General features: G+C 61.3%; 48 protein-coding genes and 3 tRNA genes (2 of these 51 cut by a window edge). 24 read left to right on the top strand and 27 right to left on the bottom strand.

Going from position 1 to position 57380, the window contains the following annotated elements; genetic code table 11:
* Together KHU30_RS14540 and metG are read right to left on the bottom strand one after the other, a co-directional pair.
* Positions 1-467, bottom strand: the 5' portion of a protein-coding gene (locus tag KHU30_RS14540; RefSeq protein ID WP_211443350.1) for a GNAT family N-acetyltransferase. It extends 13 nt beyond the left edge of the window; only the first 467 of its 480 coding nucleotides appear in the window; its start codon is at positions 465-467; the stop codon falls past the left edge of the window.
* 8 nt (positions 468-475) lie between these two features.
* On the bottom strand, positions 476-2572 hold the full coding sequence (gene metG, locus KHU30_RS14535) for a methionine--tRNA ligase (RefSeq protein ID WP_211443349.1): 2097 nt from the start codon (positions 2570-2572) through the stop codon (positions 476-478).
* A gap of 206 nt (positions 2573-2778) precedes the next feature.
* Between metG and apbC the strand changes: the two genes are divergently transcribed.
* Entirely contained in the window at positions 2779-3867 is a 1089-nt protein-coding gene (gene apbC / locus KHU30_RS14530) for an iron-sulfur cluster carrier protein ApbC (RefSeq protein WP_211443348.1), read from the top strand.
* On the opposite strand, the gene KHU30_RS14525 is transcribed toward apbC, so the two are convergent.
* Entirely contained in the window at positions 3864-4202 is a 339-nt protein-coding gene (locus KHU30_RS14525; RefSeq protein ID WP_211443347.1) for a cupin domain-containing protein, read from the bottom strand. The genes apbC and KHU30_RS14525 overlap by 4 nt on opposite strands.
* Before the next feature lie 134 nt (positions 4203-4336).
* Between KHU30_RS14525 and KHU30_RS14520 the strand changes: the two genes are divergently transcribed.
* The 5 genes from KHU30_RS14520 (at position 4337) to KHU30_RS14500 (ending at position 6777) form a co-directional block, all read left to right on the top strand.
* Positions 4337-4744, top strand: a complete 408-nt coding sequence (locus tag KHU30_RS14520) for a DUF4399 domain-containing protein (protein ID WP_211443346.1) — start codon at positions 4337-4339, stop codon at positions 4742-4744.
* Between the two features lie 98 nt (positions 4745-4842).
* A complete protein-coding gene (gene gltX, locus KHU30_RS14515) occupies positions 4843-6273 on the top strand; it encodes a glutamate--tRNA ligase (RefSeq protein WP_211443345.1) in 1431 nt (476 codons plus the stop codon).
* Positions 6274-6344: 71 nt separating this feature from the next.
* A tRNA-Ala gene (locus KHU30_RS14510) sits at positions 6345-6420 on the top strand.
* Between the two features lie 52 nt (positions 6421-6472).
* Positions 6473-6548: transfer RNA gene (locus tag KHU30_RS14505), tRNA-Glu, on the top strand.
* 153 nt (positions 6549-6701) lie between these two features.
* Positions 6702-6777: transfer RNA gene (locus KHU30_RS14500), tRNA-Glu, on the top strand.
* Positions 6778-7003: 226 nt separating this feature from the next.
* On the opposite strand, the gene KHU30_RS14495 is transcribed toward KHU30_RS14500, so the two are convergent.
* The 7 genes from KHU30_RS14495 to KHU30_RS14465 form a co-directional block, all read right to left on the bottom strand.
* Entirely contained in the window at positions 7004-8425 is a 1422-nt protein-coding gene (locus KHU30_RS14495; RefSeq protein ID WP_211443344.1) for a TolC family protein, read from the bottom strand.
* Positions 8422-10560: a peptidase domain-containing ABC transporter gene (locus KHU30_RS14490; protein ID WP_211443588.1), complete on the bottom strand. Its 2139-nt coding sequence runs from the start codon at positions 10558-10560 to the stop codon at positions 8422-8424. Before KHU30_RS14490 ends, KHU30_RS14495 begins: the two co-directional genes overlap by 4 nt.
* Positions 10557-11813, bottom strand: a complete 1257-nt coding sequence (locus KHU30_RS14485; protein ID WP_211443343.1) for an HlyD family secretion protein — start codon at positions 11811-11813, stop codon at positions 10557-10559. The genes KHU30_RS14490 and KHU30_RS14485 overlap by 4 nt, the downstream gene beginning before the upstream one ends.
* 7 nt (positions 11814-11820) lie before the next feature.
* Positions 11821-11997, bottom strand: coding sequence for a hypothetical protein (locus KHU30_RS14480; RefSeq protein ID WP_211443342.1), 177 nt, complete (start codon positions 11995-11997; stop codon positions 11821-11823).
* 391 nt (positions 11998-12388) lie between these two features.
* Positions 12389-12697: a hypothetical protein gene (locus KHU30_RS14475; protein WP_211443341.1), complete on the bottom strand. Its 309-nt coding sequence runs from the start codon at positions 12695-12697 to the stop codon at positions 12389-12391.
* A 143-nt stretch (positions 12698-12840) separates the two neighbouring features.
* Entirely contained in the window at positions 12841-13350 is a 510-nt protein-coding gene (locus KHU30_RS14470; RefSeq protein ID WP_211443340.1) for a glycine zipper 2TM domain-containing protein, read from the bottom strand.
* A gap of 167 nt (positions 13351-13517) precedes the next feature.
* Positions 13518-14426: a LysR family transcriptional regulator gene (locus tag KHU30_RS14465; RefSeq protein ID WP_098493819.1), complete on the bottom strand. Its 909-nt coding sequence runs from the start codon at positions 14424-14426 to the stop codon at positions 13518-13520.
* A 221-nt stretch (positions 14427-14647) separates the two neighbouring features.
* Here KHU30_RS14465 and gcl point away from each other — a divergent pair, with 221 nt between their 5' ends.
* From gcl to pyk, 5 genes are all read left to right on the top strand, one after another.
* Positions 14648-16423 carry a glyoxylate carboligase gene (gcl, locus tag KHU30_RS14460; protein ID WP_211443339.1) on the top strand — a complete coding sequence of 592 codons (1776 nt, stop codon included), beginning with the start codon at positions 14648-14650 and terminating at the stop codon, positions 16421-16423.
* 17 nt (positions 16424-16440) lie between these two features.
* Entirely contained in the window at positions 16441-17220 is a 780-nt protein-coding gene (hyi, locus tag KHU30_RS14455) for a hydroxypyruvate isomerase (protein ID WP_211443338.1), read from the top strand.
* A gap of 39 nt (positions 17221-17259) precedes the next feature.
* Positions 17260-18147: a 2-hydroxy-3-oxopropionate reductase gene (gene glxR, locus KHU30_RS14450; RefSeq protein ID WP_211443337.1), complete on the top strand. Its 888-nt coding sequence runs from the start codon at positions 17260-17262 to the stop codon at positions 18145-18147.
* 107 nt (positions 18148-18254) lie between these two features.
* Positions 18255-19532, top strand: coding sequence for a glycerate kinase type-2 family protein (locus tag KHU30_RS14445; RefSeq protein WP_211443336.1), 1278 nt, complete (start codon positions 18255-18257; stop codon positions 19530-19532).
* A 121-nt stretch (positions 19533-19653) separates the two neighbouring features.
* Positions 19654-21075, top strand: coding sequence for a pyruvate kinase (gene pyk, locus KHU30_RS14440; protein ID WP_211443335.1), 1422 nt, complete (start codon positions 19654-19656; stop codon positions 21073-21075).
* Between the two features lie 122 nt (positions 21076-21197).
* Here pyk and KHU30_RS14435 read toward each other — a convergent pair whose 3' ends face one another.
* The 3 genes from KHU30_RS14435 to KHU30_RS14425 form a co-directional block, all read right to left on the bottom strand.
* Positions 21198-21980 carry a spermine/spermidine synthase domain-containing protein gene (locus KHU30_RS14435; protein WP_230427395.1) on the bottom strand — a complete coding sequence of 261 codons (783 nt, stop codon included), beginning with the start codon at positions 21978-21980 and terminating at the stop codon, positions 21198-21200.
* Positions 21981-21990: 10 nt separating this feature from the next.
* Positions 21991-22344, bottom strand: coding sequence for a YkgJ family cysteine cluster protein (locus KHU30_RS14430; RefSeq protein ID WP_211443334.1), 354 nt, complete (start codon positions 22342-22344; stop codon positions 21991-21993).
* Positions 22345-22531: 187 nt separating this feature from the next.
* Positions 22532-23290 (bottom strand): 3-oxoacyl-ACP reductase family protein, encoded by a 759-nt coding sequence (locus KHU30_RS14425; protein WP_211443333.1) that lies wholly within the window; start codon positions 23288-23290, stop codon positions 22532-22534.
* A 129-nt stretch (positions 23291-23419) separates the two neighbouring features.
* On the opposite strand from KHU30_RS14425, the gene KHU30_RS14420 reads away from it, so the two are divergent.
* Positions 23420-24343: a LysR family transcriptional regulator gene (locus KHU30_RS14420; protein ID WP_211443332.1), complete on the top strand. Its 924-nt coding sequence runs from the start codon at positions 23420-23422 to the stop codon at positions 24341-24343.
* Positions 24344-24413: 70 nt separating this feature from the next.
* Here KHU30_RS14420 and KHU30_RS14415 read toward each other — a convergent pair whose 3' ends face one another.
* The 4 genes from KHU30_RS14415 to KHU30_RS14400 form a co-directional block, all read right to left on the bottom strand.
* A complete protein-coding gene (locus KHU30_RS14415; protein ID WP_211443331.1) occupies positions 24414-25775 on the bottom strand; it encodes an 8-oxoguanine deaminase in 1362 nt (453 codons plus the stop codon).
* A gap of 25 nt (positions 25776-25800) precedes the next feature.
* Positions 25801-27561 (bottom strand): allantoate amidohydrolase, encoded by a 1761-nt coding sequence (locus tag KHU30_RS14410; protein WP_211443330.1) that lies wholly within the window; start codon positions 27559-27561, stop codon positions 25801-25803.
* Positions 27562-27702: 141 nt separating this feature from the next.
* Positions 27703-29097 carry a nucleobase:cation symporter-2 family protein gene (locus KHU30_RS14405; RefSeq protein ID WP_211443329.1) on the bottom strand — a complete coding sequence of 465 codons (1395 nt, stop codon included), beginning with the start codon at positions 29095-29097 and terminating at the stop codon, positions 27703-27705.
* Positions 29098-29343: 246 nt separating this feature from the next.
* Positions 29344-30282: a LysR substrate-binding domain-containing protein gene (locus KHU30_RS14400; protein ID WP_098493805.1), complete on the bottom strand. Its 939-nt coding sequence runs from the start codon at positions 30280-30282 to the stop codon at positions 29344-29346.
* A 499-nt stretch (positions 30283-30781) separates the two neighbouring features.
* Between KHU30_RS14400 and KHU30_RS14395 the strand changes: the two genes are divergently transcribed.
* A complete protein-coding gene (locus KHU30_RS14395) occupies positions 30782-32044 on the top strand; it encodes a urate hydroxylase PuuD (RefSeq protein ID WP_211443328.1) in 1263 nt (420 codons plus the stop codon).
* Between the two features lie 97 nt (positions 32045-32141).
* The gene (locus tag KHU30_RS14390; protein ID WP_211443327.1) at positions 32142-33770 is read left to right on the top strand and encodes an HAL/PAL/TAL family ammonia-lyase; all 1629 of its coding nucleotides are present in this window, start codon (positions 32142-32144) and stop codon (positions 33768-33770) included.
* 109 nt (positions 33771-33879) lie between these two features.
* On the opposite strand, the gene KHU30_RS14385 is transcribed toward KHU30_RS14390, so the two are convergent.
* From KHU30_RS14385 to puuE, 4 genes are all read right to left on the bottom strand, one after another.
* Positions 33880-34062 carry a 4-oxalocrotonate tautomerase gene (locus KHU30_RS14385; protein ID WP_211443326.1) on the bottom strand — a complete coding sequence of 61 codons (183 nt, stop codon included), beginning with the start codon at positions 34060-34062 and terminating at the stop codon, positions 33880-33882.
* A 25-nt stretch (positions 34063-34087) separates the two neighbouring features.
* Positions 34088-34834, bottom strand: coding sequence for a class II aldolase/adducin family protein (locus tag KHU30_RS14380; RefSeq protein WP_211443325.1), 747 nt, complete (start codon positions 34832-34834; stop codon positions 34088-34090).
* 97 nt (positions 34835-34931) lie between these two features.
* A complete protein-coding gene (locus tag KHU30_RS14375; RefSeq protein WP_211443324.1) occupies positions 34932-36032 on the bottom strand; it encodes a porin in 1101 nt (366 codons plus the stop codon).
* A gap of 128 nt (positions 36033-36160) precedes the next feature.
* Entirely contained in the window at positions 36161-37108 is a 948-nt protein-coding gene (puuE, locus tag KHU30_RS14370; RefSeq protein WP_211443323.1) for an allantoinase PuuE, read from the bottom strand.
* Between the two features lie 156 nt (positions 37109-37264).
* Between puuE and uraH the strand changes: the two genes are divergently transcribed.
* The 9 genes from uraH (at position 37265) to typA (ending at position 50063) form a co-directional block, all read left to right on the top strand.
* Positions 37265-37630 carry a hydroxyisourate hydrolase gene (gene uraH / locus KHU30_RS14365; RefSeq protein WP_211443322.1) on the top strand — a complete coding sequence of 122 codons (366 nt, stop codon included), beginning with the start codon at positions 37265-37267 and terminating at the stop codon, positions 37628-37630.
* 403 nt (positions 37631-38033) lie between these two features.
* Positions 38034-39011 (top strand): SMC-Scp complex subunit ScpB, encoded by a 978-nt coding sequence (scpB, locus tag KHU30_RS14360; RefSeq protein ID WP_211443321.1) that lies wholly within the window; start codon positions 38034-38036, stop codon positions 39009-39011.
* Entirely contained in the window at positions 38998-41019 is a 2022-nt protein-coding gene (gene rluB, locus KHU30_RS14355; RefSeq protein WP_211443320.1) for a 23S rRNA pseudouridine(2605) synthase RluB, read from the top strand. The genes scpB and rluB overlap by 14 nt, the downstream gene beginning before the upstream one ends.
* Before the next feature lie 407 nt (positions 41020-41426).
* Positions 41427-41912, top strand: coding sequence for a ribosome maturation factor RimP (gene rimP / locus KHU30_RS14350; protein ID WP_211443319.1), 486 nt, complete (start codon positions 41427-41429; stop codon positions 41910-41912).
* Positions 41909-43468, top strand: coding sequence for a transcription termination factor NusA (nusA, locus tag KHU30_RS14345; protein ID WP_211443318.1), 1560 nt, complete (start codon positions 41909-41911; stop codon positions 43466-43468). The genes rimP and nusA overlap by 4 nt, the downstream gene beginning before the upstream one ends.
* A gap of 58 nt (positions 43469-43526) precedes the next feature.
* The gene (gene infB, locus KHU30_RS14340) at positions 43527-46373 is read left to right on the top strand and encodes a translation initiation factor IF-2 (protein WP_211443317.1); all 2847 of its coding nucleotides are present in this window, start codon (positions 43527-43529) and stop codon (positions 46371-46373) included.
* A gap of 153 nt (positions 46374-46526) precedes the next feature.
* Positions 46527-46916 carry a 30S ribosome-binding factor RbfA gene (gene rbfA, locus KHU30_RS14335; RefSeq protein ID WP_211443316.1) on the top strand — a complete coding sequence of 130 codons (390 nt, stop codon included), beginning with the start codon at positions 46527-46529 and terminating at the stop codon, positions 46914-46916.
* A 99-nt stretch (positions 46917-47015) separates the two neighbouring features.
* On the top strand, positions 47016-47969 hold the full coding sequence (truB, locus tag KHU30_RS14330) for a tRNA pseudouridine(55) synthase TruB (protein WP_211443315.1): 954 nt from the start codon (positions 47016-47018) through the stop codon (positions 47967-47969).
* 258 nt (positions 47970-48227) lie between these two features.
* A complete protein-coding gene (gene typA, locus KHU30_RS14325; protein WP_211443314.1) occupies positions 48228-50063 on the top strand; it encodes a translational GTPase TypA in 1836 nt (611 codons plus the stop codon).
* A gap of 120 nt (positions 50064-50183) precedes the next feature.
* Here typA and KHU30_RS14320 read toward each other — a convergent pair whose 3' ends face one another.
* Positions 50184-51527 (bottom strand): aspartate aminotransferase family protein, encoded by a 1344-nt coding sequence (locus KHU30_RS14320; RefSeq protein WP_211443586.1) that lies wholly within the window; start codon positions 51525-51527, stop codon positions 50184-50186.
* A 322-nt stretch (positions 51528-51849) separates the two neighbouring features.
* Here KHU30_RS14320 and KHU30_RS14315 point away from each other — a divergent pair, with 322 nt between their 5' ends.
* A complete protein-coding gene (locus KHU30_RS14315; RefSeq protein ID WP_329956684.1) occupies positions 51850-52902 on the top strand; it encodes a M35 family metallo-endopeptidase in 1053 nt (350 codons plus the stop codon).
* A gap of 75 nt (positions 52903-52977) precedes the next feature.
* On the opposite strand, the gene KHU30_RS14310 is transcribed toward KHU30_RS14315, so the two are convergent.
* The 5 genes in view from KHU30_RS14310 to KHU30_RS14290 are tightly spaced (at most 22 nt apart) and all read right to left on the bottom strand, a layout consistent with a single transcriptional unit that may run on beyond the window.
* Positions 52978-53472, bottom strand: a complete 495-nt coding sequence (locus tag KHU30_RS14310) for a DUF4405 domain-containing protein (RefSeq protein WP_230427394.1) — start codon at positions 53470-53472, stop codon at positions 52978-52980.
* A 3-nt stretch (positions 53473-53475) separates the two neighbouring features.
* Positions 53476-54297: an FAD:protein FMN transferase gene (locus tag KHU30_RS14305; RefSeq protein WP_211443312.1), complete on the bottom strand. Its 822-nt coding sequence runs from the start codon at positions 54295-54297 to the stop codon at positions 53476-53478.
* Positions 54294-54833, bottom strand: a complete 540-nt coding sequence (locus KHU30_RS14300; protein ID WP_211443311.1) for an FMN-binding protein — start codon at positions 54831-54833, stop codon at positions 54294-54296. The genes KHU30_RS14305 and KHU30_RS14300 overlap by 4 nt, the downstream gene beginning before the upstream one ends.
* A 9-nt stretch (positions 54834-54842) precedes the next feature.
* Positions 54843-56186, bottom strand: a complete 1344-nt coding sequence (locus KHU30_RS14295; RefSeq protein ID WP_211443310.1) for a phosphonate C-P lyase system protein PhnG — start codon at positions 56184-56186, stop codon at positions 54843-54845.
* A gap of 22 nt (positions 56187-56208) precedes the next feature.
* On the bottom strand, positions 56209-57380 hold the 3' portion of the coding sequence (locus KHU30_RS14290; protein WP_211443309.1) for a cytochrome-c peroxidase. Its footprint extends 76 nt past the window's final position; only the last 1172 of its 1248 coding nucleotides appear in the window; the start codon falls outside the window, past its right edge; it ends in the stop codon at positions 56209-56211.

Raw genomic sequence — 57380 nt, 5'->3', positions numbered from 1 at the left:
CAGCGCCGCATGACGGTCGGCGGCTCTTGCAGCGGATTGGCGCGGGCGTACTCCAGCTCGGGCGCTAGTTCAAATTCAAACACCGCATACAGGTCCACCACGCGCGCCTGCTCGGCGCGCACCGCCAGGCGCAGCTCATGCACGTCGGCGGCTTGGGCGCGATGAATGATCGCTTCCATCAAATGCTGGGACAGGCCTTGGCCGCGAAAGGCCGGCAGCACGCCCATGCGCAGGATTTCCCATACCTCGGTTTCGGTATCCGACGGCAGCCAGCGCACCGAACCGGCGGGCCGGCCATCGAGCAGCAGGATGAAGCCGCCGCCGCGCTGCAGGTCTTGCCGGACCTGCTCGGTTTGCTCGCGATGGCCGCTGGAACTGGCGGCGACCCGCTCCGCCCAGCAAGCGCGGGTCAGCTCGGCGATCAGTGCGGCATCGCCGGCGCTGGCTTCGCGCACCTGCAGGCTCATCGCCGCCCTTAGCTGACCCGCATGCCCGGCTCGGCGCCCGGCCACGGAGTCAGCACATAGATGCCCGGATTGGCCTTGCCGTCTGCGGCTGAAGCCGCCAGCACCATGCCCTCGGAGATGCCGAACTTCATCTTGCGCGGCGCCAGGTTGGCCACCATCACGGTCAGCTTGCCGACCAGTTCTTCCGGCTGGTAAGAGGATTTGATGCCGGAGAATACATTGCGCAAACGGCCTTCGCCGACGTCCAGCGTCAGCCGCAGCAGCTTGTCGGAACCGTCCACATGCTCGCAGTTGACGATCTTGGCGATGCGCAGGTCGACCTTGACGAAATCGTCGATCTTGATTTCAGCGGCCAGCGGCTCGGTGCTGCTGGCGGCTTCCGCCGCTGCTGCTGGCGTGTCCGCAGCGGCGGCCGGCGCCGGCGCATCGAACAGGGCGTCCAGCATCTTCGGCTCGACCCGCGTCATCAGGTGCGCGTAGGCGTTGATGACATGGCCATCGGCCAGCGGCTTGGCGACATCGCTCCACACCAGCGGCGAGATCTGCAGGAAGGCTTCGACTTGCGCCGCCAGCGCCGGCAATACCGGTTTCAGGTACAGGGTGAGGATGCGGAAGGCTTCCAGCAAGCGGCTGCAGACTTCGTGCAGCAGCGCTTCCTTGCTCGGATCCTTGGCCAGTTCCCATGGCTTGTTGGCGTCGACATAAGCGTTGATCAGGTCGGCTTGTTCCATCACTGCGCGCAGTGCCTTGCCGTATTCGCGGCTGTCGTAGAGCGCCTGGATATCGGTCGCGACGGCGCGCAGCCTGGCCAGGAACGGATCGCTGCCGGTGGCCCAGGCGGTGCTGAGCTTGCCGTCGAATTTCTTGGCGATGAAGCCGGCGGCGCGGCTGGCGATGTTGATGTACTTGCCGATCAGGTCGGAATTGACGCGCGCGACGAAGTCGTCCGGATTGAAATCCAGGTCTTCCACCTTGGCGCTCAGCTTGGCGGCGATGTAGTAGCGCATCCATTCCGGATTCATGCCCAGGTCCAGGTAGCGCAGCGGCGAAATGCCGGTGCCGCGCGATTTCGACATTTTTTCGCCGGAGACTGTCAGGAAGCCGTGCACGAACACATTGTTCGGTACCTTCTGGCCGGAGAAGTGCAGCATGGCAGGCCAGAACAGCGTGTGGAAATAGGTGATGTCCTTGCCGATGAAGTGGTATTGCTCGGTCTTCGGATCGGCCATGAAGGCGTCGTAGTCGCGCCCGGTCTTGCCGAAGTAGTTCTTCAGCGAAGCCAGGTAGCCGACCGGCGCATCCAGCCAGACGTAGAAGTACTTGCCCGGCTCATCCGGGATCTCGATGCCGAAATAAGGCGCATCGCGGCTGATATCCCAGTCGCCCATGCCGCCGTCGCTTTCCAGCCATTCCTTGGCCTTGTTGGCGACTTCCGATTGCAGGCGCGGCTTGCCGTCGACATTGCCGAGCGCCCAGCCGCGCAGGAATTCCACGCATTGCGGATCCGACAGGCGGAAGAAAAAGTGTTCCGAGGATTTCATCACCGGCGTCGCGCCGGTCAAGGTCGAGTAAGGATTTTTCAAGTCGGTCGGCGCATACACCGAGCTGCAGACTTCGCAGGAATCGCCATACTGGTCCTTGGCGCCGCATTTCGGGCATTCGCCCTTGATGTAGCGGTCCGGCAGGAACATGTTCTTGACCGGATCGAAGAACTGCTCGATGGTCTTGGTCGAAATGAAGCCCGCCGCTTTCAGCTTGCGATAGATGTCGCGCGACAGCTCATGGTTTTCCGGGCCGTCGGTCGAATGCCAGTTGTCGAAGGCGATATGGAAGCCGTCCAGGTACTGCTTGCGGCCGGCAGCGATCTGCGCCACGAATTCCTGCGGCGTGATGCCGGCTTTTTCGGCGGCGATCATGATCGGCGCGCCGTGGGCGTCGTCAGCGCCGACAAAATTGACTTCGTGGCCCTGCATTCGCTGGAACCGCACCCAGATGTCGGCCTGGATGTATTCCATGATGTGGCCGATATGAAACGCTGCATTGGCGTAAGGCAGGGCGGTGGTAACGAATAACTGGCGTGGAGTTGAAGTCAAAGTAATGCTCATTTGGCAATGAATTTGCAACGTCAAGCGCTGCTGGTTGGAATAAAGGGTTGATTTTAGCAGTGCCGGGGAGGTTTTCGCTTTAGTCGCCCTCGATTAAGCATATTTAGAGGCAAGCGGAGAGCCTGCTTCTGCCCGCCTTGAGAGTTGAAAGCGGCGATTTGGTTTAGACTTGCCGCATCTTATAAAGAACGTGCAGAGGAAAAGTAATGAGCGTCACGATTGAAGCGGTCAAGGCAGCGTTATCCAGCGTCATCGACCCGAACACAGGCAAGGATCTGATCAGCAGCAAGTCGGCCAGGAATATCCAGCTGGACGGCGCCGACGTCTCGTTCGATGTTGAGCTGGACTATCCGGCCAGGAGCCAGTTCGCGCTGATCGGCGCGGCCGCCGCCGATGCGGTAGCTGCGCTGGCGGGCGCCGGCCAGGTGCGCCCCAATGTCTATTCGAAAATACAGTCGCATGCGGTGCAGCGCGGCATCAAGCTGATGTCCAATGTCAAGAACATCATCGCGGTGGCGTCCGGCAAGGGCGGCGTCGGCAAGTCGACCACGGCGGTCAACCTGGCGCTGGCGCTGGCGGCGGAAGGCGCCCAGGTCGGCATCCTGGATGCGGATATCTACGGCCCTTCGCAGCCGATGATGATGGGCATCAGCGGCCGTCCGGAAACCAAGGACGGCAAGACCATGGAGCCGCTGGAAAACCATGGCCTGCAGGTGTCGAGCATCGGTTTCATGGTCGATCCGGACGAGCCGATGGTGTGGCGCGGCCCGATCGTGACCCAGGCCTTGCAGCAGCTGCTGGAGCAGACCAACTGGCGCGACCTCGATTACCTGATCGTCGACATGCCGCCCGGCACCGGCGACATCCAGCTGACGCTGTCGCAAAAAGTGCCGGTCACCGGCGCCGTGATCGTCACCACGCCGCAAGACATTGCCTTGCTGGATGCGCGCAAGGGCTTGAAGATGTTTGAGAAAGTCGGGATTCCTATCCTCGGCATCGTGGAAAACATGAGCACGCACATCTGCTCCAACTGCGGCCATGCCGAAGCGATTTTCGGCGAAGGCGGCGGCGCCCGCATGTGCGGCGAATACGGCGTCGATTTCCTCGGCGCGCTGCCGTTGACCATGGCTATCCGCCAGCAGACCGATTCCGGCACGCCGACCGTGGTGGCGGAACCGGACGGCCCGGTGGCGCACATCTATAAGGAGATCGCGCGCAAGGTGGCGATCAAGGTGGCGGAAAAAGCCAAGGACATGAGCAGCAAGTTCCCGACTATCGTCGTCAAGAACGATTAGGTTTCAACTTCATAATGGATCGCCAGCCAGATGGTCGGCTGCGCGCCGTCCGTCCATTCTATGCGGTGGCGGCAGCGGGCAGGGATGTGCAGCCACGCTCCTGCCTGCATCACATGCTCGGCCGCCGCGCCCTCCAGCGTCAGGCCGGCGCTGCCGCTCAGCAGCAATACCCACTCCTCCTGCGGATTGTCGTACCAGAAGCCCGGCGGGCTGGCCTGTCCGCTGGAAACGATGCGTTCGATTTTCAAGCCGGCGCGCTGGTGCAGCAGTTCAAACACTTCTTCCTGGCCGGCTGGCGGCAGCGCGGTCAACAGGTTGCCGCTGGCGATTTGCATGATGTCCCTCCTCAAAGCGATGCCGGCGGCATCCCTGTATTATTGCAGCTAGTAAATATATGCGTCCGTTCCGTCTTGCAGAAGCGCGCGGGCATGATCCGTTTTTTATCTATTTTCACTCAAAGGACATGACGATGAAATCACGATTTCTCTCCTTGCTGTTTTCCGCCGCCGTGCTGAGCGCCGGCCTGTTGCCGCAGATGAGCCATGCGGCTTCTGTTTCGTTTATCGAGCCATTGGACGGCGCGGTGGTCAGCAGCCCGTTCACCGTCAAGTTCGGCGTCAGCGGCATGGGAGTCAAGCCGGCCGGCGATGTGACCCCAGACAGCGGCCATCACCATTTGCTGATCAACGAAGACAGCATTCCGGCGGGCCAGACGATTCCGGTCGACGAAAAGCATATACATTTTGGCAAGGGCCAAACCGAAACCCCGCTGACGCTGCCGCCGGGTCAATACAAGCTGACCATGCAGTTCGCCAACGGCAAGCACCAGTCTTACGGCCCGGAGCTGAGCAAAACCATCAATGTGACCGTCAAATAAGCTCGCAAGGACAGGCGGTTCCATCCGCTGCTGCAACGCGGTAAAATGGGGTTTTCCTTGATAACGGCTTTGGCATGCCAAGGCCGTTTTTATTTATCATGACTGCTAGCACTCCAGCTCCAACTTCCCCGGCCACCAAGGTCCGCACCCGCTTTGCGCCGAGCCCGACCGGCTACCTGCACTTGGGCGGCGCCCGCACCGCGCTGTTTTCCTGGGCTTTCGCGCGCCACTTCGGCGGCACTTTCGTGCTGCGCATCGAAGATACCGATCTCGAGCGTTCGACCCCGGAAGCGGTGCAGGCGATCATCGACGGCATGCAATGGCTGGGCCTGGAACACGACGAAGGTCCGTTCTACCAGATGCGCCGCATGGACCGTTATCGCGAAGTGATCGCGCAAATGCTGAAGGATGGCACTGCATATCACTGCTATTCGTCGCCGGAAGAAGTCGAAGCGATGCGCGAACGGATGCGCGCCGCCGGCGAAAAGCCGCGCTACGACGGCACCTGGCGTCCTGAAGACGGCAAGACTTTGCCGCCGGTACCGGCCGACCGCAAGCCGGTGGTGCGTTTCAAGAATCCGCTGGACGGCGAAGTCAGCTGGGACGACGTCGTCAAAGGCAACATCACGATTTCCAACCGTGAGATGGATGACCTGGTGATCGCCCGGCCGGACGGTACGCCGACCTACAATTTCTGCGTCGTGGTGGACGACTGGGACATGGAAATCACCCACGTGATCCGCGGCGACGACCACGTCAACAACACGCCGCGCCAGATCAATATCCTGAAAGCGCTGGGCGCCACGCTGCCGCTGTACGGCCACGTGCCGATGATCCTGGGCGCCGACGGCGAGAAACTGTCGAAGCGCCACGGCGCGGTCAGCGTGATGGATTATCCGGCGCAGGGTTATCTGCCGGAAGCCATGCTGAACTATTTGGCGCGCCTGGGCTGGAGCCATGGCGATGAAGAGATTTTCAGCATGGAACAGTTTTGCCAGTGGTTCAATCTCGACCACCTGTCGAAATCGCCGGCGCAATTCAATCCGGAAAAGCTGGCGTGGATCAACAACCACTACATCAAGCTGGCCGACAACCAGCGCCTGGCCGCCATGGTCCAGCCGCTGATGGAGCAGGACGGCGCCGATTTCAACGGCGCGCCGGACCTGGCAAAAGTCATCGGCCTGCTGAAAGAGCGCGCCAACACCGTCAATGAAATCGCGGTTGCGGCCATGCTGTTCTATCGCCAGCCGGCGCCGGATGCAGCTTTGCTGACGCAGCACTACACCGACGCCGTCAAGCCGGCGCTGGCCGATTTCGCACAGCGTTGCGCCACGGTCGAATGGACCAAGGAAAGCCTGGCGCCGATGATCAAGGAAGTACTGGCCGCGCACAAGCTGAAGATGCCGCAGTTCGCGATGCCTTTGCGCCTGATGGTGACCGGACAATTGCAAACGCCGGCGATCGATGCCGTGCTGGAATTGTTTGGTCGTGAGGCCGTGACAACACGTTTGCAGCCTTATCTGGTGTAAATCTGCAATAAATCTGCAAATCGGGATTTACAAGCGCTAAATAAGCTTGCTATAATCTCGCTTCTGCAAACGGGGGTATAGCTCAGCTGGGAGAGCGCTTGCATGGCATGCAAGAGGTCAGCGGTTCGATCCCGCTTACCTCCACCAGCATTTTGGTAGCAGAAGTAGTAAGGTAGTAAAGCTAGTCGGACAGCTTGCTGTCCCCATCGTCTAGAGGCCTAGGACATCACCCTTTCACGGTGAGTACGGGGGTTCGAATCCCCCTGGGGACGCCAGAATTCTTTTGGCATCGACAGGAAAGCAGTCGGAAAACGATTGCAGAATATTGGTGTTGAGTGTTTTCGATACAATCGATAAGGCCGCCAAATGCGGCCTTTATTGTTTTTAGTAAGCAGTATTAGCAGCAAGGCCAGTACGGACAGATTACTGTCCCCATCGTCTAGAGGCCTAGGACATCACCCTTTCACGGTGAGTACGGGGGTTCGAATCCCCCTGGGGACGCCAGAATAAAAAGGCCCGCGCAAGCGGGCCTTTTTGTTTTGGTGGCCACAAGTAAGCCGCCTGCGCGGCTTACGCGGGGGATGAGAAGGGAATCGCCTGCAGGCGATTCCGCGGCCTGCGGGATGTAGGCGAATCCCCCTGGGGACGCCAGAATAAAAAGGCCCGCGCAAGCGGGCCTTTTTGTTTTGAGGGCCGCTCTACTTTATACGCGGGAATGACAAAAGCCAGATCAAAGGCCATCAATCCGCAACCGCCCCAGACTAGCAGCAAGCCTCAATCGCGCCGTCTGCCAGCTCGTCAGCGACAGGATGCGCTGCTGCTGCGCGCTTGCCAGGTCGCTTTGCGCCTTCAGCAATTCCAGGATATTGCCGACCCCGGCCTTGTAGCGTCCTTGCGCCACCTCAAACGACTGGCGCGCGCTGCGCAGCAGGATGTCGGTGCTGTGCAGGTTTTCCGCTTCGGTGCGCAAGGCCTGATTGCTTTTCCATACTTCCAGCGTGACCTGCTGCTCGATGCCGGCCAGCTCCGCTTCCTTGCTGTCGGCCTGGGCCTGGGCGCCGCGCGCCTTGTACCTGCGGCTGAAGCCATCGAACAGCGGGATGCTGACCTGCAGGCCGATGCTGCGGCTGTTTATGGTCTGCCTGGACGATACCTGGGTGATCGGCGTGTCGCTGCGGTCGCCGGTGGCGAATAGCGACAGCGTCGGCCGGCCATCGGCGCGGGCGGCGTCGGCTTGCGCCTGCGCCGCTTTCCATTGCGCTTGCGCCGCCAGGATTTTCGGATGGCTGCGCACGGCGTCGGCGATCAGCGCGTCCACGGCTTGCTGCAGCAGCGGCGCGTCGGCAGCGTCGCCCAGCGCGGCCAGTGTCAGCGGCGTGTTGGGACGCCAGCCCATGACGATGGCCAGGCTGCCCAAGGCATTTTGCAAATCGCCGGCCGCTTGCGCGCGTTTCAGGCTGGCCTGGGCATAGGCAGTCTGTGCCTGCAGCTTGTCGGCCAGGGTGCCTACGCCGGCCAGGTATTTGGCGGCGCTGGCCTTGAAGCTTTGTTCGGCCGCCTGCTCGGCTTCCGTGGTGGCGGCCAGCAGCGCCTGCGCCGCCTGCGCTTCGTAAAAGCTTTGCACGGTGCTGAGAAATATCGTCTGCAGCATATCGTCCTGTGCGGCATTGGCGGCGTTCAGCAATTGCCGCGCGTTCTCCAGGTTGGCGGCGCGCAGGCCGAAGTCGTACAGCACCCAGCTCAGGTTGAGGTTGACGTCGCTGCTGTGGGTCGTGAGCGAGGAATTGTTGGCCGGAAAATCGGGATAGCTGGTGCGATTGTCGGCTTTGCTCCAGGTGCCGCCGGCTGTCAGCGTAGGCAGGTAGGCAGCGCGGCTGACGCCGACCGCGGCCGCTTGCGCCTTGACGTTGGCCCAGGCCTGGCGGGTTTGCGGGTTGCGGCACAGCGCGCGCTCGACCGCGTCGAGCAGGGTCAGTGGGACGGGCAGCTGCGCATCGAAGCCGCAGCCGATGCCATAGCCGGCCGTCGCCGGCGCGGCGGAAACCTCATGCATGGTGCGCAGCGGATCGGACCAGAGCGGTTCGGCGCGCAACGGCGCGGCAGCCATCGCCGCTAGCGCCAGCAGGCGGCAGGCAAGCAATGCGCCGCTCATGCCGATGCCGCTTCCTGTGCTTGCAGCGCCTGCATATCGATCACCTTGCCGCCGGCCAGCACGATCGCGCGGTCGGCGCTGTTGATGGTTTCCGGCCGGTGGGCCACGATCACGCGCGTGATGCGCATGCTGCTGATTGCGTCGTTGACCAACTGCTCGCGTTCGATGTCGAGATGGCTGGTGGCCTCGTCCAGGAACAGGATCTGCGGCCGCTTGTACAAGGCGCGCGCCAGCAGGATCCGCTGTTTCTGCCCGCCTGAAAGGATGGTGCCCATGTCGCCAACCAGGGTGTTGTAGCCCATCGGCATGGCGCCGATATCCTGCTCGATGGCGGCCAGCCGGGCGCATTGCCGGATCCAGGCCTGGTCGGCCTGCGGATCGAAGAAGCTGATGTTGTCGGCCAGCGAACCGGCGAACAGCACATCGTCCTGCAGCACGGTGCCGACCATGCGGCGCAGGGTGTCGAGGCCGAGCTGCTGCACCGGCTGGCCGCCGATCAGCACTTCGCCATGGCTCGGCGCCAGTATCCCCAGCAAGACATTGACCAGGGTGGTCTTGCCGCCGCCCGAGGGGCCGACGATGGCTACCGATTCGCCGGCCTCGATGCGGAACGAAACGTCGTCCAGCACATACGGTTCCTGCTCGGCATAACGGAAACGCAGGCCGCGCACTTCCAGCGACGGCAGCAGCGCCGCCTCAGGCTCATCCGGATTGCGGCCATGCGTGGTTTCCGGCGGTTGCAGGACGATATCGGCCAGCCGTTCGCCTTGCAGCTGCAGCATCTTGAGTTCGACGAACTTGTCGATCAGCGAGCTGACGCGGCTGTCGAACTGGCCCTTGTAGGCGGTGAAAGCCATCAGCGCGCCGACCGTGAAATTGCCATCCATGACCAGGCGCGCGCCGAGCCAGACGGTGAGGATGTTCTCGATGCCGAACAGCACGCCGTTGAGGGTCTTGTAGAGCAGGCTGAGTTTCTGCGTGCGCAGATCGGCGTTGATCTGGTCCACCAGCAAAGACAGCCAGCTGGCACGGCGCTCGTCCTGGCGCTGAAACAGCTTGATGGTCTTGACGCCGCGGATGGTTTCAAGAAAGTGGGTCTGCTGCTTGGCGGCGTGGATGATCTGTTCTTCCGTGGCGTGCCGCAAGGGCGCGAACCAGGCCCAGCGTCCGAGACCGTAGAGCAGCATGGCGACGATCGCGATCCAGGCCAGGGCCGGGCTGTAGATGAACATCAGCGCCAGCGTCGCCATCGTCATGACGCCATCCAGGATCGCTTCCAGGAAAGAAGTGGTGAGCGTGTGCTGGATGATGCCGACCGCGCCGAAGCGCGACACCACGTCGCCCAGGTGGCGCTTCTCGAAATAGGCCACCGGCAGGCGCAATAAATGTGTGAAGACGTTGGCTTGCCACTGCACGTTGAGGGTGGTGCTCATGTACATCAGCACCCAGCTGCGGCCAACGCCGATCGCCTGCTGCATCAGCATCAGCAAGCCGAAGCCCAATGCCAGGGTGGTGAGCAGGTCGCGGTCGGCCGAGACCAGTACATTGTCGATCACCCATTGCAAAAAAAATGGACTGACGACGGCAAACACTTCCAGCGCCAGCGACAGCAGCAGGATCTGGCTGAACGAGCGATACAGGCCGGTGATGCGGCCCAGCAGGCGGCGCAGCGGCACGCTCTGCACCGCGCTGGCCGGCTTGAAGCCGGGATTCGGCCACAATTCCAGCGCCACGCCGGTGAACGCTTTGGCGACTTCATCGAAGGACAGCTTGCGGATGCCGAAGGCCGGATCGTAAATTGTCAGCGAACGGAGGCCGACTTCCTGCAGCACCACGAAGTGATTGAAATTCCAGTGCAGCACGCAGGGCAGCTTGAGCTGCGCCAGATCGCCGATCTCCAGTTTCAAGGGACGCGAAGCCAGCTCCAGCTGCTCGGCGATAGCGATCAGGTCGCGCAAGGTGGAACCCTTGAGCGAGACCGGAAAGCGGCGCCGCAAGCTCGCCAGGTCGGTGCGGTAGCCGTGATAGCCGGCCACCATGCCGAGGCAGGCCAGGCCGCATTCGGTGGCCTCGGTTTGCAGCATCAGCGGCAGGGTGGCGTTGATGCCGAAGGCAAGTCGATTCAACATGGTCAGAGTTTGCCGGTCAGGCTGTAGAGGGGTTCCAGCGCCCATTCGTAGAGGCGCAGCTTTTCCTGCCTGACGTCGGCGTCGAGCAGCATGCCGGCCTGCAGCGGCTGCGGCCGGCCATAGGCTTGCACTTGTTGCGAAGCGAGCCGCACGGTGATGCGGTACATCGGTTCGCTGCCGTTGCCGCCGGCAGGAACGCCGATGGCGTTCAGTTCATTGTTCGGCAGGGCGGTCCTGGCGACCGACTCGACCACGCCTTTCTGATGGCCGAATTTCTGGTAGGGATACGCCTGGTAGCGGATCAGCACCTGGTCGCCGGGGCGTACGAAGCCGATCGCGCGGCTCGGTGCATACAGCTCGGCGCGCAGGACGGCGCCGGCCGGCACGATACTGAGCAGCGGCCGGCTGCCGTCCACGGCCTGGCCGGCGTCGGCCAGCACGGCGGTGGCGATGCCGGCTTCCGGCGCGCTGACGACGATGCGGCGCTTGGCTTCGCTTTCGCTCAGCTCCTGGCCGGTGCTGGCCAGCGTGCGGTCGATCTGCGCCAGCTGGTTCTGCTGCTTCAGCGGCAAGCCGCCCAGCTCGCTCTGCTGCGCCGACAGCTCGCGGTCGACGCTGATGCGGTCGCGTTCCAGGCTTTGCTGGCGATTCTTCTGGTCTAGCAGGTCTTCCTGCTTTTGCTGGAATTGTTCTTTGGAGATGTAGTCTTGCTGCAGCAAGCCCTGGTAACGCTGCAAGGCATCCTCGGCCAGCTTGACGCGGTCCTGCTGGCCGGCGATCTGCTTGTCCAGCTTGGCCAGCTCATTGCCAAGGCCGGCGATCTTGTTGTTCAGGCCGCTGCGTTCTTCCTGCTGCAGCAGGCGGGTCTTTTGCAACTCATCGCGCAGGCTGGCCTGGCGCTGTTCGACCTGGCTGCTGATGGCGGCCTGGGTGGCGCCCTGGGTGCTGCTTTGGCGCTCGCTCGACAGCACGTACAGGATGTCGCCGGCCTGCAGCGCCTGGCCTTCCTTGACATGCTGTTCGATGACGATGCCGCTCTGCGGCGCGTAGACCTTGATCAGGCCGCCGTCCGGCAGCAGCTGGCCGCTGACGGTGCTGTGCTTGGTGTAGCTGCCCCAGGCCAGGAAGGCGCACACCAGCAGCGCCAGCGTGGCGGCGCAGGCGGTCAGGAAGGCAAACGACAGCGGCCGTATCAGGACGATGTCGCCCAGCCATTTGCTTTGTTGGGCGGCTACAGCCTGTGCGCGGAATAAACTCATGATGTCTTTAAAATGACAAAAAACACGGCAACCGGCTGCCGTGTTTTTTGTCGGGAAATCGCCCCGCTTTTAGGCTGGTTGCGGCGGTGTCGGAGGTGTTGGCGGTGTCGGCGGTGTCGGCGGCGTTGGCTTGTTGCAGCTCGGCTTGCTTGGCATGCAGTTCTTGAAGAAGCTGCTGAAGCAAGACGAGAAGAACCTGCTGAAAAACAGACAGCAGCCGCCGCTTACTTGATCGATTTCCTGTGCTGATAATTGCTGAATTGCCATATCTTCTCCCTTTGGATTAAAAACAGCTGGCGATGAATTGCAGTTACGGTTCGTCGCCACTGAAATCCGGCACATGCCGAAAATTACATAAAAAAACATTAATTAATTATCGTATTGATATTATTGTTGTGCATTCAATGCGAATGCAATTCATTAATTACAAATATAACAATAATTAACAATTTCTTTTTGGAATGTAAAATGGATGTGGAGCGCCCGGGGACGAGGAGCGACAAGGCTTGCGGATGCCGGCGGTAAATAAAAAAAGGCCGCATGAGCGACCTTTGATTTCCCTGGAGAGCGGCTGTCTAGCGATGCGCGCCCATTGTCATTTCGCGTGCGCGCCGCATGTCCCGGTCAAAATTGGCGCGGGCTTCGCGTTTGCAATCGGCAGCTTCGCGTCCGCGCATGGCGCGGCAATCGTTCATGGCCTGGGCATAGGCATTGGTATTTTCTTTTTTCATGGTGGCAAAGCGCGCTTGCGGCGTCCGGTCCGGTACGCTCCAGCGCGGCGGATCCCGGTATTGGACATTTTCTTCAGCCGCATTGACATGCAGCGCGAAAGCATTCGCGGCGATAAAAAAAGCCAGCGATAAAGGCTTGATGTGCATTTTCATGATGCCTCCTGGTGTTGTTGCATTCGACAAGGTGTGGAATGCGAACGTACTGACGGGACCAATGAAATCTACTTCTCTGTCGAGTCCGGCGGCGCTGCTGGAGCGCCGCCAGTCTTCAGGTGCTGCCCGGAAAAACGGATGCTTTAATAGCGGGAAATCTGGCCGTTGTCGACGCGTACCCGGTCACCGACCCGCAGATCGCCGGGATTGCTGACGCTGATGGTCTGGTAGCCGTTGTTGTCCATGCGTATGCGCACGTTGTAGGAGGTAGAGCCGGGGCTGTTGCGCGCCTCCAGCTGATTGCCCGCGACCGCACCGCCGACCACGCCGGCGATAGTGGCCAGGGTATTGCCGGTGCCGTGGCCGATCTGATGGCCGACCACGCCGCCCAGCACGCCGCCGACCACCGCGCCGCCTATGCCCTGGCTAGGCGTGTTGACGACATCGATAGCATCGACCACGCCAAAGTTGCTGTTATTGTTTTGCTGGTAACCGCCTTGCTGGTAGCCGGGATAGGTTTGCGGAGGCGGATTGCCATAGCCCTGGTTGCCATAACCTTGTCCGCCATACGGCGCGGCGCAGCCGCCGAGCAGCAGCGTGCCGCCGATGGCTGCAGCCAGCATGGCTTGTTGAGTTGTTTTGCGGATTGTCATAGCTGCCTCATGATGTTGGTTGATATATTCAGTGTAGTACTTCGCAGCTGTGGTGCATGCGCGACTGACCACACTAAAACGCTGTCGCAGCCGGCCCGGTTGACTACCAGGCGGGATTGTTACGGAACTTACATTTCAGCAATCAGTCCAGTTTTCCTGCAGGAATTTCAACCCTTGCTCCAATAGTCAGGCTGCGCATAAATCGATTTCAGGCGGTCGATGAAGAAACGCACTTTGGCCGGCAGGTGCCGCTGCTGCGGATAGACCGCCATGATGTCGTAATGCGGCAAGGCAAATTCATCCAGCACCGTCAGCAGTTCGCCCGAGGCCAGCTGCGATTCGATTTCCCAGGTCGAACGCCAGCCCAGGCCAAGCCCCTCGCTGACCCAGCGGTGCAGCAGTTCGCCGTCATTGCAGTCGAGGTTGCCGGCCGTCTTGATGATCACCGGCTTGCCGCCTTGCTGGAAATACCAGCCGCGCTGCTGGCCGCCTTGCAGGTTGAAGGAAAGGCAGTTGTGCTTGGCGATGTCTTCCAGCGTGCGCGGGATGCCGTTGCGATGAAAATATTCCGGCGTGCCGCATACCACGCGGCGGTTGCTGGCCAGTTTCACGGCGACGAAATTCGGATCGATGGCGCCGCCGATGCGGATGCTGATGTCGTAGCCTTCGCGCACCAGGTCGACCACGCGGTCGGTCAGGTTGAACGAGATCTGCACTTCCGGATTGGTGGCGATAAAGGCCGGTGCATGCGGCGCCACGTGCTTGCGGCCGAAAGCGGCCGGCGCCGACACCACCAGATGGCCGGTAGCCTTGTGGCGGCCTTCGGAGATGATTTTTTCGGCAATATCCAGCTCGGTCAGCAGCTTGCGGCAATGATCGAGGAATACCGTGCCTTGCTCGGTCAAGGTCAGGTGGCGGGTGGTGCGGTGCATCAGCTTGGTGCCAAGCCGCTTTTCCAGCGCGTCGATGCGCCGTCCCAGCATCACGGGGGTGATGTTCTGCTCCAGCGCCGCTCCCGCCAGGCTGCCTTTTTCGACCACGCTGACGAAGGCTTCTATCTGTTTGAGTTTGTCCATGTCTCTTCCGGTTCGCTGATCTGTATTCTGCTTTTTTCCTTAGTATTCCATACTTGACGTATCGAATAAAGCGATTGTTTGTGTTCTTATCAAACAATATGTTTGGTTATAGCATGTGTCTCATCCACTCGGCAGTCTCCGTACCGGCCCATGAAACGGGGCAAATCCGGAGCGGTCCGCAGGCAGTGGCAATAATTCACATTCTGTAATCCGGAGGCAACATGGCAAAGATGAAGGCAGTTGACGCAGTAATGCACGTATTGGCGAAAGAGGGCTGTGTGCAAGCCTTTGGCGTGCCAGGCGCCGCAATTAACCCGTTCTACTCTGCCATGAAACGGCATGGCGGCATCGAGCACGTACTGGCGCGCCACGTTGAAGGCGCATCGCACATGGCGGAAGGCTACACCCGCGCCAACCCGGGCAACATCGGCATCTGCATTGGCACTTCCGGCCCAGCCGGCACCGACATGATCACCGGCTTGTATTCGGCCCAGGCGGATTCGATTCCTATCCTCTGCATTACCGGCCAGGCGCCGCGCGCCCGTCTGTACAAGGAAGATTTCCAGGCTGTTGATATCGAAGCTATCGCCAAGCCGGTCACCAAGTGGGCGGTCACCGTGCGCGAGCCAGCCTTGCTGCCGCGCGTGTTCCAGCAGGCTTTCCACGTCATGCGTTCCGGCCGTCCAGGCCCGGTCCTGATCGACATGCCGTTCGACGTGCAGATGGCCGAGATCGAATTCGATCCGGAGACTTACGAGCCTTTGCCAGTCTACAAGCCGGCGGCTTCGCGCGCCCAGATCGAAAAAGCATTGACCATGCTGAATGAAGCAGAGCGTCCGTTGCTGACTATCGGCGGCGGCGTCATCAATGCCGATGCGGCCGACCTCGCGGTTGAATTCGCCGAACTGACCGGCGTGCCGGTGATCCCGACCCTGATGGCATGGGGCGCGATCCCTGACGATCACCCGCAAATGGCGGGCATGGTCGGCTTGCAGACCAGCCATCGCTACGGCAACGCCACCATGCTGGCGTCCGACTTCGTGCTCGGCATCGGCAACCGCTGGGCCAACCGCCACACCGGTTCGGTCGAGGTATTCACCAAAGGCCGCAAGTTCATCCACGTCGACATCGAGCCGACCCAGATCGGCCGCGTGTTCGGTCCTGACTACGGCATCGTCTCCGACGCCAAGGCAGCCTTGAAACTGTTCGTCGAAGTCGCCAAGGAATTGAAGGCCGCCGGCAAGCTGCCGGACCGTTCGGCATGGCTGGGCGAGTGCCAGGAGCGCAAGCGCACCATGCAGCGCCGCACCCACTTCGAAAACGTGCCGGTCAAGCCGCAACGCGTCTACGAAGAAATGAATAAAGCTTTCGGCCGCGACACCTGCTACGTCAGCACCATCGGCTTGTCGCAGATCGCCGCAGCGCAGTTCCTGCACGTCTACCACGCCCGCCACTGGATCAACTGCGGCCAGGCGGGTCCTCTGGGCTGGACGATTTCGGCGGCGCTGGGCGTCTGCGCGGCCGATCCGAAACGCGAAGTGGTGGCGATTTCCGGCGACTACGACTTCCAGTTCATGATCGAAGAGCTGGCGGTTGGCGCGCAGTTCAACCTGCCTTACCTGCACGTGGTGGTGAACAACTCTTACCTCGGCCTGATCCGTCAGGCGCAGCGCGGCTTCGAGATGGATTACTGCGTGCAGCTGGCGTTTGAAAACATCAACGCGCCGGAACTCAACGGCTACGGCGTCGACCACATTGCCGTGGTCGAAGGCCTCGGCTGCAAGGCGATCCGCGTCACCGATCCGAATGCGATCCAGGACGCCTTCGCCCAGGCCAAGCGCTGGATGAAGGAATTCCGCGTGCCGGTGGTGGTGGAAATTATCCTGGAACGCGTCACCAACGTTTCCATGGGCACCGAGATCGACAGCATCAACGAGTTCGAAGAACTGGCGACCAGCCGCAGCCACGCACCGACCGCCATATCTTTGCTTGACTGATTCTGGGGAGAGACGACATGACAAAATTAGCCGCCAACCTGACCATGCTGTTCACCGAGCTGCCGTTCCTGGAACGCTTCGATGCAGCAGCCAAGGCCGGGTTCAAGGGAGTCGAATTCCTGTTCCCGTATGCTTTCCGCGCTGAACAGATCGCCGACAAGCTGGCCACCAACGGCCTGGAACTGGTCTTGCACAATCTGCCTGCGGGCAACTGGGAAGCCGGCGAGCGCGGCATCGCCTGCCATCCGGACCGCGTAAGCGAATTCCAGCAAGGCGTCGACGATGCGATCCGCTACGCCAAGGTGCTGGGCGTCAGGCAGCTGAACTGCCTGGTCGGCATCGTGCCGGTCGGCGTCAGCAGCGAGCTGGCGCAGGCCACCGTGGTCAGCAACCTGAAATTTGCTGCAGACAAGCTGCAGGCTGCCGGCATCCGCTTGCTGATCGAACCGATCAACAGCTTCGACATCCCGGGCTTCTTCCTGACCGGCACCAGACAGGCGCTGGACCTGATCAAGGCGACCGGCTCCGGCAACCTGTTCGTGCAGTACGACATCTATCACATGCAACGAATGGAAGGCGAACTGGCCAACACGATCAAGGCCAACCTGGCGCAGATCAAGCATGTGCAGCTGGCGGACAATCCGGGCCGTTTCGAGCCGGGCACAGGTGAAATCAATTACCGCTATCTGTTCAAGTTCCTGGAAGAGATCGGCTACGACGGCTGGATCGGCTGCGAGTACAAGCCGAAGGCCGGCACGGTGGAAGGTCTGGGCTGGCGCGCGGCGCACGGCCTGTAAGTTTAGTGGTCTGCATTTAAATAATTACGGAGAAATATCATGGCAAAAGTTGGCTTTATCGGACTCGGCATCATGGGCGCCCCTATGGCGGAAAACCTGCAGCGCGGCGGCCACAAGCTGTACCTGCATGACCAGAAGAATCCGCCGGCAGCATTGATCGACGGCGGCGCCACGGTCTGCACTTCCGGCGCCGAAGTCGCCAAGCGCGCTGACGTCATCATCGTCATGGTGCCGGACACGCCGCACGTGGATGCCGTCCTGTTCGGCGAAAAGGGCGTAGCCGAAGGCCTGACCGCGGGCAAGACCGTGATCGACATGAGCTCGATCTCGCCGATCGCCACCAAGGGTTTCGCCAAGAAGATCAACGCCCTGGGTTGCGAATACCTGGATGCGCCGGTGTCCGGCGGCGAAGTCGGCGCCAAGGCTGCGTCGCTGACCATCATGGTGGGCGGCTCGGAAGGCGCGTTCAACGACGCCAAGCCACTGTTTGAACTGATGGGCAAGAACATCACGCTGGTCGGCGGCAACGGCGACGGCCAGACTACCAAGGTAGCGAACCAGATCATCGTCGCGCTGAACATCCAGGCGGTCGCCGAAGCGTTGCTGTTTGCTTCCAAGGCCGGCGCTGATCCAGCCCGTGTGCGGCAAGCGCTGATGGGCGGTTTTGCTGCTTCGCGCATCCTGGAAGTGCATGGCGAGCGCATGGTCAAGCGCACCTTCAATCCGGGCTTCCGCATCGAGCTGCACCAGAAGGATCTGAACCTGGCCTTGCAAGGCGCCAAGGCGCTGGGCGTCTCGCTGCCGAACACGGCCGCGGTGCAAGAGCTGATGAACTCCTGCGCAGCCAACGGCTTGAGCGGACTCGATCACTCAGCGCTGTGCCGCGCGGTCGAAATCATGTCCAACCACGAAATCGCCAAGGTGTAAGATATCGCGCAGGGTGGCCGCGTCGTGTCCATCCTGCGTTGTTGATGTAGCATAAAATAAATACAAAATTCCAGAGACACCCGCTTCATAGATCAAGGCATAACAGCATGACTACCCTCAAGCCCCGCCAGCTCCTCCTCGATATGTACCAGGCCGCGGTCGATGCCGTCAGCGCCGCCAAATGCCTGCCGGAATACCTGGCTAAAATCCCGGCGCCGTCCGGTAAAGGCCGCACACTGGTGATCGGCGCCGGCAAAGGCGCGGCAGCCATGGCCAAGACAGTGGAAGAACATTGGCAAGGCGAACTGTCCGGGCTGGTGGTGACGCGCTATGAGCATGGCGCCGACTGCAAGCGCATCGAGGTAGTGGAAGCTTCGCATCCGGTACCGGACGAAGCCGGCCGCAAGGCCGCCGCGCGCATGCTGGAAATGGTCAAGGGCCTGACTGCCGACGACCTGGTGATCTGCCTTATTTCAGGCGGCGGCTCGGCCCTGCTGGCGCTGCCGGCGGAGGGCATTACGCTGGAACAGAAACAGGCGATCAACAAGGCGCTGCTCAGAAGCGGCGCCACCATATTTGAAATGAATTGCGTGCGCAAGCACCTGTCCGCCATCAAGGGCGGCCGGCTGGCGCTGGCCTGCGCGCCGGCGCGGGTGGTGACGCTGATGATTTCCGATATCCCGGGCGACGATCCCGGCATCATCGCCAGCGGCCCGACCCTGGCCGATCCGACCACTTGCGCGGACGCCCTGGCGGTGCTGCGCAAATACAATATTGAAACACCCGACGCCATCCTCAAGCACCTGGAATCCGGCGCCGGCGAAAGCGCCAAGCCGGGCGACCCGCGCCTGGAACGCAACCAGCACTATGTGATCGCGACTGCCCAGGATGCGCTGGATGCAGCGGCGGCCACCGTGGTTGCGGCTGGACTGACGCCCTACATCCTGTCCGACGAGATGGAAGGCGAGGCGCGCGATATCGGCCTGGCGCACGCCGCGCTGGCGCGCCAGATCGCCCGCCGCGGGCAACCGTTCAGCAAGCCCTGCGTGGTGATTTCCGGCGGTGAAACCACCGTCACCGTGCGCGGCAAGGGCCGCGGCGGCCGCAATGCCGAGTTCCTGCTGAGCCTGGCCATCGCGCTCGACGGCTTTCCGGATATCCACGCGATCGCCTGCGATACCGACGGCATCGACGGCTCCGAAGATAATGCCGGCGCCATCTACCAGCCGGATTCGATGCGCAAGGCGGCGGAACTGGGATTGCGCCCGCGCGCCATGCTCGACAACAACGACGGCTACGGCTTCTTCAGCGCGCTGGGCGACCTGGTGGTGAGCGGACCGACGCGCACCAACGTCAACGATTTCCGCGCCATCGTGATTCTCTGATACAGCGGCACTCCGCAGCACTCTCTCAATCAACAGAAACCTGCGCCGGCCGTCACACCGGGCCGGCGCGGTGAGCCCTTTTTTCGCCTTGCCATTAGCTGACATCTAAAGAAAGCACATCATGCGCCGCCAACGTAAAGCAAAAATCGTCGCCACGCTCGGTCCCGCCAGCGCCGACCAGAGCACCATCCAGGCCTTGTTCGAAGCAGGCGCCGACGTCTTCCGTTTCAATTTCAGCCATGGCAGCCACGCCGACCACCAGCAGCGCTACGAGATCGTCCGCGCAGTGGAAAAGGCAGTCGGCCGGCCGATCGCCATCCTGGCCGACCTGCAAGGCCCGAAGCTGCGCATCGGCCAGTTCGCCGACGGCAAGATCGAATTGCACGCCGGCCAGGAATTCACGCTCGACCGCGACACGACGCCAGGCAGCAGCCAGCGCGTCTGCTTGCCGCATCCGGAACTGTTTGAAGTGATCGCAGGCGGCCAGGCGCTGCTGCTGGACGACGGCAAGGTGCGCCTGGAAGTACAGTCCTGCGACGGCCAGTCGATCCGCACCCGGGTAGTCAACAGCGGCACCTTGTCCGACCGCAAAGGGGTCAACGTGCCGGATGCGGTGCTGCCGATCCCGGCGCTGACCGAGAAAGACAAGCGCGACCTGAAATTCGCGCTGGAACTGGGCGTCGACTGGATTGCGCTGTCCTTCGTGCAGCGGCCGGAAGACGTGCTGGAAGCGCGCGCCCTGATCGGCGACCGCGCCAGCATCCTGTCGAAGCTGGAAAAGCCGGCGGCGCTGGAACAGCTGGACGCCATTGTGCAAGTTTCCGACGCCATCATGGTGGCGCGCGGCGACCTCGGCGTGGAATTGCCGCCGGAGCGCGTGCCGGGTGTGCAAAAGCGCATCCTGCGCGTCTGCCGCCAGCACGGCAAGCCGATCGTGATCGCCACCCAGATGCTGGAATCGATGATCACCTCACCGGTGCCGACCCGCGCCGAAGCGTCCGACGTCGCCAGCGCCATTTACGACGGCGCCGATGCAGTGATGCTGTCGGCCGAATCGGCCAGCGGCGCATATCCATTGCCGGCGGTATCCATCATGGATCGCATCATCACCGAAGTCGAGCGCGATCCGCTGTACCAAAACATGCTGGATGCACAACACGAAACGCCGTTGCCGAACCGTGGCGACGCCATCTGCTCAGCGCTGCGCGACGTCACTCGCATCATCGGCGCCAAGGTCACCGTCACTTACACCAGTTCCGGCCACACCAGCCTGCGCGCGGCGCGCGAACGGCCGATGGCGCCCATCCTCAGCATCACGCCGAAGCTGGCGACCGCGCGCCGGCTGGCGCTGGTATGGGGCGTGCATTCCACCATCAGCGAGCAGGTGCATAACGAAAGCGAAATGGTGACCGCCGCTTGCCAGACCGCCTTCAAGGAAGGCTTCGCCAAGGTCGGCGACCAGATCGCGATCACCGCCGGCATGCCGTTCGGCCAGCCGGGCAGCACCAATCTGTTGCGCCTGGCCGAAATCTGGGCGCAGTAATATATTGATTGTCTACGCCGTCCGGGTGCAGCTTCCGAGTTAAAGCGCCGGCCAGGACAGGCGGCCGGAACATATCCCCCATGCGCAAGCATCGGGGATATTTTTCATGGCGCGCCAGGGGTTCAGACCGGCTCTTCTACCGGCCGATCGCAGACGAGCTGGAACGATGGCATCAGTTCGGACAGCTGCAATCCAAACCGTGCGTCCAGTTTTTTTGCCCGATGCAGCATCACCGGCCTGAAAGCTGGCGTGACGCTGCCTCTGGCAAAGAAGGCTATGCAGTTGTGGCTGTCGCCGGTGCGGCACCACCAAATGCGCCAGTCGGAGGCGGCCAGTGCCTGCGCGATGGCGTGCACGAGGAAATCCGGACGGTCCCATAAATTGGAGACCAGGATGCCGCCGGGGGCAAGATTGCGCAGGCAGGCCGCATAGAAATTGCTGGTGCTGAGCGCCTCGGCAGGACCGTCGGCGGAAAAGCCGTCCAGCATGATAATGTCCGCGATATTGCCTTGCTGCGCCTGCATGTAGGTGGCGGCGTCGGCATGGATCACCTGGAAGCGCTCGTCGTCGGCAGGAATCATGAACGCGTCGCGCAAGGCGATCACGTCCGCGCTCAGTTCCAGAACGGTGATGCGGACGCCGGGCAAATGACGATAGCAATATTTGGCGAGCGAGCCGCCGCCCAGGCCGACCAGCAGGATGTGTTTGGGAGCCGCCTGAAACAGCATGAAACCCATCATCGCCCGGGTGTAGCTCAGCAACAGTTTGTCGGGCGCCGAGATCGACATCGCGCTTTGTACGTATTTGTGGTCGAAATGCAGCGTGCGCATGTCGCCGTGGTCGAAGACAAAAGGCCGTCCGCCGCTTTGTTCGAGCAATTGTTCGAAGGAGTCGAGTACGGTCATGATGTGCAAATCAAACCAGCACGTGACGCGTTTGCGCGAAATAGCCGTAAATCCGCTCTTCTATCTGCGGATCGATCATGGCTGCCGGACGCTTGCCGTTGGGGCAGGCAAGCTTGGGCGTGGTGCCGAACAGCCGGCACACCAGTGGACGTTCTTCGTATACCTGGCAGCCGTCGGCGCCCAGGTGCGGGCAGCTCAGCGCTGCCAGCGCGGCATCCTGCTCCTGCCTGCTCTTGCGCGGCAGCCTTGCCATCTCTTCGGTAGAGGCCAGCACCGGCCCGCAGCAGTCGTGGCAGCCGGGCACGCAGGCAAATGCCGGGATGCGCTGCCTGAAGAACTTGATTATATGTACATTGCTTTTCATTACAGTCTGCCTCCATGTAATGATCGTGAATCATCATGCCCTACGGATTGAGGGCCAGTTGAAACCTGGCCTGGAGACGCAAGCTTACCATTGGCGGATGATGCGCGCGTTCGCTTGTCGGCTTGGACCAAGGGCGCTTCGATCCCGAAGCGCCCTTGGCCTTGACGCCTATCCCGCCGCGCAGCGGTCAGGCGGAAAAGCCGCCATCGATGCTGAGGCTGGCGCCGGTGATGTAAGCCGCTTCCGGGCTGGCCAGGTAAGCCACGAAGCCGGCGATTTCCTCATCCGTGCCATAACGGCCGAGCGGCATGATCGCCTTCAGCGTGGCGGCGAATTCGCTGCCGGCCGGATTCATGTCGGTGTCGACCGGGCCCGGTTGCACGTTGTTGATGGTGATGCCGCGCGGACCGAGGTCGCGCGCCAGGCCGCGCGTCAGGCCGACCAGCGCCGACTTGCTCATGGCGTAGGGGCCGCCGCCGGCAAACGGCACGCGGTCGGCATTGGTGCTGCCGATGTTGATGATGCGGCCGCCTTCGCCCATGTGGCGTGCTGCTTCCTGGCTGGCGATGAAAACGCTGCGCACATTGATCGCCAGCGTGCGGTCGAAATCCTCCAGGCTGAACTCGGCCAGCGGCGCAATCGCCAGCACGCCGGCGTTATTGACCAGGATATCGAGCCGTCCGAAAGCGCTGACCGTCTTGACGATGGCAGCCTTGATCTGTCCGGCATCGGCGCTGTCGGCCTGGATCGCCAGCGCCCGTCCGCCGGCCGCTTCGATGTCCTTCACCACTTGCGCGGCTTTTTCCGGCGAGCTGATGTAGCTGAAGGCGACGGCAGCGCCGTTCTTTGCCAGGCGCTTGGCGATGGCGGCGCCGATGCCGCGCGAGCCGCCCTGGATGAAGGCGACTTTGTTGTCCAGTACAGCGTTTGCTTGATGGTTTGTCATGGTGTTTCTCCTGTAGGTTGGGCTGTCGGCCGAAGCGGCTTGCAGCGGGTTGACAGGCACAGTATCGGACGATCATTATGCTGTTACTAGTCGTTAATCTGCATAATCACTTCATACCAAAGGTTTAAAATGGAAACCATGATCGGCATGCAATGCTTTGTCCGCAGCGCCGAAGCCGGCAGCTTTTCCGAGGCGGCGCGGCGGCTCGGCATGACTTCTGCGGCGGTCGGCAAGAACGTCGCCAGGCTGGAAGCGGGGCTGGGTGTGCGGCTGTTCCAGCGCAGCACGCGCAGCCTGACCTTGACCGAGGCGGGCGAAAGTTTTTTGCATGAGGTCAAGGACAGCTTGCTGTCTATCCAGGCCGCGGTCGACAACCTTGCCAGCGCCGGCGGGCAGCCGGCCGGCATGCTCAAGGTCAGCATGGGCACCGGCTTCGGACGCGCCTACATGGTGCCGCTGCTGGCGCCTTTCCTGGCGAAATATCCCGGCATCTCGCCCGACTGGCATTTCGATAACCGCCAGGTCGACTTGATCGCGCAAGGTTTCGACGCTGCCCTCGGCGGCGGCTTCGAACTGCCGCCCGGGGTGGTGGCGCGCGTGCTGGCGCCAGCGCACCGGGTGCTGGTAGCGGCGCCCGATTATTTCAGCGGCAGGAAAGCGCCGGCGTCGCCTGCCGGGCTGGATGCCTTCGACGGCATCTTCATCCGTTCGCCGCAAACCGGACGGGTGCGCCCCTGGCCTCTGCGCAACCGCGCCAACCAGCAAGCGCCGGTGGCGCTGCGCACGCGCATGACCATGAGCGACCCGGAAGCGGCTTGCGAGAGCGCGCAGATGGGACTGGGCATCGCGCTGGTCAGCATGCCGAACGCCTTGCCCTTCCTGCGCGCGAAAAGCCTGGTGCGGGTGCTGCCGGACTGGTATGTCGACGGCGGCACTTTGTCGCTCTACTTCGCCGCGCAAAAACTGCTGCCGGCCAAGACCCGGGTGTTCGTCGATTATGTGGTGGAGCATTTCCGCCAGGAGCGGCTGGCGGAGCAGTTTTCAGCGATTTGACAAACTGCGGATGCCAATGAAAATGGCCACGGATTGCGCCGTGGCCATCGTGTTTGCTGCGAGCGCTCGGTCAGCGCGCCGCTTCCGCCAGCGACAACGCCAGCGTGTTATGCCGTTCCAGCACATTGCCGAGGTCGACCGTGGTGAACTGGCCGTTGCGCACCACTACGCGGCCGTTGATGATGCTGTAGGCGACATCGGCCGGGGTGCAGAACACCAGCGCCGCCACCGGATCGTGCCAGCCGCCGGCAAAGCCGACCTTGTTCAAATCGAACAGCACCAGGTCGGCCGACATGCCCGGCTTCAAGGCGCCGATGTCGTCGCGGTTGAGCACCTTGGCGCCGCCCAGCGTCGCCAGTTCCAGCGCCTGGCGCGCCGTCATGGCGTCGGGGCCGAAGCCGACCCGCTGCAGCAGCATCGCTTGCCGCACTTCGCCCAGCATGTGGGCGCCGTCGTTCGACGCCGAACCGTCGACGCCGATGCCGACCGCGACGCCGGCGTCGACCATCTTGCGGATCGGCGCGATGCCGGAGGCCAGCCGCATGTTGGAGCAGGGGCAGTGGGCGATGCCGGTGCCGGTGCGGGCGAACATGTAGATGCCGTCGTCGTCCAGCTGCACGCAGTGCGCATGCCAGACGTCGTGCCCGACCCAGCCGCAATCCTCCGCATACTCGGCCGGCGTCATGTGGAACTTCTCGCGGCTGTAGGCGATGTCGTTGACGTTTTCCGCCAGGTGGGTATGCAGCGAGACACCATGATGACGCGCCAGGCTGGCCGATTCGCGCATCAGGTCGCGCGATACCGAAAACGGCGAGCAGGGCGCCACCACGATGCGCTGCATGGCATGGCGGCTGCTGTCGTGATAAGTCTCGATCAGACGCTGGGTATCTTGCAGGATCGCCTTTTCATCTTCCACCACGCGGTCCGGCGGCAAGCCGCCTTTCGACTGGCCGACGCTCATCGAGCCGCGCGCGGCGTGGAAGCGCATGCCGATCTGCTGCGCGGCCTCGATGCTGTGATCGAGCTTGCAGCCGTTCGGATAGATGTACAGGTGGTCGCTGCTGGTGGTGCAGCCGGACATGATCAGCTCCGCCATCGCGGTCAGGGTCGAGACCTGGATCATCTCCGGCGTCAGGTTGGCCCAGATCGGATACAGGTTGGTCAGCCAGTTGAACAGCTCGCCGTTCTGCGCCGCCGGGATGACGCGCGTCAGGCTTTGGTACATATGGTGATGGGTATTCACCAGGCCCGGGATGACGACGTGATTGCCTGCGTCGATGACTTCGTCGGCAGTTTGCGGCAGGTCGGCGCTGGCGCCTACCTGTTCGATCACGTTGTCGCGGATGAAGACAGCGCCGCCGGCGATTTCACGGCGCGCATCGTCCATGGTGACGACGACACGCGCATTTTTTATCAATAGAGTTTTAGACATGAACAATGGACCAAAATACGCTGGTTCAAGATTTTGGCGTAAAGCGGCGTAGGAAATCCAGCAAGATTTGCGCCGATACTTCGGCATCGTCCGCAGTCATTGTTTCCAATGGATTGTGGCTGATGCCCCCGTTGCCGCAACGCGTGAAGAGCATGGCGACGTCAGTAATTTTAGCGATGGTCATGGCGTCATGGCCGGCGCCGGAAGCGAGTCTGAACGGCTGCACGCCGGCCCGTTCGGCGGCGGCGGACAACTGGTCCATCAGCCACGAAGCACAAGGCGCAGCCGGCGCCGAGACCATTTTCTCGACATTGGCTTCGACGCAGCGGCGCGCGCAGACAGCTTCGATATGGCGCAGCACGTCTTCCACCGCGGCATCGCGGATGCCGTCGTCGGCGGCGCGGATATCTAGCGAGAAGATGCAGGCGCCGGGAATCACATTGGTGGAACCGTTAGGCACCTGCAGCTGGCCGACGGTGCCGACCAGCGAAGCTTGCTGGTCTTGTGCGCAGCGCTGTTCCACATACAGCAGGATTTCGGCGGCGGCGGTGGCGGCATCCTTGCGCATCGCCATCGGCGTGGTGCCTGAATGGCTGGCGACGCCTTTCAGCTGCACCATGTAGCGGCAGCTGCCGGCGATCGAGGTGACGATGCCGACCGGCAGGTCGCGCTGCAGCAGCACCGGGCCTTGTTCGATATGCACTTCGACATAGCCCAGCAGATCCGCCGGATTGCGCGCGATGGCGGGAATCGCCGCCGGGTCGTGGCCGGCCTGCAGCAGGGCGTCGCGCATGCTGACGCCGTCGCGGTCGAGATTGTTCAGCAGCTCCAGGTTGAACTGGCCGATGATGGCATTGCTGCCCAGGAAAGTGCTTTTGAAGCGCACGCCTTCCTCTTCCGAGAAGGCGACGATTTCAAAATGGAAGGGCAGTTTTTCGCCGCGTTCGTGCAGGTGCTTGACGATGGCGATCGGCAGCAGGATGCCTTCGCGGCCATCGTACTTGCCGCCGTTGCGCACGGTGTCGTAGTGGGAACCGGTCATCAGCGTCTTGGCCGCCGGATTGTCCGATAAATAGCGGCCGACCACGTTGCCGACCGCATCGATCTCGGCCTGCATGCCGGCCTCGCGCATCCAGCCCGCGATCTGGGCGGCGGTGCGGCGATGGCTGTCGGTCATGTAGGCGCAGGTAAGGCCGTTGTCGTCGTCGCTCCAGGCGCCGATCTGTTCCGCCCAATGCATGATGGTCTTGCCCAGTTCAGGCGTGTAGCTGAGCAGGTCGTTGGTGCGCATTTCGGCGATGCGGCCGATCTGGCGCAAGGCTTCTCCCAGCTCATCGTCGAACTGGTTTTTCAGGCGGCGGCTGAAGGTGGCGATGATGGCCTGGCGCGACAGGCCCTGGCCGTCGGCGCCCTTGACCGCAAGGATGAAGGGAAAGCCGAATTTCTGGTTGTAATCGGCATTCAGCTTTTGCAGCGTGGCGAATTCCTCGGCGCTGCACTGATTGAGCCCGGCCTTGGCCTGTTCGCCGGTCGACTCGGCTGTGAGTTCGCCGGCGATGGCGGCCTTGCCGGCCAGCTCCGGGTGGGCACGGATCAGGCCAAGCTGTTCTTCGCGCGTGGCGCTGCTCACGGCAGCCTGCATCGCCTGCTTGAGCGCCGTGATGTTGGCGAACGGCCGCTGGGCGGCGGCGCGCTGCGGGATCCACGGCGAATGTTCGTAGATGCCGTGCAGCGTCGTCACGAAAGCCTGCGCCTCGGCGCTGTTCAATTGTTCTAGTGTTGTCATTTGTATCATCGGCGGGCCGGCCCGCTTTGTCCTAAGTTAAATCGCTCTGTTGCTGCTACGGATGGGAATTACATTACTTCAAAACCGCTTTCATCGCAGCCCGTCCCGGTTTGTCCCGGCCCGGGCTGCGCATCTTTTTATTTAATGATCTGAACTTTGCGCCGCCGCCAATGCATGCGCCCGGCTATCGCTGCTGGAGCCTTTGCCGTTGAAAAACAGGTTCAGCAAGACCGCCATGCTGGAAGCCAGCAGGATGCCGCTATGCAAAATGGTCGACAGGAATACCGGCATCTTGTCGAAAAAGGTCGGCGCCACGATAGGGATCATGCCAGCGCCGAAACTGACGGCGACGATGAACAGGTTGTTGCGGTTGTGCTGGAAATCCACGCCCGACAGGATCTTGATGCCGGTCGCCGCGACCATGCCGAACATGACGATGCCGGCGCCGCCCAGCACGAATTGCGGGATGGATGCGGCCACATGCGCCATCTTGGGGAACAGGCCGAACAGCATCAGGATCACGCCGGCGGCGGCGCAAACGTAGCGGCTGCGCACGCCGGTGACGCCGACCAGGCCGACGTTCTGCGAGAACGAGGTGTAGGGGAAGGTGTTGAAGATGCCGCCGATCACGCTGCCCAGGCCGTCGACGCGCAAGCCGCGCGCCAGGGTCTTGTCGTCGATTTTCTTGCCGACGATTTCGCCCAGGGCAATGAACATCCCGGTCGATTCGATCATGGTCACTATCATCACCAGGCACATGCTGACGATCGAGCCGAGGTCGAATTTCGGCCAGCCGTAGTGAAACGGACGGATGAAGGAAAACCATTCCGCATCGCCCAGGCCGTAGAAGCTGATCTTACCCATCGACATGGCGATGACGAAACCGATGATCATGCCGCTCAGCACCGAGATGTTGGCGATGAAGCCTTTGACGTATTTGGTGATCAGCAAGATCGAAATCAGCACCACCAGCGCGATGCCGAGGCTGGTCGGCGAGCCGTAGTCGGGATTGGGGATTTTGGTGAAGACGCCGTCGACCAGGGTGCCGATCACCGGCTGGCCGCCTGCCGCCCAGTTGATGCCGACGCCCATCAGCGAAATGCCGATGACGCTGATCACGGTGCCGGTTACGACCGGCGGGAAGAAACGCATCAGGCGGCTCATGTAGGGCGCCGCAAAGACGCAGAAGATGCCGGACACGATCACCGCGCCATAGATGTGCACGATGGTCAGCTGCGGGTTGCCGGCCATCGCCACCATCGGGCCGACGGCGGCGAAGGTGACGCCCATCATGACCGGCATCTTGATGCCGAACTTCCAGAAGCCAAGGCTCTGGATCAGGGTCACCAGGCCGCAGCAGAACAGGTCGGCGCTGATCAGGAATGCAATATCGCTTTTTGCCAGGTTGAGCGCGCCGCCTATGATCAGCGGCACGGCAATCGCGCCGGCGTACATCACCAGCACGTGCTGCATGCCGAGTGCTGCGAGCTTACCTACGGGGAGTCTTTCATCTACCGGATCTGTGCTGCTGGTCATCGTGTGTCTCCTAAGTGCTTTATGATTTTTTAGTGCTTGCGGCGACATCAATCCGGCGTTTGGAAAATCCTGCCCGCCGGCCTGCTGCGCCACAGCCTTCACAAGTCACCTGATGCTGGAACAGGGCTCGTGCTGTCCGATACTACTTTGCCCAGCCCCTCACGATATATAGCTTGCCTGATAGTTGATTTAGGTATTTGGATATATGGTTGAAACTCGTTGTTGTGGAGGAATTGTGTTGCGTTTTTACTTTGCCAGCATGGACTTGGCGGCAATGCCGATCTGCTCGCGCAGCCATTTGTGCTCAGTGGCCTGGTGCACTCTTTCGTGCCACAGTTGGTAAAAACGCATGGGCGGAAACTTGATCGGCAGGGTGAAACTTTTCAGCGACAGCGTTTTTTCATAGAAGCGGGCGAACTGGCGGCCGGTGGTCAGCACCAGGTCGGTCTGCGCCACCATGTAGGGCAGCATGCCGAAGTAGGCCGATTCCACCACCACGTTGCGGTTCAGGTTCTGGCTGTCGAGAAAGGAATCGATGATGCCGTGGTAGCCGGGCAACACTTGCCATGGCGCCACGTGCGGCAGCGACAGATAGTCTTCCACCGTCATCTGGTCCGGCCCGGTGCGCTTGGCGTAGGCGCTGTCGGCCCGCATCAGGCAGACGATGGGGTCGTCGAACAGCTTGGACAGGTGCAGATGGGCCGGCGGTTCGTCCCAGTTGGCGATCACCAGGTCGAGGTCGCCGTCGGACAACAGCCTGACGTAGTCGGTTTCCGGCCCCAGGGCATGGATCACGATGCGGCTCTTGGGCGATTCGCGGCGCAGGCGCGCCACCACTTCCAGGAAGAACGGCGTATTCATGTAATCCGGCGCCGCGATATGGAAAGTGCGCGCTTCGGCCTGGGGTACGAAAGCGGTCTTTTGCACGAACAGGCGTTCGGTTTCTTCGAGGATGCGCTTGGCCGGCTTCAGCAGGCTTTCGCCGTGCTGGGTCGGCACCATGCCGCGCGCGCCGCGCACCAGCAAGGGATCGCCGGTGAGTTCGCGCAGCTTGCGCAGCGAGGCCGAGATCGACGGCTGCGGCTGGTTGAGTTTAAGCGCCACCCGCGAGACGTTCTTTTCGCACAGCAGCAGATACAGGATGCGTATCAGATGGATATCCAGGTGGTCCGGAAGCTTGGCCATGTTGTCTCCTACAATTTATATTTATTGATTTATTGGTTTAGTATTTATACGCCCTGTCGGAGTTCATTTTGTTATATGGATATGCGTATGTCAAATATATCTGGATATCCATGTTTTAAAACCCGGTTGCGTTTATCTTGCGTGAATCTGGCGCGCTTTTGAGGTTAAGGGCCCGTCAGGGAATAAGTTGGGCATTTGGGCGGCCGTAGCTCGATGCGATGCAAGGCGCCGGACGCGCGGCAGTGCGAGCACTGTAAGCGGTGGACAACGCGGCAGCGCGCCAGCTGCGGCCAGCACAAATGTTCAACTTATTTCCTGACGGGGCCTGAGCGCAGGCAGGGGAAGATGAAGGATGGGCAGGCAGGTATCTTGCTTATCGGATCATGTTGGCCGTAGCGGAGCTGGGTTGTTAAAAAAAGTTCGCGGCCGTGTTGGAGGACGTACCTCTTTCGTTTGCAGAGCCCGCGGTGGCAGACGAGTAATAATCGTTGGGGAAGACATGGATGCATTGTTAGTTTCATACGGAGTCGAATGGCTCAATCTGCTGGTTCGCTGGCTGCACCTGATCACCGGTATCGCCTGGATCGGCGCATCCTTTTATTTCGTCTGGCTCGACAATTCGATCCGGCCGCCGAAACCTGGTTCCGACCTGGCCAAGAAGGGCGTCTCCGGCGAGCTGTGGGCGGTCCACGGCGGCGGCTTCTACAATCCGCAAAAATACCTGGTCGCGCCGGCGGAACTGCCGGACGACCTGCACTGGTTCAAATGGGAAGCTTACGCCACCTGGCTATCGGGCTTCGCCATGCTGTTCATCGTCTATTACTTCAATGCTTCGGCCATGATGATCAACAAGGATGTGGCCGATCTGAATACCTGGCAAGCGATCGGCGTCGGCCTCGGCACGCTGGTGGTCGGCTGGACCGTCTACGACGTGCTGTGCCGTTCGCCGCTGGGCAAACGCGAAGGCCTGCTCGGCATCGTCATGTATGTGTTCATCGTTGCCGCAGCCTTTGTGCTGACGCACCTGCTGAGCGGCCGCGCTGCGTATATCCATGTCGGCGCCATGATCGGCACCATGATGGTGGGTAACGTGCTGATGGTGATCATTCCGGGGCAACGCAAGCTGGTGGAAGCGATGCGCGTCGGCAAATCGCCTGACCCTATCTATGGCAAGAAGGCCAAGCAGCGCAGCGTGCACAACAACTATTTCACGCTGCCGGTGCTGTTCATCATGATCAGCAACCACTACGGCATGACTTACAACCATCCGTACAGCTGGCTGATCCTGGCGGCGATTATTGCAGCCGGCGCGTTGATCCGTCACTTCTTCAACTTGCGTCATGCCGGCCGCGTTTCGCTCGGCTACCCGATTGCCGGCGTTGCCTTGCTGCTGGCAGTGGCGATTGCGATTGCGCCGAAGCCGGTCCAGCCGGTGGCGCCGGTTGCCAAGGCAGACGTTGCCGTAGCTGCCGGCGGTTCCACTGCGGCAGCCGCTGCCGCTCCGACCGCCGATATGGCGCATATCCAGGAAATCATCGGCCAGCGTTGCGCCACCTGCCATTCGGCGCAGCCGACCCAGCCAGGCTTTGCTACCGCTCCGGCCGGCGTGATGCTGCAGACGGCGGACCAGATTCGGCAACACGCCGACAAGGTCTATCAGCAAGCGGTGCAGCTGAAGGCCATGCCGCTGGCTAACCTGACGCATATCACCGACGAAGAGCGCGCCCTGATCGGTACTTGGTATACCTCAGGCGCCAAGTAAGTCCGGCACTGCCGCCCTGAAAGCCGGAAGCCGATTGAGCTGCCACGCTCGGTCGCCTTCCGCGCTCGACCTCATTTAAGAAATCTTTGGAGTTCCCATGTCCCAAACCATCACCATCGACGGCTTCAACCTGAGCGCCCAGCAAGTGATAGCCGTCGCCCGCGCGCCGCACCTGGCGGTCACCCTGGCCGACTCCTCGCGCGCTGCGCTGAAGGAAAGCCGCGACTACATCGAATCGACCTGGATGCACGACGAAGCGCCGATGATGTACAGCTTCAACACCGGCGTCGGCCTGCTGAAAGACACCCGCATCAAGGTCGAGCACATCGAGCTGTTCCAGACCCAGCTGATCAAGGCCCATTGCGCCGGCATCGGCGAGCCGTTCTCGGAAGAAGTCAGCCGCGCCACCATGCTGTTGCGCGCCAACGCCTTCGCCAGCAATTATTCCGCGCCGCGGGTGGAAGTGGTGGACCGCCTGCTGGCTTTCCTGAATGCCGGCATCCATCCGATCATGCCGCAAAAAGGCTCGGTCGGCGCCTCCGGCGACCTCGCGCCTCTGTCCTATCTGGCGGCGGCAATCGCCGGCTTCGACGAAGCCGAAGTGATGTACCAGGGCCAGCGCATGAGCGCGCCGGAGGCGATCGCCAAGTCCGGCGTCGGTCCGGTCAAGTTCGACCTCAAGGCGAAAGATGCATCGGCCCTGATCAACGGCTGCACCGCTTCGCTGGCGGTGGCGGTGCTGGTGGCGCACGATGCGCGCAACCTGCTGAGCGACGCCTGCCTGTCGCTGGGCCTGACGCTGGAAGCGATGCGCGCCGAAATGGCGGCGTTCGACCACCGCATCCAGCAAGCCCGTCCGCACGCCGGCCAGATCAAGACCGCCGCCATCATCCGCAAGCTGCTGTCGGGTTCCACCCGCACCACCCATGAAGCGCGTTCGGTGCAGTTTCCGGAAGAGTCGCGCCGCACCGACATCCCTTACAGCTCGCGCATCCAGGACGTCTACTCGCTGCGCTGCGCGCCGCAAGTCTACGGCCCGGTGTTCGATGCGCTGGACTATATCGACAATATCGTCGACAAGGAAATCAATTCGGCCACCGACAACCCGCTGATCTTTGATAAGGAAGGCGGCGGCTTCGAGATCATCTCCGGCGGCAATTTCCACGGCCAGTACCTGGCGCAGGCGATGGATTTGCTGGCGATGGCGATCACCGACCTGGGCAGTATCTGCGAACGCCGCATCGCCCGCCTGATCGACCCGACCCTGTCGTGGGGCTTGCCGCGCAACCTGATGAGCGGCGTGCGCGGCGTCAATACCGGCTATCCGGTGGTGCAATGTTCGATGAGTTCGCTGGTGATGGAAAACCGCACGCTGTGCATGCCGGGCAGCGTCGACAGTATCCCGGCCAAGGGCAACAGCGAAGACCACGTCTCGAACTCGACCTGGTGCGCGCGCAAGGCGGCCACGGTGGTGGCCAACACGCAGTACATCATCGGCGTCGAGATGCTGCTGGCGGCGCAGGCGCTGACCATGACGGAAGACCTGCTGCCGGGCTTTGTGCTGGGCACAGGCACGCAGGCGGCTTACCAGGAAATCCGCCGCCAGATTCCGGCTTGCCTGGACGGCGACCGCTGGTTCCACAACGATATCGCGGCGGCGCAGTCGTTTGTGGTGAGCGGTTCGGTGCGCAATGCGGTGGTTGAGAAGATCGGCGCATTTGCCTGATCGGGATAAGGCAGGGCGGACGGTCAACTGATCGTCTTTTGCCTGGTTAAAAAAATGGAGCCGCGTTCAAGCGGCTCCATTTTTTACGCCTGCGATATTGATCTGGCGTTTATTCCGACCACAGCTTGCCGGCGGTGGCCCAGTTTTCGCGCTTGACTTCCTGGATGATGATGTCCACCGATTCCGGCCCGCAGTCCAGGGTCTTGCAAGTCACTTCGGTGATGGCTTGGACGAAAGCGCGCTTTTGTTCGGCGCTGCGGCCTTCGAAAATTTGCACGTTGAAAGTCGGCATGGAAAATCCTTTCTATAAAAAATGATCAGTATTGGTAGCCGGGGTCGATGGCATCCAACTGGCGCAGCAGGGCAGGCCATTCCAGCTGGCCTTCCGGGCTGCCGTCGCCGAGCAGCTGGTCGCGCGTCTTGCGGCAGATTTCCTGCGACGGCAGCTTCAGCCTGCTGCCGCCGGCATGCGCCTTGAGCTGGATTTCGCAAGCTTTGTCCAGCGTATCCATGAGGACGTAGGCTTCGGCCACGGTGCGGCCGCATACCAGGCTGCCGTGGTTGCGCAGCAGCATGGCGGGCAATTGGGCCAGGCGCGCAACCATGCGTTCCTGCTCTGTCGGCGTCAGCGCCAGGCCCTCATAGTCGTGATAGGCGATCTGTTCATAAAAGCGCAGCGCGTGCTGGGAAATCGGCAGCAAGCCGTCGTCCAGGGCGCTGACCGCCACGGCGTTGACATTGTGCAGATGCATGACGCATACAGCGTCCGGTCTGGCCGCATGGACCGCGCCGTGGATGGCGAAGCCGCTGACATTGACCTGGTGCGGCGAATCGCCGACGACCTGTCCGCTGGCATCGATCTTGACCAGGTTCGATGCGCGCACTTCGTCAAAGCGATAGCCGAACGGATTCAGCAGGAAATGCCCGGGTTCATCCGGCACCGAGGCAGAAATGTGGGTGTAGATCAGGTCGTCCCAATGCTTCAAGGCGCACAGGCGGTAGCAGGCCGCCAGATCCTTGCGTACCTGCCATTCGGCGCTGCTGATGGTGGAGTCTGCCGGCATAGGAATCCAAACGTTAAAACGCGCGCCGATCGGCTAGGCGATCGACGCGCATCGGGTGCGGCTACTGTATCAGCTTATTTATTGCATTGTCCGTCGATCAGAAACGATGGCGGATACCGAAAGCAACGCTGTTGCCGACGGTTTGCTCGGTGATCTTGTCGTACATGTAGACCGCATACAGGTCGGTGCGCTTCGACATATTGTAATCGTAGCCCAGCGATGCCGTATTGCGCTTGAGCGACTCGCCCACCGCTGCGCCGGAACGCTTGGTGTTGGCCCAGGACGCCAGCACCGCGCCCTGGCCCAGCGGGATGCTGGTGCCGAGTTGCAGCGTCTTGTCTTTCAGGTCGATGTCATGCGAGGTCTGGTCGTAAGTGGCGAACAGCTTGGCGACGGTAAGGTCGTAGGTGGCGCCCAGGAACCAGTTCGATTGGCGCGCCGCCATCATGCCGCTTGGCAGCGGGATATTGGTGGCAGGTTGGACGTTGCCGGGCGACAGCTCCAGCGGGTTGTTGACCTTGACGCGTTGATAGTAGGCGGTCAATGCCAGCGGACCGTGGAAATACAGGACGTTGGCGCCGATATTGTTCTTGCCGTTGTTGCCCGCCTGTTCACCGAATTGATAGTGGAAATTGGCTTTCAGGCCGGCGAAGTCCGGCGTCGTGTAAATGATTTCGTTGCTCCAGCCGGTATCGCCGGCGACAGAGTTGGTCCAGCCGGATGCGTTGAACCAAGGCACATCCATGTGCAGGATCAGCGGCGACAGCTTGAACGAATCGCCGAACGGATTGAACAGGATCGAAGGCAGGAAGTTGGGCGCCAGGTCGCGGCCCAGGGAAACCGCGCCGAAGTTGCCGGTCAGGCCGACGTTGGCGTCGCGCGAGAACATCGTTTCGTTGCCGTCGAAGCGGCCGGTGGCGCCGGTGTTGGAGCGGAAGAACGAGGTCAGGTTGAACTTGGCCTTGAGCCCGCCGCCCAAGTCCTCGGTGCCCTTGAAGCCGATCCACGAAGTGGTCATGCCGCCGCTGTCGACCACGCTGGTGCGTCCCGAGTCGCCGCTGTATTTGAGCGAGCCGACGTAGGTATCGACCAGGCCTGTGACCTGGACCGACGTCTGGGCCATCGCTGGCAGTGCAATCGTCGCGCCGAGGGCCGCTGCGAGTTGCAGTTTTTTCAATTTGTTTTTAACTGGGTACATCCCTGTCTCCTGATTTTTATAAGATGGTAAATAAGTAGTAAATAAATTTCCGGTTTTATTCATCTGAAACAACACGCGTCCGTGTTCAAGCAAGGTCCGTGGAACCGCCACGGCGGGTTGAAAAAGCGTTATGCCGAAAACGGATGCGTCGCGCGCCAGTGGTCGGCGATGTCGATACGCCGGGTAATCCATACCTGGCCGTGGCTCTGCACATAGTCGAGGAAGCGCGCCAGCGCGGCAGCGCGTCCGGGCCGGCCGACCAGGCGGCAGTGCAGGCCGACCGACAGCATTTTCGGCCGGTTCAGGCCATGCGGATCGCCTTCGCGGTAGAGCACGTCGAAGGCGTCTTTCAGGTAGTCGAAGAACTGGGTGCCGGAATTGAAGCCTTGCATGGCGGCGAAGCGCATGTCGTTGGTGTCCAGGGTATAGGGCACGATCAGCTGCGCCTTGCCGTTGCCGTCCTTGAAGCTGACCTGTTCCCAGAACGGCAGGTCGTCGCCGTAGTGGTCGGCGTCATAGCTGAAGCCGCCGTGTTCCATCACCAGGCGGCGGGTGTTGGGCGAATCGCGGCCGGTATACCAGCCGAGGGGCGCGCTGCCGGTCAATTGCCGGATGACGCTGACGGCTTCGGCGATATGCGCGCGTTCGGTGGCTTCGTCGATATTCTGGTAACTGATCCAGCGCAGGCCGTGGCAGGCGATTTCATGGCCAAGTTCTTGAAAAGCGGCGGTCGCTTCCGGATTGCGCTGTAGCGCGCGCGCAACACCGAACACGGTCAGCGGCAGGCGGCGCTCTTCAAACATGCGCAATAAACGCCAGACGCCGGCGCGCGAGCCGTATTCGTACAGCGATTCCATGCTCATGTGGCGCGCCGGGAAGCTCTGGGCGCCGATGATTTCAGAGAGGAAGGTTTCCGAGCCGGCGTCGCCGTCCAGCACGCAGTTTTCGCTGCCTTCTTCATAGTTCAGCACGAACTGCAGGGCGATCCGGGCCTTGTTCGGCCATTGCGGGTGGGGCGGCTTGCGGCCGTAGCCGGTCATGTCGCGCGGGTAGTGGGGATCGGTGTTGATGGTCATTGCTGGGCCTGGAGTGTGCGATTGATCTGAATGCGTTGCCTGAATTATGTGTGCTGCAGCCATGATTAATATATGCCGGATAGTATATTGACCTGGACCCTGCGGTATATCATTTGATCGATACTCGTTTTCAACTAATCGATATAGGGAATTGTCATGGGAAACGCCGTTGGAAAATTAAGTACGCACGTTCTGGATATTACCCAGGGCAAGCCGGGCGTCGGTGTCAAAATCGCACTGTATTCAGTCAGCGCCGCCGGCCGCAGCCTGTTGAAGAGCGCCGTGACCAATCAGGATGGGCGGGTTGACGTGCCTTTGCTGCAGGGCGAAGAGATGCAGGCCGGACAATACGAGCTGGTGTTTTCGGCCGGGGACTATTTCGCTTCACAAGGAATTGACCTGCCAAGCCCGCGTTTTGTTGATCGCGTCACGCTGGCTTTTGGCATTGCCCACGCCGATCAGAACTACCACGTGCCGCTGGTGGTGTCGCCATGGTCGTATTCCACCTATCGCGGCAGTTAAGCACGCCTGCCAATCTGCCAAACGGGGCACGTCAGCCAGATGCGCCCTGCATTGCGATAGACCGCGGGTCTATCGTCAAATAACCACATCCGCAAGATCAATCCGCCCTCGCTATAAGCTTTGTGCTAAACTGTGTCTCAACATTTTTCGATAAATGACGGACCGGTTGCAGCTTTAGCCCGGCCGGCTGGATTGAAATCTAAGGAACGAGCGGTGCACCCGTGGTGCGGCTGTCTTATTCATGTCTTATTGTCCCCGCCCTCATTAATCCTCCTCTAACGGGCGCTGGACAGCAGTATCAACAGCTTTTTCTTCGACCGGGCATCAGGCGGATTAACGACGCCTGCCGTTGAACATAAGCTCTGCGAATTTTTTAATAAAATTTAAATAAACTACGTCGTACATGAATACTATTGAGGCCAAGAAAGTCCTCGAAACTGCATTGCTCTGTGCTCACGAGCCGCTGTCGCTTAACGACTTGAAAAAGCTGTATGCGCGCAATGGCGACGATAGCGGCGAGGAAGACGGAGAAATCAATGCAGATGCGATCAGGTCTATGCTCGAGGAGCTGCGTACCGACTGGGCGGATAAGGGCATCGAGGTAGTTGCCCTGTCGACCGGCTGGCGCTTTCAGAGCCGCCCGGAGATGAAAGTCTACCTGGAGCGCCTGAACCCGGAAAAGCCGCCGAAATACTCGCGCGCCACCCTTGAAACCTTGGCAATTATTGCCTATCGTCAACCGGTAACCCGCGGCGATATCGAGGAAATCCGTGGCGTCACAGTCAATTCGCAGACCGTAAAAATGCTGGAGGAGCGCGGCTGGATCGAGGCCATCGGCCATCGCGATGTGCCAGGACGGCCGGCCTTGTTCGCCACCACCAAGCATTTTCTCGACGATCTCGGCCTGACCTCGCTGGATCAGCTGCCGCCGCTACAGCAGGTTGCCCGCAATGACATGCAGGAAGGCAATCTGCTCGAATTGCAGGCATTGGAAGCGGATCTGGAAGCGAGCCTGGAGGCCAGGGCGGTGCTGGACGCCGCCGCGGCCAGGGAAGCAAGTGAAGAACAACTGGAGTCCGGGCTAGCCGCGCAGGATGTGCAGGATCAAGAAGATCAGCAGGAAGCGCATATTGCAGCCGACGGCTCCGCGGACGCAGGACAGATTGCAGAACCACTGGCGGAAGATGTTGTCGATGGAGCCATCGGCGAATCGGAAGCCATGACGGAAAATGCGGCGGAAACGGTTGAGGAAATCATTGCTCAGCCGCAGGAAACAACCGTTGCATCGAATGAAACCCACACCAACGACCAAGCGCCCGCATCGGATGATGAAGCCACGCCAGGTCGGCATAACCAACACCTGAATAATGAACCCACCTAGTTCCAATGATGCACCGGTCGTCGACGTGACAGCCGCCACTGAACCGAAGCCAGCCAAAAAGCCGAGAGCGCGCAAAGCCGCGGCGGAAGCGCCGGCCGTTGCAGAGACGCCCGTCGCGGCCGAGCCGGTTAAGCGTGCACCGCGTGCGCCGCGCAAGAAAGTCGCTGCGGCCGCCGACGAAGGCAGTGCTGCATCGGAAATCGTTTCTGTTGCTGTAAATACAACTGAGGCGCCAGCCCCGGCCAAGCCGAAAGCCGCGCCACGCAAGAAAGCGGCGGCGGCTGCCGAGCCAGTGGCTGTCAGCGTCGAAGCGCCTGCCGCGGCAGCGCCGGTGGTAGCGGAAGCGGCGCCATTCGTCGATTCAACAGCAAATCAGGAAACCGCGTCGCGCGAGCGGCCGGTCAAGCGCGGCGTGCGCGGTCCGCGCGCCTTGCGCAGCAACCGTGCCGCCCAGCGCGCGCAAGAGTCTTCGGCTGCCGCTGAAGCCGCAGCTGAAGGCGGCAATCTGGCCGCCGCTGACGGCCAGCCGGCTGTAGCCCAGCCTGGCGATGCGGGCGAGCCGCGCCAGCCGCGTGGCGAGCGCAACAATGGCCGTAGCGGCGAACGCGGCGCTGACCGCAATTCGCGCGACCGCCAGCAAAAAGGCAAGAAACCGCAAGCACAGAATGGCAAGCCAGGCCAACGCAACGGCAAGCCGGGCGGCCGCGGCGCCGACGCCGATGAAGTTTTCTCCTTCGTTACCTCCGAGTCCTTCGACACGCTGGTGACCGCTGAAGACGCTAATGACCGCCGCCAGGCTGCGCAGAAAGTGGTCCGGCGCGACCTCACCGCTGAAGATGATGCGCCTAAGCTGCACAAGGTGCTGGCGGAAGTCGGCCTCGGTTCGCGGCGCGACATGGAAGAATTGATTATCGCCGGCCGGGTGTCGGTCAACAGCGAGCCGGCCCATATCGGCCAGCGTATCTTGCCGACCGACCAGATCCGCATCAATGGAAAGTTGCTGCAACGCAAGGTCAGCAAGCGTCCGCCACGGGTGCTGGTGTACCACAAGCCGGCTGGCGAGATCGTCAGCCACAACGACCCGGATGGCCGTCCATCGGTATTCGACCGTTTGCCTAATATGAAGGCAGCCAAATGGCTGGCCGTCGGGCGACTGGACTTCAATACTGAAGGCCTGCTGCTGTTTACCACTTCGGGCGACCTGTGCAACCGCCTGATGCACCCGCGCTACGGCATCGACCGCGAATACGCGGTGCGCACCCTGGGCGAACTGGAGCAAGGCATGCGCCAGAAGCTGTTGGCAGGCGTCGAGCTGGAAGACGGCCTGGCGCAATTCACCAAGATTGCAGACGGTGGCGGCGAAGGCATCAATAAATGGTATCGCGTGGTGATCGGCGAAGGCCGTAACCGTGAAGTGCGCCGCATGTTCGAGGCTATCGGCCTGACTGTGTCGCGCCTGATCCGTACCCGTTACGGCGCCATGACGCTGCCGCGCGGCCTCAAGCGCGGCCGCTGGGAAGAGCTGGATGAGAATGCGGTACGCGACATGATGGCAGCGTACGGGCTGGACAAGCCGGCAGCCGGCCAGAATGCCGGCGGCGGCAAGGGCCGTCCCGATTTCAACAAGGATCGCGAGCCTAACGGCAATCGTGCCGATAGCGCGCCGCAAGGTCCGGGCGTTTATCGCGCCCCGGGTTTTGGCGGTCAGCCGCGTGGCAACCAGGGCCGTGGCCCGGGCGGCGGCCAAGGCCGTCCGCAGAGTGGTGGTCAAGGTCGTCCGCAAGGCGGCGGCCAAGGGCGCCCGCAGGGCGGTGGCGGCCAGCCGCGCAGCCGCCAGCCGGATCCGTTGCAGACCGCATTGGGCTTCCCGGATGCCGGGCAGCATCGGCGCAATGGCGGCGGCGGTGGTTTTGCCCGTCCGGCGCGTCCTAACAAGGCGGCCGGCGGACCAACTGGCGGCGGTCATTATGGCGCGCAAGGCGTACCGCGCCGACGGCCGCGCGGCTGACCGGCGTTCTTGTCCCTGGCGGCTTTTGCCGCCCTGGACGATGTGGAAAGAAGTGGCGGGAAGTGTTGCATTAATGATTAATTTACTGTCTGCTGGCGGCCGATTGTCAATAAATGCAAACTTCCTGCATTGCGGTACATAGCCCAATCGTTTATAATTTACAAGTTAACAGAAGTCATTAACGAGATTTAAAGCGAAATTAAATTGAATATCGGTTGAAGAATTCGATTTGATGCGCAGCCGGTCTCGCGAAACTGCTTGAAATGACAAACGATAAGAAGATGGGCAGATGCCCATTTTTTTTTTGCTTTTCGTTTTTAGCGGCGTTTAAGTCGTGCGTGCTGCTTGTGCGTATTCATTCGGGCCTGCAATCGCCGGGCCGCAAGCTATATTTATAGGGAGTTGCCTTGCAGTTGCTGGAGCTGATTGAAACAACCGTGGTTGGCATGGGCTACGAACTGGTCGAATTCGAAAAGGCCGCGCGTGGCTTGTTGCGCGTATACATCGATTTCACGCCGGAAAACGCCGAGCAGGGCCAGATCACGGTAGAAGATTGCGAAAAAGTGACGCATCAGCTGTTGCACGTGCTGACGGTGGAAAATGTCGTGTACGAGCGGCTGGAAGTATCGTCGCCGGGCCTGGACAGGCCGCTGAAGAAGCTGGCTGACTATGTGCGTTTTGCCGGCAAGGAAGCGGTCGTGAAATTGCGCGTGGCGATGCCGGGCGCAGCACATCGGAAGTCATTTCAAGGCGTCCTCGGCGAACCCGACGGCGAGAATTTGAAAATCGAATTTGAAACAAAAGATGGGTCGGCGGTGTTGGATTTTACGCTCGCTGACGTAGATAAGGCACACCTGGTGCCGCAAGTGGATTTTAGGAGTCGCAAAGCATGAGTCGCGAAATTTTATTGTTGGTCGATGCGCTCGCGCATGAAAAAAACGTCGATCGGGATGTTGTGTTCGGTGCGCTCGAACACGCGCTTGGACAGGCAACCAAAAAACGCTACGAGGGCGACGTCGATATCCGCGTCACGATCGATCGTGAAACCGGAGAGTTCGAATCCTTCCGCCGCTGGCACGTTGTGCCGGATGAAGCGGGTCTGCAATTGCCGGACCAGGAAATCCTGCTGTTCGAAGCCAAGGAGCAGATTGACGACGTCGAAGTCGACGACCATATCGAAGAGCCGATCGAATCGGTTGAATTCGGCCGCCGCTTTGCGCAAGACACCAAGCAAGTCGTATTGCAACGGATCCGCGACGCTGAGCGCGAACAGATCCTGGCCGACTTCCTGGAACGCGGCGATTCGCTGGTTACCGGCACCATCAAGCGGATGGAACGCGGCGACGCCATCGTCGAGTCAGGCAAGATCGAAGCACGCTTGCCGCGCGACCAGACGATTCCTAAGGAAAACCTGCGTATCGGCGACCGCGTCCGCGCCTTCATCCTGCGCATCGACCGCAATGCTCGCGGCCCGCAAGTGATCCTGTCGCGCACCGCGCCGGAATTCATCATGAAGCTGTTCGAACTGGAAGTCCCGGAAATCGAGCAAGGCTCGCTGGAAATCAAATCGGCGGCGCGCGACCCTGGCGTACGCGCCAAGATTGCCGTGTATACCGCGGACAAGCGCATCGATCCTATCGGCACCTGCGTCGGCATGCGTGGCTCACGCGTGCAGGCCGTGACTGGCGAACTGGGCGGCGAGCGGGTCGACATCGTATTGTGGTCGGAAGACCCGGCGCAATTCGTCATCGGCGCACTGGCGCCTGCCAATGTTTCTTCGATCATGGTTGACGAAGAGAAGCATGCCATGGACGTGGTCGTCGATGAAGAGAACCTGGCCATCGCCATCGGCCGCGGCGGCCAGAACGTGCGCCTGGCGGCAGAACTGACCGGCTGGCAGATCAACATCATGACAGCGGAAGAATCGGCCGACAAATCGGCCGTGGAAACCGCGGCGATCCGCACCCTGTTCATGGAAAAGCTGGACGTCGACCAGGAAGTCGCCGACATCCTGGTGGAAGAAGGTTTCGCCAGCCTGGAAGAGATCGCCTACGTGCCGATCACCGAAATGCTGGAGATCGATTCGTTCGACGAAGACACCGTCAACGAACTGCGCAACCGGGCGCGCGATGCCCTGGTGACCGAAGCGATTGCCTCGGAAGAAGGACTGGAAGGCATGGAAGATGCGCTGGTCAACTTCGAAGGCATGGACCGGGTTACCGCCGGCAAGCTGGGCCTGGCGGGAGTCAAGACATTGGCTGCCTTCGCCGCCCTGGCGTATGACGAGTTTGGCGCGATCCTGGCTTTGTCGGCCGACCGTGCGCGTCATTTGATTGAAGAAGAGTTTAAAGATGTGACCGACGATGAGATGAAACTCATCGATGCCAAGTACGATGATCATGCCAAGGCCCTGCAAGCCAAGGCATGGAATATAGCGGAAGCCAAGTGATCGAGTGATCCGAGAGGTTCCGTATCGTCTGCCGCGCCACATAGAAAAAGAGGACTGAATGGCGAGTAACAATGTAGCCCAATTTGCCACCGAACTGAAGATGCCAGCGGACTTGCTGCTGACACAACTGCAATCGGCTGGCGTCCAGAAAAATTCGACTGACGACGCCTTGTCGAAAGAAGACAAGGATCGCCTGCTGGAACACCTGCGCCGTTCGCACGGCGCCGTCCCAGATAGCGAAAAGAAGAAAATCACGCTGACCCGCAAGGAAACCACCGAGATCAAGCAGGCTGACGCCACCGGCAAGTCGCGCACGATCCAGGTTGAAGTGCGCAAGAAGCGTACTTTCGTCAAGCGTGACGAGCCGGTTGCCGAAGTAGCGGCAGCACCAGTCGCGCCTGCCGCACCCGTCGTCGACGAAGCGGAACAGGCACGCCGGGTGGAAGAGGCTCGCCGTCAGGCAGAATTGATCGCTCGCCAGGAAGCCGAATTGCTGGAAAAACAAGAACGCCTGGCCAAGCTGGAAGCCGAGAAGGAAGCGCAAGCCAAGGCTGCGCAAAAAGCGGAAAGCGACGCCAAGAAAGCTGAACTGGAAGCCAAGAAAGCCGCTGCGCAAGCACCGGCCCCGGTGGCTGCCAGCGCCGATGCGCCTGTCAAGCAGGAAGATCCGGCGGCAGAAGAAAAGAAACGCCTGGCCAGCGAAGAAGCCAAGCAAAAGGTTGCGCAAGCCGCCAAGGAAGCCGCAGAGAAATCCGCTGCGACCGAACGCGCCCGCAAGGCTGTGCAGGATGAAGTGGCGCAGATCAAGGCCATGATGAATGCGCCGCGCCGCGTGATCAAGGCGCCTGAGCCGGTAGCGCCTGTCGCTGCCCCGGCCAAGGCCGCCGAAGGCACCTTGCACAAGCCTGCTGACAAGAAGCCGGGCGAGAAGAAGGACGACAAGAAGGTCGTGGTCGACAAGAAGTCGATCAAGTCCGCCAACGTCTCTTCGACCTGGCAGGACGATGCGGCCAAGAAGCGCGGCCTCGGCATCAAGACCCGCGGCAATACCGGCGGCGGGCGCGATGGCTGGCGCGGTGGTCCTAAGGGCCGCCGTGGTTCGCATAACGACGATCACGAAAGCAATTTCCAGGCGCCGACAGAAGCGGTCATCAAGGACATCTATGTTCCTGAAACCATTACTGTCGCTGAACTGGCGCACAAGATGTCGGTCAAGGCTTCGGAAGTCATCAAGCATTTGATGAAGCTGGGCCAGATGGTCACCATCAACCAGGTGCTGGACCAGGAAACTTCGATGATTCTGGTCGAAGAAATGGGCCACACCGCGCACGCTGCGAAACTGGACGATCCGGAAGCATTGCTGGTCGACGGCGAAGAACATGCCGACGCCGAACTGCTGCCGCGCGCACCGGTGGTCACCGTCATGGGTCACGTCGACCATGGCAAGACCTCGCTGCTCGATTACATCCGCCGCGCCAAGGTTGCCTCCGGCGAAGCCGGCGGCATTACCCAGCACATCGGCGCGTATCACGTGGAAACGCCGCGCGGCATGATCACCTTCCTCGATACCCCGGGCCACGAAGCGTTTACCGCGATGCGTGCCCGCGGCGCCAAGGCGACCGATATCGTGATCCTGGTGGTGGCAGCCGACGACGGCGTGATGCCGCAAACCAAGGAAGCGATCGCCCACGCGAAAGCAGCCGGCGTACCGCTGGTGGTGGCGATCAACAAGATCGACAAACCGGGCGGCAACCTGGATCGCGTCAAGCAGGAACTGATCGCGGAACAAGTGGTGCCGGAAGAGTACGGCGGCGAATCGCCATTCGTGCCGGTATCGGCCAAGACTGGCGAAGGCATCGACAACTTGCTGGAACAAGTCCTGCTGCAAGCTGAAGTGCTGGAGCTGAAGGCAGCGGTTGCTGCCCCGGCCCGCGGCCTGGTGGTGGAAGCGCGTCTCGACAAGGGTCGCGGTCCTGTGGCGACGATCCTGGTGCAGTCCGGCACCTTGAAGCGCGGCGACGTCGTGCTGGCAGGTTCGGCTTACGGTCGTGTCCGTGCGATGCTGGACGAAAACGGCAAGGCGATCAGCGAAGCTGGTCCGTCGATCCCGGTCGAAATCCAGGGCCTGACAGAAGTGCCGGTTGCCGGCGAAGAAGTCATGGTCATGGCAGACGAGCGCAAGGCGCGCGAAATCGGTCAGTTCCGTCAAGGCAAGTATCGTGACGTCAAGCTGGCCAAGCAGCAAGCCGCGAAGCTGGAAAACATGTTCGACCAGATGGCCGAAGGCGAGGTCAAGAACCTGCCGATGATCATCAAGACCGACGTGCAAGGTTCGCAAGAAGCTTTGGTGCAGTCGCTGCAGAAGCTGTCGACCAGCGAAGTCCGGGTTCAGGTGGTGCACGCCGGCGTCGGCGGCATCAGCGAGTCGGACGTCAACCTGGCAGTCGCTTCCAAGGCCGTCATCATCGGCTTCAACGCCCGCGCCGATGCACAGGCACGCAAGCTGGCGGAAGCCAACGGCGTCGACATCCGTTACTACAACATCATTTACGATGCTGTCGATGAGATCAAGGCGGCGATGTCCGGCATGCTGTCGCCGGAGAAGCGCGAACAGAACCTGGGTCTGGTCGAGATTCGCCAGGTCCTGCTGGTCAGCAAAGTCGGCGCGATCGCCGGTTGCTACGTGCTCGAAGGCCTGGTCAAGCGCGGGGCTTCGGTCCGCCTGCTGCGCGACAACGTAGTCTTGTGGACGGGCGAGCTGGATTCGCTGAAACGCTTCAAGGATGACGTCAAGGAAGTCCGTTCCGGCTTCGAATGCGGTCTGACCCTGAAGAACTTCAACGACATCAAGGAAGGCGATCACCTCGAAATCTTTGAAGTCGAAGAAATCGCGCGTACCCTGTAATAGTCAAAGCACACGCATGCAGTTCCGGTGCGTAAGGCAGGAAAATCGGGCCTAAAAGCCCGATTTTCGTTTGGCGGCAAGTTGTGTCATGCCGGTAAGTTGTTGGTAGTTCATTTGTGAAAGATATGGCGTGTAACAGCGCCGAATAAAAGTATGGCTAAACATAGTAAATCCATCCCCGGCCGCGGCCTGCGCGTTGCAGACCAGATCCAGAAGGACTTGTCCGAGATCATCGTGTTCGAACTGAAGGACCCGCGGGTCGGCATGATCACGATCACTGAAGTGCAGGTGACGCCGGATTACGCCCATGCCAAGGTGTTTTTCACGATGCTCAACGACGACAAGGAAGCGATTGCGAATACCGTCAAGGGCCTGACCCAGGCTGCCGGTTTCTTGCGCAACCAGCTTGGCCGCCGCCTGTCTATCCACACCTTGCCTGCCTTGCATTTCATCCATGACAATTCGACCGCCCGCGGCGTCGAGATGTCGCGCCTGATCGACCTGGCGAACGCGACCCGTTCCAAGGACGATGGCCAGGAATAAATGGTTTCCTGATCAGGTTTGATCGGCAGTCATTGACACGCATTTGATGCGGCTTGCCACGGCAAGCCGTTTCCGTTTTCCCCTTTTTGCATTGCTACCATGGCATCACGCCCACCCAAAAGAATCCGTGTCCCGCTCAACGGCGTCCTGCTGCTGGACAAGCCGGTCGGCTTTTCCAGCAATGACGCATTGATCAAGGCCAAAGGCTTGCTCAATGCGCAAAAAGCAGGCCATACCGGCACGCTCGATCCGTTTGCGACCGGCGTGCTGCCGCTCTGCTTTGGCGAAGCCACCAAGTTCGCCCAGGATTTGCTGGACGCCGACAAGACTTACGAAACCTTGATCCATTTGGGAGTGAGCACTACCACCGGCGATACCGAGGGCGAGGTCCTGGAACGCAAGGACGTCAACGTCAGCCGGGAGCAGATCGACGCCGTGCTGGCGCAGTTCCGGGGCCCCATCAAGCAGGTGCCGCCGATGTATTCGGCGCTCAAGCGCGACGGCAAGCCGCTCTACGAATACGCCCGCGCCGGCATCACGCTGGAACGCGAAGCGCGCGACGTGAGCATTCACACACTGCAATTCCTGACCTACGAAGCGCCGTTCCTGCGCCTGCGCGTCGCTTGCAGCAAGGGCACCTACATCCGCGTGCTGGGCGAAGACATCGGCGCCGCGCTGGGCTGCGGTGCGCACCTGCAAGAGCTGCGCCGGGTCCAGGTAGGCCATTTGACTTTGGCCGGCTGCGTCACCCTGGAACAACTGGCTGACGCCGAACCGGAGCAGCGCAGCGCCTTGCTGGCGCCGGTCGACAGCCTGCTGCTGACGTTTCCTGAAGTGCTGCTGTCCGAACCGCTGGCCAAGCGCTTTCTGCAAGGCCAGCGCCTGACGCTGACGAAAGAGGGCGTGGCCCTGCCGGCGCAGGCTGGGCGGGTGCGTGTGTATTTGCAGTCGGGAGATACTATGTCCGAAAGACAACTGCTGGGCACCGCGCAGCTGCATGAATACGGCGTCCTGGCGCCCGAACGCCTGATTGCCACGGCACAGCTCGTATAAATGCCTTTTGAGCAACGCATATGCTGCGTTTAAGGCAGCAACTCGTTGAAATTACAAGGCTTTTCATAAAGTAGTGCAGCGCGTCATGCTATAATGCGCGGCCTCCCAAATTCCGCTACATCTGCCGTGCTTCCGTGCAGTGCCTTAGCGAGCATGTTTGGCCGCATTTGTAGCAATAAATAATCTCGCAATAAATATTCTGCGCAATCGTAACTGTAACCTGCGCACTTACTAAGTTCTTCAATCTCCAAACTGACCATGTCAAACACACCTCGCGCTATCCGCAACATTGCCATCATTGCCCACGTTGACCACGGCAAGACCACTCTGGTTGACCAATTGCTGCGTCAATCCGGCACTTTCCGTGACAACCAGCACGTCGATGCACGCGTGATGGATTCGAACGATATTGAAAAAGAACGCGGCATTACCATCCTGTCGAAGAACTGCGCAGTCGAATACAAGGGCACCCACATCAACATCGTTGATACCCCGGGCCACGCCGACTTCGGCGGCGAAGTCGAGCGCGTACTGTCGATGGTCGACAGCGTTCTGCTGCTGGTCGATGCACAGGAAGGTCCGATGCCGCAAACGCGTTTCGTGACGCGCAAGGCGCTGGCGCTGGGCTTGAAGCCGATCGTCGTGGTCAACAAGATCGACCGCGAAAACGCCGACCCGCAAAAGGCTGTGAACGCCACCTTCGAACTGTTCGACAAGCTCGGCGCAACCGATGAACAGCTGGACTTCCCGATCATCTACGCATCGGGCTTCAAAGGCTATGCAGGCCTGGAAGACACCGTCCGCGACGGCAACATGGAGCCGCTGTTCGACGCGATCCTGAAGCACGTTCCTGCGCGTGAAGACGATCCTAACGGCCCGCTGCAACTGCAGATCACTTCGCTGGAATACTCTTCCTACGTCGGCAAGATCGGCGTTGGCCGTATCCTGCGCGGTAAAGTCAAAGCCTTGCAAGACGTGGTCTGGATGAACGGCCCGGAAGACAAGCCGACCAAGGCCCGCATCAACCAGGTGCTGACTTTCCGCGGCCTGGACCGCGTGCTGACCGACGAAGCGCTGGCCGGCGACATCGTGCTGATCAACGGTATCGAAGAAATCAGCATCGGCTCCACCATCTGCGCACCGGATTCGCCGGAAGGCTTGCCGATGCTGAAGGTCGACGAACCGACCCTGACCATGAACTTCATGGTCAACAACTCGCCGCTGGCTGGCCGCGAAGGCAAGTTCGTCACTACCCGTCAGATCAAGGACCGCCTGGACCGCGAACTGAAGGCCAACATGGCCTTGCGCGTAGTGCAGGCTGAAAACGACGATTCGACCTACGAAGTGTCGGGCCGCGGTGAATTGCACCTGACCATCCTGATCGAAAACATGCGCCGCGAAGGCTACGAGCTGGCCGTTTCGCGTCCGCGCGTGGTGTTCAAGATGGTCGATGGCGTGCGCCATGAGCCCTACGAAAACCTGACTGTCGACGTCGAAGAAGTGAACCAGGGCGGCGTCATGGAAGAACTGGGCCGTCGCCGCGGCGACCTGCAAAACATGGAACCGGACGGCAAGGGCCGTGTCCGTCTCGAATACCGCATTCCGGCACGCGGCCTGATCGGTTTCCAGGGCGAATTCATGACCCTGACCCGCGGCACCGGCCTGATGAGCCACGTGTTCGACGAATACGCACCGGTCGACACCTCCAAGGGTGAGCTGGGCGGCCGTCGCAATGGCGTGCTGATTTCGCAGGACGACGGCGCGGCCGTTGCCTACGCGATCTGGAAACTGCAGGATCGCGGCCGCATGTTCGTCAGCCACAATGACCCGGTCTACGAAGGCATGATCATCGGCATCCACTCGCGCGACAACGATCTGGTGGTCAACCCGATCAAGGGCAAGCAGCTGACCAACGTCCGTTCGTCCGGCACCGACGAAGCGGTGCGCCTGGTGCCGCCGATCGAAATGTCGCTGGAATATGCGGTTGAATTCATCGACGACGACGAACTGGTCGAAGTCACGCCGAAGAGCATCCGCCTGCGTAAGCGCTACCTGAAGGAACACGAGCGTAAAAAGGCTTCGCGCGACGCGTAAGCCACGCAGTGCACCGGACCTTCTGGTCCGGCCACTAAAAACCCGCCGATACTCGTCCTGGTTCAGGGCAGGTATCGGCGGGTTTTTTATTGACCGCTGCCAGGCGGTTTCAGCCGATGCTCAAGCGGCTGTCGGGCTCGCCGCATGCTGCGCCTTCAGCACTTCGCCGATCGCCGCAAATAACTGATCGATCTGGCCCGGCTCGATGATCAGCGGCGGCGACAGGGCGATGATGTCGCCGGTGGTGCGGATCAGCACGCCTTTTTCCCAGAAACACTGGAGGAAGACATCGAAGGCGCGCGCGCCCGGCTTGCCGGCGATAGGCTCCAGCTCGATCCCGCACACCAGTCCCAGGTTGCGCACGTCCTTGACATAAGGCAGGCCCTTCAGGCTGTGCGCCGCCTGCTCGAAGTACGGTGCTGTCGCAGCTGCGCGGTCGAACAGGTTTTCGCTCTTGTAGACAGCCATGGTAGCCACCGCAGCGGCCGCGGCCAGAGGGTGGGCGGTATAGGTATAGCCATGGAAGAATTCGATGGCGTTTTCATTGGCGGCGCTCATGAAGGCGTCATGGATATCCTGGCGCACGATCACCGCGCCCATCGGCACGCTGGCGTTGGTGAGGCCTTTGGCGCAGCAGATCATGTCCGGCACCACGCCGAAATAATCGGCCGCAAACGGTGCGCCGAGGCGGCCGAAGCCGGTGATCACTTCGTCGAAAATCAGCAGGATGCTGTACTTGTCGCAAATGGCGCGCAGCTTTTGCAGGTAGCCCTTGGGCGGCAGGATGACGCCGGTCGAGCCCTGGATGGGTTCGACGATCAGGGCTGCCACGGTGGCTGGATCGTGCAGCGCCAGCAGGCGCTGTTCAAACTCGTCGGCGATCTCGGCGCCGTGTTCCGGCAAGCCGCGCGAAAACGCATTGCGCGCAATATCCAGCGGATGGCGCAGGTGGTCGACGCCGGCCAGGGTCGGGCCGAAATGCTTGCGGTTGCCGGCGATGCCGCCGACCGCAATGCCGCCGAAGCCGACGCCGTGATAGCCGCGCTCGCGGCCGATCAGGCGCGTGCGCAAGCCGTCGCCGCGCACCCGGTGATAGGCCAGCGCGATCTTCAGCGCGGTATCCACCGACTCCGAGCCGTCATTGCAGAAGAACACCCGGTTCAAGCCTTCCGGCGCGATGGCGACCAGTGCGCTGGCGGCTTCGAAAGCCACAGGGTGGCCCATCTGGAACACTGGCGCAAAATCCATGGTCGCCGCCTGCTTCTGGATCGCCTCGACGATCTTCGGATGGCAGTGGCCGGCATTGCTGCACCATAAGCCGGCCGTGCCATCCAGGATCTGGCGGCCGTCGTCGCTGGCGTAGTACATGCCTGATGCCGACACCAGCATGCGCGGCTTGCTCTTGAATTGGCGATTGGCGGTGAACGGCATCCAGAAATGGTCGGTGTTCAGGTGGCTGGGCATGGAGGTCTCCTTGATGGTCGGCGGCGGATCCCGCGCCGGCGATTGCGCCGATGGAGGATCCCTGCTGGTGATGGTAGTCCGTTTATGCCGCCTGCGGTAGAGCCGCTTGGCGCCGCCCATTCTGGAAAGCGGCATGCCTGCGCCGACTCTTCCAGGCGTACACAGGTAGTCATGCCATCCTGTTAACTTTGCCAGGATGCCAACCACCTCCTTTGTGCTATAGCATAAATTTACCCGTGTTCATGAGGCAGGGGTCCATTTAACTCTTCAAGAGGGGTAATCCATGGTCAGTTTTCAGAGATGGTTGGCAGGCGTCACGTGCGTGGCGGCAATCGTTGTAAGCGGCTCGGTTTACGCAGCAAAGGCCGATATTCAGGTAACGATCCAGGAAGCGAGTGCGAAAGGCGAGGCAGGGACGGGCAAGGTGCTGTATACCATCAGCAACACCAGCGCCGCGCCCTTGCATGTCCTGAATTGGGAAACGCCGCTGAACGGCGTCAGCGGCGACTTGTTCAGCGTCGCGCTGGGTGGTCAGCCGGTGCGCTATGTGGGACGGCTGGTGAAACGCAAGCCAGCCACCGACAAGGACTACATCACGCTGAAACCGAATGAAAGCCGGGCGGTCGAGGTCGACCTCAGCGCCTACTACGAGATGTATCGCGGCGGCCAGTACGTGGTCAAGTACAAGCGCAGCGCCGAGACCCTGGTACGGGAAGCCGGCAATGCGGTCCAGGCCAAGACAGGCGGCGCCGGCGGTGGCATTACGCTGGAAACCAATGCGTTGCCGCTGACCGTCGACGGCGGTCCGGCGCCTTCATCCAAGCAGACTTCCGGCGACCTGCTGGGGGCGATCAACGCCAGCGGCTCGACCAGTTTCGCCAGCTGCAGCAACAGCCAGAAGACCGCGCTGACTACGGCCCGCAGCGACGCCGTCTCGATCGCCAACAATGCCAAGAGCTACCTGGCCGCCAACAAGACCGGCAGCCGCTACACCTGGTGGTTCGGCGCCGTCACCAGCGGCCGCTATGCGACCGCCGCCAGCCACTACGGCAATATCAGCAGCGCGCTCGGCGGCCAGTCGTATAAATTCGATTGCAGCTGTTCCGATTCCGGCACCTACGCCTACGTCTATCCGGATCAGCCTTACACGGTCTACCTGTGCGGCGCCTACTGGCAAGCGCCGGCCAACGGCACCGACTCCAAGTCCGGCACGCTGGTGCATGAAACCAGCCACTTCACGGTAGTGGCCGGCACCGGCGACCATGTCTACGGCCAAAGCGGCGCACACAGCCTGGCAATCAGCGATCCGGATTCAGCATTGGACAATGCCGATAACCATGAGTATTTCGCGGAAAATAATCCGGCGCGGCAGTAAATAGGAGATACGGCGAGGACACACGGCGATTCGAGACGCTGCCGGTCTTGTCTTGAACCGCCGGTTCCGGGGATGCTAGCGGCGGGCAGCGCGCCGCCCCAGCAAGATATGCAATACCAGCAGCAGCGGCAGCAGCAGGCCGGGGATCCAGTGGCCGGCCGACCAGAGCGGCCGGCTGGCTTCGCTGGCCAGGTAGTACAGGGCATAGCCGCTCAGCGTCAGCCAGGCCAGCAGCGTCGCCATGCTCCAGCCGGAATAACGGTTGCGGCGCGCGTGATGGGCGCGCCGGATATGGCTGTTCAGCAGGCTGCCGACGAAAAACAGGGTCGCCATGGCTGCGGCGCCATGCAGTTTCATGGCCCATGGCTCAAGCGGATGGACGGTTTCGCCGAACTCGCCGGCGCTGCGCAGGAAGTAGTGGGCCAGCAGCCACAGGATGCCGCTGGCGACCAGCAGGCTGCTGATGCCGTACAGGCTGAAGCGATGCCAGCGTTCCAGCCGGAAGCGCATGACGTGCGAGCGCAGGCCGGGGTGATGCAGGCTGTTTTTGGGATGTTTTAGTTGGCGCATCGCTCAGATTATAAAAGCAGTCGCGCCAAACCGCTGCAATAAAGGATGCAGCGGGTCGGCGCTGAGCAGCACCAGCTTGGTCAAGGCATCCGCGGTCATGCAGTCGGGCGCCTGCACCGTGGCGCTGCGGCTGTCGACCAGCGCATTGCCGCTGCCGGCGTCGACCAGCGCCGAGCGCATGCATCCATCCACAATCTTTTGCGAAAAATAGCTGCCCGAGGTAGCCAGCGCGCCGTCTTTCAGGTCGATGCGGGCGCCGCTACGGGTGGGCGAGCGCGGATCGCGGATCATGACCGGATAAGGGATTTTCCCCAGCACCCGCAAATCGCCGCCGGCATTGACGCAGGCCGAAGCAATATGCAGCGCGCGCAGGGTCTCGACCGCCAGGTCCACCGCATAACCCTTGGCGATGCCGCCGAGGTCGATCAGCAGCGGCGCCGTTTTGTGCACCATGCCTTGCTCGTCGATGTGCAAGCAGACGCCGTGGTGCGGAGCGGCTGCGGGGCTGGTTGGCGGCAGAAACCCCCATGCCACCAGCCTGGAGGCGCAAGCGATGTCGAACAGGCCGCCGCTTGCCGCCTGTATCGAGAGCGCCATCCGCAGTACGGTTGCGGTATGCGCATCGACAGCGATAGCGTCGCCGGGCGCCAGGCGATTGATGCAGGCCACGTCGCTGGCGGCATCGTGAAAGCTCATCAGGCGATGCACCGTGGCGATCGCCGCGAAAGCGGCGTTGAAAGCTTGCGCCGCTTCCGCTTCGCCCAGGCTGTCAGCCAGCGTCACCTCGACCAGGGTTCCCAGCCAGGGCTGCGCCCGCCGTCTCATTTTTTCAGCATCACCTGGGCGATTGCGGCGATGCGCCGTACGCCGTCGGTGACATGGGTGCAGGAGAGGGTGGCGCCGCTGATGCTGGCGATGCCGTCGCCTATGCTGAGGCCGCCGGCGCCGGCGCTCTTGCCGACGAACTGCTTGCGCCATGCCGGGCTCTTGATTTCAAAGCCGTGGCTTTCGCGGTAGGCGAGGATTTCAATCTGCTTGATGCTGGCGTCGGGATTGACCGCCACGGCATACGAGATCAGTTCAAATTTGCCGACCACGTCATCCAGGATCACGTAACCCAGCTGGGCATCGCCCTTGTAGGCGGCAAACACCCGCCAGCCGACCGAACGCACCGGCAGGCCGGAGAGTTTTTCAACCTGCTTGATCTGCTCGCCCGACAGCTGCAGGCTGGCGTCCTTGAAGCCGGAGGCATCCGGAAACATGGCTTGCTGCGCCTGCTCCACCGTCAAGTACTGGGTGGCGAAGGCGCTGGAGCTGGCGCCGGCGGCGACCGCCAGCGTGGCTATTTGGCTAGGTTTCATTATCTAAAATCAGAAAGCATAACCCAGACCGAGGTTGAAGCGGTCGCGCGCGGTGTCGACCTTGAATTTCTGGTAATCGGCCTTCAGCACCACGCCTTCGCCGACATTGAAGTTGAGGCCGGTAGTCCACACGCCTTCGTTCGGTCCGGTGGCGACTGCCAGGCCGGCCGGCATCGCTGCGTAGCCGTTGGCGGTATTGAAGCGTTCATAGCGCACGAACGGCGTCAGAGCGTAGTCGGAATTCTTCCACAGCTGGTAGGCGGCTTGCGTATACCAGCCGTAGAACGAAGACGGCACCGGCGTCGGCTGGCCGGCGAAGGTCTGGTTCAGGGCTTCGGTGTTGCTGATGGTGCCGCGTGCGTAGACCGCCGACAAATCCCACTTGCCGGGAGTATAGCGGGCATGCAGGTCCCACAAGGTCAGGCGTGCATCCTGGGCCGCGAAATCCGGTGTCTTTTGTCCGACTTTGCCGGTAAACACCGAACCGCCCAGCAGCAAGCCTGGCACGCCGCGCCAGTTCAAGGCGCCGAACACGCTCAGGTCGTGCGACTTGGCCATCTGGCCTTCCTGGTGGATGCTGCCCAGAGGCGAAGTACGGCCGTCGGCCGAGGAGGCGTCCCATTTGCTCAGGTCGAAGCCGGTGGTCAGGCCGGTGTCCCAGCTCAAGCCGTTGTCCAGCGTCTGCGACAAGCCAAGCCCGGCTTCGCGCCAGGTCGATGGAATGATCGCGGTTTCGACAAAGTTGCGATAGACGCCGTAATAAGCGGTCGGTTCGTGGTTGGTGTTGAGCAGGCCGGCCGGGATCAGGAACAAGCCGCCCTTGGCGCGCAAGCCGTTGTTGAATTCGCGCTCGACATACAGCTGCTCGACCTCAGTCTCGCCCTTGTCGCTGGCGGAAGTGACGGCGTGCTCCCATTCGAATTCAGCCACCATCTTGGTCTTTTCGTCGAAACGATGGGTGATGCCGATCACGGCGCGGGCAACGTCGGTCTGGGCGTTGCTGCTGTCATGACGCGGGCGGGTGTAATTGACCTCGCCGTAGCTCGACAGCACGGTATTCGGTCCCAGCATGGCCGCCGGCGAAGCTGCTGCCGTCGAGACCGGCGTAGCGGCGGCTGGGGCCGCGGCAACCGCGACCGCTGCCGGTGCAGCCGGTGCAGCTGCCAGCGCGTCCTGGCGCTGTTCAACCGTGTCGGTTTTCTTCTTGGTGGCGGCCAGTTCAGCCTTGAGCTGCTCGACTTCAGCAGCCAGCTTGTCGAGCCGCTTCAGCAATTCCGCTTCGCTGGCGGACGCCGCCAGCGGGCTTGCCATCAAGGCCAATGCAATGGCTTGCGCCAGGATGTTTTTTTTCATGATATGGATTTCCCCTTAAGTTTTATTGTGCTTTGTAGCCGTCGGTCAGCGTGCCGAGAAATTGCACGACGTCGTCGACTTCGCTGTCGGACAATGCCGGCGGCATGTTCGGTTGCCGGTTATACGGTACTTCGGTGATATTCACGTTCTTGCGGTACTGCTCGGGCAGGTCGTTGAATTTCTGGACTGCGCCACTGGCGTCGGCCGGATACCACAGCTCCGGATTGGTATCGCGCTTGACGTAAAAACTGACCGCTTCGCGCAAGGTCTTGAAATAGCCGTTATGGAAAAACACCTTGCGGGTGGCGACATTGCGCAGGGTCGGCACCTTGAACTTGCCGCACAGCTCGCTGCGGTTGCTCAGGTCGGTGCGGTCCGGTCCGCACAGGCCGAGGTCGTAGTAAGCAGGATCGGCGGTGGCGGCAATCGCCGGATTGCGCGGCACGCCCAGGTTGTCGAAGGTGAAATCGGTAAACAGCGGCGACGAGCCGTCGCTGCCCTTGGCGCTCAGGTGGCAGGCGACGCAGTTGCCCTTGGTTGGATTATTGAACAGCGCCAGTCCGCGCAACTCAGCTGCCGCCAGCGGCACTTTGCCGGCCAGGAACTGATCGTATTTGGAATCGTAAGGATGAAACGCCGTATCTTCCTTCTGGTATTGCTGCAAGGCCAGCTGGATACGGTTGAAGGCATCGTCGCTGCTGTCCAGGATGGCCGCGCCGAATACCTGGCGGAATTCCTCGACATACGCCGCCTGTTTTAATTTGGCGATCACATCGGCCTTCCCGCCATTGGCCATTTCATGCGGCGCCAGGAAGGGACGCTGCGATTGCTCGGCCAGCGTGTTGACGCGGCCGTCGCGATTGAAACCGCCGGTCGGGGTGCCATCGCTGGCAAAGAAGAATGCCGGAGTCAGGTTCAGGTAGCGCAGGGACGGCACGGCGCGAAAGCCGGGCACATCGAGATTGGCGCCGCCCAGTTGCACTGCCAGGTCATTGCTCTGTGCGTGCGCATTGTCGGGATTGTGGCAAGTGGCGCAAGACTGCTTGCCGGAGGCCGACAGGCTCTGGTCGCTGAATATTTTCTTGCCGAGGCTGGCGACCTGGCTGAGCCCGCCGTCCGGCGCCGGTGTAATCGGCGTGCTGGCGTTGTTTCCGTTGTCGCTGCCGCCACCGCCGCCGCATGCGGCCAGCAGGC

This window comes from Collimonas humicola, from assembly GCF_018304945.1.
GTDB classification, from domain to species: domain Bacteria; phylum Pseudomonadota; class Gammaproteobacteria; order Burkholderiales; family Burkholderiaceae_D; genus Collimonas; species Collimonas humicola.
Note: the sequence above shows the minus strand (reverse complement) of the source record. Positions and strands in the feature narration are given on the sequence as shown.

Bases quoted from the DNA above. Each gene is read 5' to 3' on its own strand.
- metG (WP_211443349.1), bottom strand. From the start codon at position 2,572: ATGAGCATTACTTTGACTTCAACTCCACGCCAGTTATTCGTTACCACC.
- apbC (WP_211443348.1), top strand. From the start codon at position 2,779: ATGAGCGTCACGATTGAAGCGGTCAAGGCAGCGTTATCCAGCGTCATC.
- KHU30_RS14525 (WP_211443347.1), bottom strand. From the start codon at position 4,202: ATGCAAATCGCCAGCGGCAACCTGTTGACCGCGCTGCCGCCAGCCGGC.
- KHU30_RS14520 (WP_211443346.1), top strand. From the start codon at position 4,337: ATGAAATCACGATTTCTCTCCTTGCTGTTTTCCGCCGCCGTGCTGAGC.
- gltX (WP_211443345.1), top strand. From the start codon at position 4,843: ATGACTGCTAGCACTCCAGCTCCAACTTCCCCGGCCACCAAGGTCCGC.
- KHU30_RS14495 (WP_211443344.1), bottom strand. From the start codon at position 8,425: ATGAGCGGCGCATTGCTTGCCTGCCGCCTGCTGGCGCTAGCGGCGATG.
- KHU30_RS14485 (WP_211443343.1), bottom strand. From the start codon at position 11,813: ATGAGTTTATTCCGCGCACAGGCTGTAGCCGCCCAACAAAGCAAATGG.
- KHU30_RS14475 (WP_211443341.1), bottom strand. From the start codon at position 12,697: ATGAAAATGCACATCAAGCCTTTATCGCTGGCTTTTTTTATCGCCGCG.
- KHU30_RS14470 (WP_211443340.1), bottom strand. From the start codon at position 13,350: ATGACAATCCGCAAAACAACTCAACAAGCCATGCTGGCTGCAGCCATC.
- KHU30_RS14465 (WP_098493819.1), bottom strand. From the start codon at position 14,426: ATGGACAAACTCAAACAGATAGAAGCCTTCGTCAGCGTGGTCGAAAAA.
- gcl (WP_211443339.1), top strand. From the start codon at position 14,648: ATGGCAAAGATGAAGGCAGTTGACGCAGTAATGCACGTATTGGCGAAA.
- hyi (WP_211443338.1), top strand. From the start codon at position 16,441: ATGACAAAATTAGCCGCCAACCTGACCATGCTGTTCACCGAGCTGCCG.
- glxR (WP_211443337.1), top strand. From the start codon at position 17,260: ATGGCAAAAGTTGGCTTTATCGGACTCGGCATCATGGGCGCCCCTATG.
- KHU30_RS14445 (WP_211443336.1), top strand. From the start codon at position 18,255: ATGACTACCCTCAAGCCCCGCCAGCTCCTCCTCGATATGTACCAGGCC.
- pyk (WP_211443335.1), top strand. From the start codon at position 19,654: ATGCGCCGCCAACGTAAAGCAAAAATCGTCGCCACGCTCGGTCCCGCC.
- KHU30_RS14435 (WP_230427395.1), bottom strand. From the start codon at position 21,980: ATGACCGTACTCGACTCCTTCGAACAATTGCTCGAACAAAGCGGCGGA.
- KHU30_RS14430 (WP_211443334.1), bottom strand. From the start codon at position 22,344: ATGAAAAGCAATGTACATATAATCAAGTTCTTCAGGCAGCGCATCCCG.
- KHU30_RS14425 (WP_211443333.1), bottom strand. From the start codon at position 23,290: ATGACAAACCATCAAGCAAACGCTGTACTGGACAACAAAGTCGCCTTC.
- KHU30_RS14420 (WP_211443332.1), top strand. From the start codon at position 23,420: ATGGAAACCATGATCGGCATGCAATGCTTTGTCCGCAGCGCCGAAGCC.
- KHU30_RS14415 (WP_211443331.1), bottom strand. From the start codon at position 25,775: ATGTCTAAAACTCTATTGATAAAAAATGCGCGTGTCGTCGTCACCATG.
- KHU30_RS14410 (WP_211443330.1), bottom strand. From the start codon at position 27,561: ATGACAACACTAGAACAATTGAACAGCGCCGAGGCGCAGGCTTTCGTG.
- KHU30_RS14405 (WP_211443329.1), bottom strand. From the start codon at position 29,097: ATGACCAGCAGCACAGATCCGGTAGATGAAAGACTCCCCGTAGGTAAG.
- KHU30_RS14400 (WP_098493805.1), bottom strand. From the start codon at position 30,282: ATGGCCAAGCTTCCGGACCACCTGGATATCCATCTGATACGCATCCTG.
- KHU30_RS14395 (WP_211443328.1), top strand. From the start codon at position 30,782: ATGGATGCATTGTTAGTTTCATACGGAGTCGAATGGCTCAATCTGCTG.
- KHU30_RS14390 (WP_211443327.1), top strand. From the start codon at position 32,142: ATGTCCCAAACCATCACCATCGACGGCTTCAACCTGAGCGCCCAGCAA.
- KHU30_RS14385 (WP_211443326.1), bottom strand. From the start codon at position 34,062: ATGCCGACTTTCAACGTGCAAATTTTCGAAGGCCGCAGCGCCGAACAA.
- KHU30_RS14380 (WP_211443325.1), bottom strand. From the start codon at position 34,834: ATGCCGGCAGACTCCACCATCAGCAGCGCCGAATGGCAGGTACGCAAG.
- KHU30_RS14375 (WP_211443324.1), bottom strand. From the start codon at position 36,032: ATGTACCCAGTTAAAAACAAATTGAAAAAACTGCAACTCGCAGCGGCC.
- puuE (WP_211443323.1), bottom strand. From the start codon at position 37,108: ATGACCATCAACACCGATCCCCACTACCCGCGCGACATGACCGGCTAC.
- uraH (WP_211443322.1), top strand. From the start codon at position 37,265: ATGGGAAACGCCGTTGGAAAATTAAGTACGCACGTTCTGGATATTACC.
- scpB (WP_211443321.1), top strand. From the start codon at position 38,034: ATGAATACTATTGAGGCCAAGAAAGTCCTCGAAACTGCATTGCTCTGT.
- rluB (WP_211443320.1), top strand. From the start codon at position 38,998: ATGAACCCACCTAGTTCCAATGATGCACCGGTCGTCGACGTGACAGCC.
- nusA (WP_211443318.1), top strand. From the start codon at position 41,909: ATGAGTCGCGAAATTTTATTGTTGGTCGATGCGCTCGCGCATGAAAAA.
- infB (WP_211443317.1), top strand. From the start codon at position 43,527: ATGGCGAGTAACAATGTAGCCCAATTTGCCACCGAACTGAAGATGCCA.
- rbfA (WP_211443316.1), top strand. From the start codon at position 46,527: ATGGCTAAACATAGTAAATCCATCCCCGGCCGCGGCCTGCGCGTTGCA.
- truB (WP_211443315.1), top strand. From the start codon at position 47,016: ATGGCATCACGCCCACCCAAAAGAATCCGTGTCCCGCTCAACGGCGTC.
- typA (WP_211443314.1), top strand. From the start codon at position 48,228: ATGTCAAACACACCTCGCGCTATCCGCAACATTGCCATCATTGCCCAC.
- KHU30_RS14320 (WP_211443586.1), bottom strand. From the start codon at position 51,527: ATGCCCAGCCACCTGAACACCGACCATTTCTGGATGCCGTTCACCGCC.
- KHU30_RS14310 (WP_230427394.1), bottom strand. From the start codon at position 53,472: ATGCGCCAACTAAAACATCCCAAAAACAGCCTGCATCACCCCGGCCTG.
- KHU30_RS14305 (WP_211443312.1), bottom strand. From the start codon at position 54,297: ATGAGACGGCGGGCGCAGCCCTGGCTGGGAACCCTGGTCGAGGTGACG.
- KHU30_RS14300 (WP_211443311.1), bottom strand. From the start codon at position 54,833: ATGAAACCTAGCCAAATAGCCACGCTGGCGGTCGCCGCCGGCGCCAGC.
- KHU30_RS14295 (WP_211443310.1), bottom strand. From the start codon at position 56,186: ATGAAAAAAAACATCCTGGCGCAAGCCATTGCATTGGCCTTGATGGCA.